This window comes from Kingella sp. SNUBH-2017 (assembly GCF_028680565.1).
GTDB classification, from domain to species: Bacteria; Pseudomonadota; Gammaproteobacteria; order Burkholderiales; family Neisseriaceae; genus Kingella_D; species Kingella_D pumchi.
Genome location: NZ_JAPHVK010000015.1, coordinates 1 through 50,290, shown reverse-complemented (window position 1 = coordinate 50,290; position 50,290 = coordinate 1). Strand labels below are relative to the sequence as shown.

At 61.0% G+C, this 50,290-nt stretch carries 48 protein-coding genes and 1 other RNA gene; 20 read left to right on the top strand and 29 right to left on the bottom strand.

What is annotated here, in order from left to right:
• The first annotated feature begins 389 nt into the window (after nt 1-389).
• From OP500_RS10650 to OP500_RS10635, 4 genes are all read left to right on the top strand, one after another.
• Nucleotides 390-1,049, top strand: a complete 660-nt coding sequence (locus OP500_RS10650; RefSeq protein WP_238746349.1) for an amino acid ABC transporter permease — start codon at nt 390-392, stop codon at nt 1,047-1,049.
• The gene (locus OP500_RS10645; RefSeq protein ID WP_238746348.1) at nt 1,039-1,707 is read left to right on the top strand and encodes an amino acid ABC transporter permease; all 669 of its coding nucleotides are present in this window, start codon (nt 1,039-1,041) and stop codon (nt 1,705-1,707) included. Before OP500_RS10650 ends, OP500_RS10645 begins: the two co-directional genes overlap by 11 nt.
• 163 nt (nt 1,708-1,870) lie before the next feature.
• A complete protein-coding gene (locus OP500_RS10640; RefSeq protein ID WP_238746347.1) occupies nt 1,871-2,623 on the top strand; it encodes an amino acid ABC transporter ATP-binding protein in 753 nt (250 codons plus the stop codon).
• A 109-nt stretch (nt 2,624-2,732) separates the two neighbouring features.
• Nucleotides 2,733-3,323: an NAD(P)H-dependent oxidoreductase gene (locus OP500_RS10635; RefSeq protein ID WP_238746346.1), complete on the top strand. Its 591-nt coding sequence runs from the start codon at nt 2,733-2,735 to the stop codon at nt 3,321-3,323.
• Nucleotides 3,324-3,482: 159 nt separating this feature from the next.
• Here the strand turns inward: OP500_RS10635 and OP500_RS10630 are convergent, their stop codons facing one another.
• Both OP500_RS10630 and OP500_RS10625 read right to left on the bottom strand, forming a co-directional pair.
• Entirely contained in the window at nt 3,483-4,136 is a 654-nt protein-coding gene (locus OP500_RS10630) for a DUF4336 domain-containing protein (RefSeq protein WP_274070930.1), read from the bottom strand.
• Between the two features lie 93 nt (nt 4,137-4,229).
• On the bottom strand, nt 4,230-5,093 hold the full coding sequence (locus tag OP500_RS10625; protein WP_238746344.1) for an alpha/beta hydrolase: 864 nt from the start codon (nt 5,091-5,093) through the stop codon (nt 4,230-4,232).
• A gap of 101 nt (nt 5,094-5,194) precedes the next feature.
• Here OP500_RS10625 and OP500_RS10620 point away from each other — a divergent pair, with 101 nt between their 5' ends.
• Nucleotides 5,195-5,476, top strand: a complete 282-nt coding sequence (locus OP500_RS10620) for a DUF7710 domain-containing protein (RefSeq protein WP_238746342.1) — start codon at nt 5,195-5,197, stop codon at nt 5,474-5,476.
• Nucleotides 5,477-5,630: 154 nt separating this feature from the next.
• Here the strand turns inward: OP500_RS10620 and OP500_RS10615 are convergent, their stop codons facing one another.
• The 14 genes from OP500_RS10615 to minC form a co-directional block, all read right to left on the bottom strand.
• Nucleotides 5,631-6,995 (bottom strand): serine hydrolase domain-containing protein, encoded by a 1,365-nt coding sequence (locus OP500_RS10615; protein WP_274070929.1) that lies wholly within the window; start codon nt 6,993-6,995, stop codon nt 5,631-5,633.
• Nucleotides 6,996-7,123: 128 nt separating this feature from the next.
• Nucleotides 7,124-7,708 carry a hypothetical protein gene (locus OP500_RS10610; RefSeq protein WP_238746338.1) on the bottom strand — a complete coding sequence of 195 codons (585 nt, stop codon included), beginning with the start codon at nt 7,706-7,708 and terminating at the stop codon, nt 7,124-7,126.
• 212 nt (nt 7,709-7,920) lie between these two features.
• Nucleotides 7,921-8,403 (bottom strand): hypothetical protein, encoded by a 483-nt coding sequence (locus OP500_RS10605; protein WP_274070928.1) that lies wholly within the window; start codon nt 8,401-8,403, stop codon nt 7,921-7,923.
• A 106-nt stretch (nt 8,404-8,509) separates the two neighbouring features.
• A complete protein-coding gene (radA, locus tag OP500_RS10600) occupies nt 8,510-9,892 on the bottom strand; it encodes a DNA repair protein RadA (RefSeq protein ID WP_274070927.1) in 1,383 nt (460 codons plus the stop codon).
• 222 nt (nt 9,893-10,114) lie between these two features.
• Nucleotides 10,115-10,993: an SPFH domain-containing protein gene (locus tag OP500_RS10595; RefSeq protein ID WP_274070926.1), complete on the bottom strand. Its 879-nt coding sequence runs from the start codon at nt 10,991-10,993 to the stop codon at nt 10,115-10,117.
• A 223-nt stretch (nt 10,994-11,216) separates the two neighbouring features.
• Nucleotides 11,217-11,807 carry a DUF4291 domain-containing protein gene (locus tag OP500_RS10590; RefSeq protein ID WP_274070925.1) on the bottom strand — a complete coding sequence of 197 codons (591 nt, stop codon included), beginning with the start codon at nt 11,805-11,807 and terminating at the stop codon, nt 11,217-11,219.
• A gap of 286 nt (nt 11,808-12,093) precedes the next feature.
• Nucleotides 12,094-14,133, bottom strand: a complete 2,040-nt coding sequence (locus OP500_RS10585) for an LTA synthase family protein (protein WP_274070924.1) — start codon at nt 14,131-14,133, stop codon at nt 12,094-12,096.
• 119 nt (nt 14,134-14,252) lie between these two features.
• Nucleotides 14,253-16,097, bottom strand: coding sequence for a bifunctional anthranilate synthase component I family protein/class IV aminotransferase (locus OP500_RS10580; protein ID WP_274070923.1), 1,845 nt, complete (start codon nt 16,095-16,097; stop codon nt 14,253-14,255).
• A 163-nt stretch (nt 16,098-16,260) separates the two neighbouring features.
• Nucleotides 16,261-16,770, bottom strand: a complete 510-nt coding sequence (locus OP500_RS10575) for a hypothetical protein (RefSeq protein WP_238746328.1) — start codon at nt 16,768-16,770, stop codon at nt 16,261-16,263.
• 88 nt (nt 16,771-16,858) lie between these two features.
• Nucleotides 16,859-17,908, bottom strand: a complete 1,050-nt coding sequence (gene aroG / locus OP500_RS10570; protein WP_238746327.1) for a 3-deoxy-7-phosphoheptulonate synthase AroG — start codon at nt 17,906-17,908, stop codon at nt 16,859-16,861.
• Nucleotides 17,909-18,062: 154 nt separating this feature from the next.
• Nucleotides 18,063-18,995 (bottom strand): LysR substrate-binding domain-containing protein, encoded by a 933-nt coding sequence (locus OP500_RS10565; protein ID WP_238746326.1) that lies wholly within the window; start codon nt 18,993-18,995, stop codon nt 18,063-18,065.
• The gene (minE, locus tag OP500_RS10560; protein WP_238746324.1) at nt 18,992-19,285 is read right to left on the bottom strand and encodes a cell division topological specificity factor MinE; all 294 of its coding nucleotides are present in this window, start codon (nt 19,283-19,285) and stop codon (nt 18,992-18,994) included. The genes OP500_RS10565 and minE overlap by 4 nt, the downstream gene beginning before the upstream one ends.
• 3 nt (nt 19,286-19,288) lie before the next feature.
• Nucleotides 19,289-20,101, bottom strand: coding sequence for a septum site-determining protein MinD (gene minD / locus OP500_RS10555; RefSeq protein WP_238746322.1), 813 nt, complete (start codon nt 20,099-20,101; stop codon nt 19,289-19,291).
• 72 nt (nt 20,102-20,173) lie between these two features.
• Entirely contained in the window at nt 20,174-20,992 is an 819-nt protein-coding gene (gene minC, locus OP500_RS10550) for a septum site-determining protein MinC (protein WP_238746321.1), read from the bottom strand.
• Between the two features lie 177 nt (nt 20,993-21,169).
• On the opposite strand from minC, the gene OP500_RS10545 reads away from it, so the two are divergent.
• Complete coding sequence (locus OP500_RS10545) at nt 21,170-22,330, top strand: extracellular solute-binding protein (RefSeq protein ID WP_238746319.1); 1,161 nt, start codon at nt 21,170-21,172, stop codon at nt 22,328-22,330.
• Between the two features lie 139 nt (nt 22,331-22,469).
• An RNA gene (rnpB, locus tag OP500_RS10540) (RNase P RNA component class A) lies at nt 22,470-22,834 on the top strand.
• 422 nt (nt 22,835-23,256) lie between these two features.
• Here rnpB and OP500_RS10535 read toward each other — a convergent pair.
• The 4 genes from OP500_RS10535 to dnaX all read right to left on the bottom strand — a co-directional run bounded on the left by OP500_RS10535 (nt 23,257) and on the right by dnaX (nt 28,982).
• The gene (locus OP500_RS10535; RefSeq protein ID WP_238746318.1) at nt 23,257-24,579 is read right to left on the bottom strand and encodes an MFS transporter; all 1,323 of its coding nucleotides are present in this window, start codon (nt 24,577-24,579) and stop codon (nt 23,257-23,259) included.
• Between the two features lie 55 nt (nt 24,580-24,634).
• A complete protein-coding gene (locus OP500_RS10530) occupies nt 24,635-25,579 on the bottom strand; it encodes a class I SAM-dependent methyltransferase (protein ID WP_238746317.1) in 945 nt (314 codons plus the stop codon).
• Nucleotides 25,580-25,643: 64 nt separating this feature from the next.
• Nucleotides 25,644-26,645, bottom strand: coding sequence for an ADP-glyceromanno-heptose 6-epimerase (rfaD, locus tag OP500_RS10525; RefSeq protein ID WP_238746316.1), 1,002 nt, complete (start codon nt 26,643-26,645; stop codon nt 25,644-25,646).
• Between the two features lie 78 nt (nt 26,646-26,723).
• Nucleotides 26,724-28,982 (bottom strand): DNA polymerase III subunit gamma/tau, encoded by a 2,259-nt coding sequence (dnaX, locus tag OP500_RS10520; protein ID WP_274070922.1) that lies wholly within the window; start codon nt 28,980-28,982, stop codon nt 26,724-26,726.
• A 179-nt stretch (nt 28,983-29,161) separates the two neighbouring features.
• Between dnaX and OP500_RS10515 the strand changes: the two genes are divergently transcribed.
• From OP500_RS10515 to OP500_RS10495, 5 genes are all read left to right on the top strand, one after another.
• A complete protein-coding gene (locus tag OP500_RS10515; protein WP_274070921.1) occupies nt 29,162-29,431 on the top strand; it encodes an HPr family phosphocarrier protein in 270 nt (89 codons plus the stop codon).
• A 1-nt stretch (nt 29,432) separates the two neighbouring features.
• A complete protein-coding gene (ptsP, locus tag OP500_RS10510) occupies nt 29,433-31,181 on the top strand; it encodes a phosphoenolpyruvate--protein phosphotransferase (RefSeq protein ID WP_274070920.1) in 1,749 nt (582 codons plus the stop codon).
• Between the two features lie 61 nt (nt 31,182-31,242).
• On the top strand, nt 31,243-31,572 hold the full coding sequence (locus tag OP500_RS10505; protein ID WP_274070919.1) for a hypothetical protein: 330 nt from the start codon (nt 31,243-31,245) through the stop codon (nt 31,570-31,572).
• A 30-nt stretch (nt 31,573-31,602) separates the two neighbouring features.
• On the top strand, nt 31,603-32,232 hold the full coding sequence (locus OP500_RS10500) for a GDSL-type esterase/lipase family protein (protein ID WP_274070918.1): 630 nt from the start codon (nt 31,603-31,605) through the stop codon (nt 32,230-32,232).
• Between the two features lie 122 nt (nt 32,233-32,354).
• Entirely contained in the window at nt 32,355-32,492 is a 138-nt protein-coding gene (locus OP500_RS10495; protein WP_274070917.1) for a hypothetical protein, read from the top strand.
• Nucleotides 32,493-32,688: 196 nt separating this feature from the next.
• On the opposite strand, the gene OP500_RS10490 is transcribed toward OP500_RS10495, so the two are convergent.
• The 7 genes from OP500_RS10490 to OP500_RS10460 form a co-directional block, all read right to left on the bottom strand.
• Nucleotides 32,689-34,848: a TonB-dependent siderophore receptor gene (locus OP500_RS10490; RefSeq protein WP_238746308.1), complete on the bottom strand. Its 2,160-nt coding sequence runs from the start codon at nt 34,846-34,848 to the stop codon at nt 32,689-32,691.
• Between the two features lie 236 nt (nt 34,849-35,084).
• Complete coding sequence (locus tag OP500_RS10485) at nt 35,085-35,825, bottom strand: carbonic anhydrase (RefSeq protein WP_238746307.1); 741 nt, start codon at nt 35,823-35,825, stop codon at nt 35,085-35,087.
• 312 nt (nt 35,826-36,137) lie between these two features.
• A complete protein-coding gene (locus tag OP500_RS10480; RefSeq protein WP_238746306.1) occupies nt 36,138-36,419 on the bottom strand; it encodes a septum formation initiator family protein in 282 nt (93 codons plus the stop codon).
• Nucleotides 36,420-36,481: 62 nt separating this feature from the next.
• Nucleotides 36,482-37,768: a phosphopyruvate hydratase gene (gene eno / locus OP500_RS10475; RefSeq protein ID WP_274070916.1), complete on the bottom strand. Its 1,287-nt coding sequence runs from the start codon at nt 37,766-37,768 to the stop codon at nt 36,482-36,484.
• A 94-nt stretch (nt 37,769-37,862) separates the two neighbouring features.
• Nucleotides 37,863-38,489 (bottom strand): phosphoribosylglycinamide formyltransferase, encoded by a 627-nt coding sequence (gene purN / locus OP500_RS10470; protein ID WP_274070915.1) that lies wholly within the window; start codon nt 38,487-38,489, stop codon nt 37,863-37,865.
• Nucleotides 38,490-38,578: 89 nt separating this feature from the next.
• Nucleotides 38,579-39,682 (bottom strand): chorismate synthase, encoded by a 1,104-nt coding sequence (gene aroC / locus OP500_RS10465; RefSeq protein WP_274070914.1) that lies wholly within the window; start codon nt 39,680-39,682, stop codon nt 38,579-38,581.
• Between the two features lie 70 nt (nt 39,683-39,752).
• On the bottom strand, nt 39,753-40,712 hold the full coding sequence (locus OP500_RS10460; protein WP_274070913.1) for an acetyl-CoA carboxylase carboxyltransferase subunit alpha: 960 nt from the start codon (nt 40,710-40,712) through the stop codon (nt 39,753-39,755).
• A 328-nt stretch (nt 40,713-41,040) separates the two neighbouring features.
• On the opposite strand from OP500_RS10460, the gene murI reads away from it, so the two are divergent.
• The 6 genes from murI to hemW all read left to right on the top strand — a co-directional run bounded on the left by murI (nt 41,041) and on the right by hemW (nt 46,572).
• On the top strand, nt 41,041-41,856 hold the full coding sequence (gene murI / locus OP500_RS10455) for a glutamate racemase (RefSeq protein WP_238746300.1): 816 nt from the start codon (nt 41,041-41,043) through the stop codon (nt 41,854-41,856).
• A 69-nt stretch (nt 41,857-41,925) separates the two neighbouring features.
• Nucleotides 41,926-42,597, top strand: a complete 672-nt coding sequence (locus OP500_RS10450; protein ID WP_274070912.1) for a response regulator — start codon at nt 41,926-41,928, stop codon at nt 42,595-42,597.
• Nucleotides 42,597-43,919, top strand: a complete 1,323-nt coding sequence (locus tag OP500_RS10445) for a sensor histidine kinase (RefSeq protein ID WP_274070911.1) — start codon at nt 42,597-42,599, stop codon at nt 43,917-43,919. Before OP500_RS10450 ends, OP500_RS10445 begins: the two co-directional genes overlap by 1 nt.
• Before the next feature lie 125 nt (nt 43,920-44,044).
• Nucleotides 44,045-44,980, top strand: a complete 936-nt coding sequence (locus tag OP500_RS10440) for a DnaJ C-terminal domain-containing protein (RefSeq protein ID WP_274070910.1) — start codon at nt 44,045-44,047, stop codon at nt 44,978-44,980.
• A gap of 19 nt (nt 44,981-44,999) precedes the next feature.
• Nucleotides 45,000-45,290: a chaperone modulator CbpM gene (locus OP500_RS10435; RefSeq protein WP_274070909.1), complete on the top strand. Its 291-nt coding sequence runs from the start codon at nt 45,000-45,002 to the stop codon at nt 45,288-45,290.
• A gap of 106 nt (nt 45,291-45,396) precedes the next feature.
• Nucleotides 45,397-46,572, top strand: a complete 1,176-nt coding sequence (gene hemW / locus OP500_RS10430) for a radical SAM family heme chaperone HemW (RefSeq protein ID WP_274070908.1) — start codon at nt 45,397-45,399, stop codon at nt 46,570-46,572.
• Between the two features lie 76 nt (nt 46,573-46,648).
• On the opposite strand, the gene waaC is transcribed toward hemW, so the two are convergent.
• A complete protein-coding gene (gene waaC / locus OP500_RS10425; RefSeq protein ID WP_274070907.1) occupies nt 46,649-47,611 on the bottom strand; it encodes a lipopolysaccharide heptosyltransferase I in 963 nt (320 codons plus the stop codon).
• Between the two features lie 344 nt (nt 47,612-47,955).
• On the opposite strand from waaC, the gene OP500_RS10420 reads away from it, so the two are divergent.
• Both OP500_RS10420 and OP500_RS10415 read left to right on the top strand, forming a co-directional pair.
• Complete coding sequence (locus OP500_RS10420) at nt 47,956-48,828, top strand: lipid A biosynthesis lauroyl acyltransferase (RefSeq protein ID WP_274070906.1); 873 nt, start codon at nt 47,956-47,958, stop codon at nt 48,826-48,828.
• 229 nt (nt 48,829-49,057) lie between these two features.
• A complete protein-coding gene (locus tag OP500_RS10415; protein ID WP_274070905.1) occupies nt 49,058-49,531 on the top strand; it encodes a hemerythrin domain-containing protein in 474 nt (157 codons plus the stop codon).
• 299 nt (nt 49,532-49,830) lie between these two features.
• Here OP500_RS10415 and OP500_RS10410 read toward each other — a convergent pair.
• On the bottom strand, nt 49,831-50,290 hold a 460-nt coding region (locus tag OP500_RS10410), incomplete at its 5' end, for an ACP-like domain-containing protein (RefSeq protein WP_274070904.1).

Below are 50,290 nucleotides of genomic sequence, written 5' to 3'. Positions count from 1 at the left end.
CGAACAGGACAGTGAAACGAACCAGCGCCGATGATAGTACGGTCTCCCGTGTGAAAGTAGGTCACCGCCAAACCCTTATTCATACCCCCTGCCTAATAAATCATAGGCAGGGGGTTTCTGCTTGCGGAAAGGCAGCTTGGAAATCCAACAACCGCCCCGCTGTAAAGGTAGGCTGAAACCGGCTTTCAGGCTGCCTTTTGCTATTGTTCGGACTTCTGAAGCAAATATTCAGCTCAACAACTTCAAGCAGTAGCGAAGAAGAACCGCCGAAATAAGAAAGTTACGCCACAGCATAAGCTTTATAACGACAATCTCTTTTGTCCTGCAAACGAGTATTCTACAATCCGCAGTTTTTTATTCGCGCCTGCGCGCGGGACGGGGTTTCCCGAATGAACTGGTCTTATTTTTGGCAGGCGGTACCGCGTTTTGCCGATGCGGCATGGGTTACGCTGGAGCTTTCCGTGTGGGGCGTGGCCTTGTCGCTGCTGCTGGGTTTGGGTGTGGCGGTGGTAACGGCCTACCGTGTGCGGCCGCTGTATCGGGCGGCGCGCGCGTATGTCGAGCTGTCGCGCAATACGCCGCTGCTGATCCAATTGTTTTTCCTGTATTACGGCCTACCGAAGCTCGGTATCAAATTAGACGGCTTTACCTGTGGCGTGATTGCCCTGGTGTTTCTCGGCGGCAGCTATATGGCCGAAGCGCTGCGTGCCGGGCTGCTGGCGGTGCCCAAAGGGCAGAGCGAAGCGGCCAAAGCCATTGGGCTGACGCCGCTGCAGATATTCCGCCATGTGGTGCTGCCGCAGGCGTGGGCGGTGGCGCTGCCGGCGGTGGGTGCAAATGTGCTGTTTCTGATGAAAGAAACATCGGTAATCGGTGCGGTTTCGGTGATGGAACTGATGTTCGTCACCAAAGACATTATCGGCATGGACTACAAAACCAATGAAGCGCTGCTCTTGCTGCTGCTCAGCTATCTGATTATCCTGCTGCCGGTGTCGCTGGCGGCGCGTTACGCCGAAAACCGCGTGCGGAGGGCGAAATATGGTGTTTGACTGGCTGATGCAGGGGCAGAATCTGGCGCGTTTGGGTCACGGGCTGTGGCTGACGGCGCAGATTTCGCTGGTTTCGGTAGCGCTTTCCTGCCTGCTGGGCACGCTGTTTGGCGTGCTGATGCGGGTGCGAAACCGCGCCCTTCAGGCTGCCTGCCGCCTGTATTTGGAAACCATCCGCATTGTGCCGATACTGGTATGGCTGTTTGCGCTGCATTTCAGCCTGTCGGCCTGGACGGGCGTGCATTTGAGCGGCCTGTGGGTGTGCATCTGGGTATTCGTACTGTGGGGCACCGCCGAAATGGGCGATTTGGTGCGCGGCGCGCTCGGTTCGATTGAAAAACACCAGATCGAATCCGCGCTGGCACTCGGCCTGAAACGGCGGCAGGTATTCTTTTACATCGAACTGCCGCAGGGGCTGCGCCGCGTGCTGCCCGGCGCCATCAACCTGTTTACCCGCATGGTCAAAACCAGCTCGCTGGCCGCCCTGATCGGCGTAGTCGAGCTGGTCAAAGTCGGCCAGCAGATTATCGAAAACTCGCTGCTCACCCACCCCGACGCCCCGCTGTGGATTTACGGCCTGATTTTCGTGCTGTATTTTCTGATCTGCTACCCACTCTCGCTCTTGTCCGCCCGACTCGAGCGCAAATGGGAAAGCTGACTTTCAGGCTGCCTTTTATCACCAATCAGCCAAAGGCAGCCTGAAATTCCACAAAACACTTTTCAGGCTGCCCCTAAGCTGAAAACAACATTCAGGCAGCCTGAAAACCACCCGCAGCCCCTTTCAGGCTGCCCCAAACTGCCATCCGAAACGGAAACCCGATATGCACACCGACGGCAAACTCCTGCTCAGCATCCGCCAGCTCACCAAACGCTACGGCGACAAAACCATACTCGAATCCCTTAATCTCGACCTGCACAAAGGCGAAGTCGTCGTCATCCTCGGCCCTTCCGGCAGCGGCAAATCTACCCTGCTGCGCTGCGTGAACGGACTCGAAGAAAAGCAGGGCGGCAGCATCGTCATGGACGGCGCCGGCGAATTCGGCAAAGACCTGCCCTGGGAAGCCGCGCGGCAGAAAGTCGGCATGGTGTTCCAAAGTTACGAACTCTTCGCCCACATGAACGTGATCGACAACATCCTGCTCGGCCCCCTTAAAGCCCAAGGACGCAGCAGAGCCGAAGCCGAAGCGCAGGCCGACAAACTGCTCAAACGCGTCGGCCTGTACGAGCGCAAAACCGCCTACCCGCGCGAACTCTCCGGCGGCCAGAAGCAGCGCATCGCCATCGTCCGCGCCCTGTGCATGAACCCCGAAGTCATCCTGCTTGACGAAATCACCGCCGCGCTCGACCCCGAAATGGTGCGCGAAGTGCTCGACGTCGTACTCGAACTCGCCCGCGACGGCATGAGCATGCTCATCGTTACCCACGAAATGGGCTTTGCCGAAAAAGTCGCCGACCGCATCGTCTTTATGGACAACGGCTGCATCATTGAAGAAACCACGCCCGACATCTTCTTCCACCGCCCCGAAAGCCAGCGTGCCCAGCAGTTTCTGCAGGGCATGGACTATTCGATTTGAGTTTCAGGCTGCCCCGCTTCAGGCAGCCTGAAAGCACTTTGGCAACATAAAAAGCAGCCTGCGTAGCGAAGCGGAGTTGCGAAGCGAAAACCACCAACGGAGAAACAACATGAATATTTTGCTCATCGACGGCGCCCAAGTATTCGGCCACTCGCAAGGCCGCCTAAACCGCACCCTGCACCAACTGGCGCGCGAAGAACTCACGGCGCTCGGCCACAGCGTGCGCGAAACTTCGGTTGAAAACGGCTACGACCCCAAGGCCGAAGTGGAAAAATTCCTGTGGATGGACGCCGTTATCTGGCAGATGCCCGGCTGGTGGATGGGACTGCCGTGGAAAGTGAAAGAATACGTCGATCTCGTATTCACCGCCGGCGCCAACATTCTGGTGGCCAACGACGGCCGCCACCGCGCCACTCCCACCGAAGGCTACGGCACCGGCGGCCTGCTGCACGGCAAACGCCACATGCTCTCGCTCACCTGGAACGCCCCCATCGAAGCCTTTACCCGCCCCGGTGATTTCTTCGAAGGCGTCGGCGTGGACGGCGTCTATCTGCATTTTCACAAAGCCAACGAATTTCTCGGCCTGCGCCGCCTGCCCACCTTTATCTGCAACGACGTAATGAAAAACCCGCAAGTCGAGCGCTATCTGGCCGACTACCGCCAGCACCTGCAGACCGTATTCGGCCGCACCGACGCGTAGCCGCGCTTCGGCAGCGCAGCAATAAAAAGCAGCCTGAAAAGCAATCCGATGCTTTTCAGGCTGCTTTGTGTTTCACCCTAGCCCAACCAGCGAAACGCCCGCTCCAATTCGGCGACGGCATCGCGCCCGTAACACCGCCCGTGCGCCAGAATGATTTTTTCAGATCTGCGCGAGGCCGGCGCGGGCGGCGGCTTTGTCGGTGAAGGTGGCGCGCCAGTCGGCGGGGGTTTTGCCGTCGGGGTCGGCGATGCCCGTCAGCTTCATCACGCCCGCCCAGAAGCGGCTGGGGAAATGTGCGGTTTCAAAGTTTTCAATCAGGTCGGTGAGAATCAGTGTGCGGCTGGGGCGGTGGAAAAACACGGTTTCGGTCATCACGCGGCTGCCTGAAAACGGCATCTGCGCCAAATCGTTTGCCCATGCGCTTGGTGCGGTATCGCCCAAATCGTCGTCAAACGCAACGGCGATGCCCTGCGCCGCTGCCCGTTCGCGCACGCCCTTGCTTGCCCACGCCACCGCCTGCGGATAGCGCGCCTGCCATGCGCTAATGTGGGCGTAGTGGATTTTGTTGGGCGAGACCAAATGCCTTACTTCGCCCAACGCGTCGATTTGCGCGAACAACTCGGGCGTGGGGGCGATGGGCGAGTGGCGCCACAAACCGCCGTCCGCGAGCCGCACCACAGTCATGCGCGTGCTGAACGGGATTTTGACGCCGAGCGGAAACGCCATGCGGATTTCGCCGCCGTCGGTAATCCAGATGTTTTGACCGAAGGGTTTGAGCGTGTTCAGCGGGTGGTAGAGATGGATGGATGGCATAGGGCGTTCCTTTCAGGCTGCCTTTGGGGCTTGTGCGTGTGATTTGTTTCGCCCAGGCGCGCCGATCAGGCAGCCTGAAAACGGCTTGTGCTGTCAAACATGTTCGGCGATAAACGCTTGCATCAGGTTTGCCAATGCGGTGTCGTCCGTGTTGACGGCAAAGATTTCCGAGATGTGGCTGTGCCCTGCCAGCAGATAGTGCGGCACGCCGAGACCGGCGGCTTGTTGGTGGAACTCGGGCGAATCCAACTCGGCGCAGACAATCAGCAGCGGTACGCCGCATTGCAACAGCCCTGTTTGCGCGGAGCGGGCGGCGATTTGGGCGCTGTCGCTTCCGAAGTAGGCGCGGCGGGCGGGGTTGTCGCCAAATGCAACGGTGTCGTAGATGCCCGAAACCAGTATCGCGCCGCGCACGCCGTCGTTGCCCAACCGCAGCGTGGGGTGGGCGAGATATTGGGCGATGTGCGCCGCGCCTGCGGAGTGCCCGCACAGGATGATGCGCTGCGGGTCACCGCCATATTCGGCAGCGTAATGCCGCACCCACAGCAGGGCGGCGGCGATGTCTTGTTGCGCGGCAGGCCACGGATATTCGGGGGCGAGACGATAATTGATGTTGATGCCGAGCAGCCCGCTGCCTGCCGCCCACAGCATGATGTTGTCGTAAAACGGGCTGTCTGCGCTGCGCTTGTCGCCACGGATAAAGCCGCCGCCGTGCACAAACAGCAGGATGGGGCGCGGCGCGGGGGCGGGTGTTGCAGGGGTAAAAACGTCCAAGCGTTGCAGCGGGTGGCTGCCGAAAGACTGGTCGCGGGTAACGGCTGCGGCGGCGTATGGCTCGTGCGCTTGCAGCGGGGCGTACAACGGCGCGGTGGCGGATGGGTCGATGACTGCGCCGAGTTGGCGCAGCGATGCGGCAATGGCGGCGGGGATTTGGGCGGGGAGAATGGTGGGTTGCATGCTGGCACTCCGGATGAAGGGGTGGAGAGATTATGGCAGCCTGAAAACGGCGTTTTCCTGTTTTCAGGCTGCCTTTAAGGCATTCAAATGAAGGAATCAAAATGAACGAAACGGCAATGGTTTGGCTGTTCCAAGGCGACGGCGCAAACGCGGTTTCAGGCTGCTTTGCCACGCAGGAAGCGGCGGAGCAATGGATTGCCGAACACAAGCTCAGCGGCGTGCTGACCGCCTATCCGCTGGGCGTGCCGATATACGACTGGGTGCAGGCGCAAGGTTATTGGCAACCGACGCGCGCGTACCAAACCGAAGCGCACTTTATCCAAACATTTTCCAGCGCCTATTTGCCGCATTGCCATTATTGCGAGGGCAAAAAGGCAGCCTGAAAGGCGGATTTTACGCTTTAACTTCGCCACTCTGCTGCGCTTCGCCGTAGGTTGGGTATTGATGCCCGATAAGTTTCGTTTACACAACGTCGGGCATGAATACCCGACCTGCGCGGGAATGACGCCGTTTAGAAAAGCAGAGTTTTCAGGCTGCCTATTGCCCTTGCGCTTTGTCGTCCGCCGTCTCTTCCAACCACAGCCGCACGGTTTTGCCTTTGACGAAATCGGCATTGCCTTCAAACGCGCGGCGCTCGCAGATAACGCGGTAGTCGCGCTCTTGGATGTTGCCGTTGTTTTGGTGGCGGGTGGGTTGGGCTTGGCATTTGCCTGCGCTGGCGAATTGGGTGTGCAGTTGTTTGAAGCGTCCGCTGGGGACGGCGGGATGGGGTTTGCCTTGTTTGATGCGTTGCAGGACGCGTTCGAAGTCGCGGGTTAGGGCGGGGTGCTGGTCGGCGATGGGGGCGTGGGTTTTTTGGTAGCGCGGGTTGGTGCGCGCGGCGATGCCTTCGATGATGGTTTCGGTATCGACGCCGGCAAGGTTGGTAAGGACGACGATGGCGGTGTTATCGCCTTCGTAGCGGCGCAGCTCGGTGCTGAAGCCCTGCCATGCGCCGGGGTGGCCGCTCATGGGGCTGCCGTCGGGGGCGGGCACGAGCGACCAGCCGAAGCCGTAGGGGTAGGTATCGCCGTTGTTCAGGCGGGCGGGGGTGAAGATTTCGCGCCAGCTTTCGGGCTTGAGGATTTGGCGGGCTTCTACGGCGGCGAGCCAGCGGCGGTAGTCGTTGAGCGAGAGGTAGAGCGAGCCGTCGGCGGTTTGGTTGTGATAGGGGGCGACCCATTCTTGGTTTTTCAGGCTGCCGTCGGCGTCGTCCAGTTCGTAGCCTGCGGCGCGGTGGGGGACGATGTCGCGCTCACTGATAACGCGGGCGGAAGTCATGCCCAGCGGGGCGAACACGCGTTCTTGCAGGATTTCGCCGTAGTGTTTGCCAGAGACGCGGGTGATGACGGCGCCGAGCACGGCGTAGCCGTTGTTACTGTATGCCCAGCGGCTGCCGGGTTTGAATTGCAGCGGGGCGGCGTAGATGCGGCGCAGCATGTGTTTTTCGCTGCTGTTTTGCTGCCAGTCGGTTTCGGTGTTGCCGATGCCGCCGGTGTGGTTGAGCAGGTGGCGGATGGTGATGGGCTGCCAGCTTTTGGGGGCTTCGGGCAGGTAGGCGCGCACGGATTGGTCGAGGCGGATTTTGCCGTCTTCCACGAGCAGCATCACGGCGGCGGCGGCGAACATTTTGCCGATGGAGGCCGTCTGAAACACGGTGTCGGCGGACACGGGGATTTGGTGTTCGACATTCGCCAGCCCGTAGCCTTGTTGTTTGACGATTTCGCCGTTGCGGTAGATGCCGACGGCGATGCCGGGGATTTTTTGCCGCTCACGCTCGGCTTGGGCGAAGTCGTCGATAGGGTCGGCGGGGGCGGGGAGGGATAGGGCGAGCAGGAGGGGGAGGATGAGGTTTTTTTTCATGGGATTGCCTTTTGGGGTGGGACGTGGTGGGGTTTCAGGCTGCCTTTTGGGTTTCAGACGGCATCAAGGCAGCCTGAAACGGGGTTTGGCGGGGCGGGCATGATGCCTAGGTTGCGCGGCTGCCTGCGTTATTTGCGCGGTGGTCGGGCGCGCCGGGCCAGCAGTTGCAAGGTGGCGACGAGTGCTTCGGGGAACGGGCAGTCGATTGGTTTGGCGCGGGCGGTGTGTTCAAGCAAACCGGCAAGCCGCGCGGGCAGGCGGCGGGTTTTGTCCAGCCGCAGCAGGCAGCAGATTTCCAATTGGCGCCGTTCCAAATCGCGCCAGCGTTGGCGGTGTTTGGCGAAGTGGTTTTTGGGGATTCGGCGCAGGGCTTTCAGGCTGCTTTTGAACCTGCTCAAGTCGTACAGCGTGTAGGCAAGGTAAATCTGTGCGAAACCGTTTTCAGGCTGCCTGCGTGCGACGCGGGAAAAGCAGCGCAATGCCAGTTTGAGCCGTTTGCGCCGTTTTTTGCCCGACAGCGCGGCGAGTGCGTAGGCGGTGTGTGCGAGCAGTTCGTCGTGGTGCACGGTCTGCTTGTTGAGACGGCGCAACAGGGCTTTGAGCAGCCGTTTGCGCACAGGCGGTGCAGACAGTTCCGCCACGTCAAAAATCAGCGCGGGGTCGGGCTGGCGGAGCGCATCCAGCGGTCGGTCGATGAAATCAAGCGGTGTCATGGTTTTTTCCTGATTACTAGGGCGTGTTGACAATCGGCGTTTTGGCAGCTTTTCCGTCAGAAAACGGCATCTGCCGCGTTAAAAATACTCGCCTATGGGCGGCATAGGCTCGCATTTTTACCTTGCATCTGCCGTTTTCTGACGGAAAATCCGCTTCAAAAGCCGAATGTCAACACCCCCTAAGGCAGCCTGAAAGATGCTTTTCAGGCTGCCTATTTTGCCTGTATTTCTTGGGCGCGTTTTTGCCAGTATTCGGCTTTGGCTTCGCGTTCGTCTTCGGGCAGGTCGGGCAAGCCGTGGGCGGCAAATTGGTAATACTCGGCAAGGCGGGCGGCGGCTTTGCGGCTGCCTTGCTCGGCTTGGGCGGTTACGGTGGCAAGGTCTTGCGGTGAAAGGTCAAAATACTGCGGCGTGACGGTGGGGGCGTCGGGTTGGTAGTTTTTTGCCAGCTCGGCCAGATGCGGCGGCAGGGTTTCGCCCGCCTGCGCGGCTTGGTAGGCAAGATAAGCGGCTTGGTATTTGTAGTAATCGTCGTATTGCTGCCGGGCTTGTTGCAGCAGGGTTTTGCCGTTGGGCTGTTCGGTTTGGTTGGGGGCTTGGCTGGGGCTGGCGGTCATGGCGGGCGGCTCGTGGATGTTTGGATTGGAATCGGTGCAGGCGGCGAGCAGGATAAGGGCTGTGATTAGGGGGCGCATGGGGTTTTCTTTCGGGCGGGGCTGCTGCTTTGATGCTGTCTGAAAAGGCAGCCTGAAAATAGGCAAATGCAGCTTTCAGGCTGCCTGAGACTGTTTGCCAATACGCTTATTCGTCCGCCAAATCGCGGCACAGCTGCACCGCTTCGTCCAGCCGCTCCACGCCGTAGATTTGCAGCTTGGGAAACTCTTTGGCGTTGCGCGGCAGGTTGGCTTTGGGCACGATGGCGCGTTTGAAGCCGAGTTTTTCCGCTTCTTTGAGCCGTTCCTGCCCGCGCGAGACGGGGCGCACTTCGCCGCTGAGACCAATCTCGCCGAACACGACCATTTTTTCAGGCAGCGGCTTGTTGCGAAAGCTGGACACCATCGCCAAAATCACCGCCAAATCGGAAGCAGGTTCACCGATTTTCACACCGCCGACGGCGTTGAGAAACACGTCTTGGTCAAAACAGGCGATGCCCGCGTGGCGGTTGAGCACGGCCAGCAGCATGGCAAGGCGGTTTTGCTCCAAGCCGACGCTGAGGCGTTTGGGCGTGAAGCCGTGGGCGTCGTCCACCAGCGCCTGAATTTCCACCAACAGCGGGCGGCTGCCTTCCTGCGTTACCAGCACGCAGGAGCCCGCCACGTCGTCGCGCCAGCTTGCCAGAAAAATCGCCGACGGGTTGGATACGCCTTTCAAGCCCTGCTCGGTCATGGCGAACACGCCCAATTCGTTTGCCGCGCCGAAGCGGTTTTTGATGGCGCGGATCATGCGGTAGTTGGAATGCTGGTCGCCCTCAAAATACAGCACGGTGTCCACCATGTGTTCCAGCACGCGCGGGCCGGCGATGGCGCCGTCTTTGGTAACGTGGCCGACAAATATCATGGCGATGCCCAGCTGCTTGGCGATGCGGGTGAACTGCGCGGCGCATTCGCGCACTTGCGACACGCTGCCGGGGGCGGATGTGATTTGGTCGGAATACATGGTTTGGATGGAATCGATGACCACCAGCTTGGGCTGATGCTGCTTTAAGGCAGCCTGAACGGCTTCCAAGCGGATTTCCGCCAGCAGATGGATGCCCTCGCTTTGCACGCCCAACCGCTGCGCACGCAGGGCAACTTGTTGCGCCGATTCCTCGCCCGACACATACAACACCTTGCGGCTTTGCGCCATTTTGGCGACGGTTTGCAGCAGCAGGGTGGATTTGCCGATGCCCGGGTCGCCGCCGAGCAAAATCACCGCGCCGTCCACCAAGCCGCCGCCGAGCACGCGGTCCAGCTCGCCCATGCCCGTGGGCTGGCGCGGCACTTCCACCGCGCTCACTTGCGACAAATCCACCACTTGCGCGCTGTCTGCCGCCCACGATTGGAAACGCGCGTTTTTCGGCTCGGGCGCGGCGATGTCTTCTTGCAGGGTGTTCCATTCGCCGCAATGCGGGCATTTGCCCTGCCATTTGGGTACGGTGCCGCCGCATTCGGTGCAGCGGTAGATGGTTTTGGGGGCTTTTGCCATGGGGGAGGATTCCTTGTTTTTTGGGTTTCAGGCTGCCTTTTGGGGCGGGAGGATAGGCAGCCTGAAAACCGAAATGGCGCGGCAACGGCTGGCGTATTCAATAAGGTGTTGCCGCTTGGCATGCTGTCGGCGAGCCGCCGACGCGCCATCGTTTGCAGGTTTGGCAACGTTTTCAGGCTGCCTCTGATGCCGTCTGCAAGGCAGCCTGAAACGCCGCCCCGCCTATTGCGAACGCGCGGGGCTGTTTGGCGCATGGGCGCCGCCCGTGCCGGTCATAATCGTGCCTTTAAAATCCAGCGGCACCACGACCACGTTGCCTTTTTCGCCCATTCTAATCAGCGCTTCCAGCGTTTTCTCGGCGAGGATTTTGTCGTCCAGCGACTGCGAGCGCACGCGGTTTTCTTCGGCTTCGGTTTTGGCGATTTCCAGCTTGTTGATGGCAACCTGCTTGCGGTTTTCCGAATCGGCAATCATGCGGATGGATTCTTGGATTTTCTCGTCGGGCAGCAGGTTGGAAATGGTTACGCGGCTCACGATAAAGGTGTCTGGGTCGTTGGCGTCCAAGTCTTTTTGCAGATTGGTGCGGATGATGTTTTCCAATTCGTTGCGTTTGGAATTGATGGCGAGCGCTTCAAAGCGGGAAACCGCGTCGGCGGAAACGGATTTTGCCTGTTTTTCCACCAGCATATAGGCGGGGATGTAGATTTTGCTGTTTTGCTCGTAGCCGTTCATATTGGAATATTTGGCGGCAATCATCGGCACTTTCATCGGATTGACGGAATATTGGATTTCAAAATCCAAATCGCGCAGGGAGATGTTTTCTTTGGTGGTGGGGCGCAAATCTTGCAGCTGCACGGGGATTTCTTTGACGGTGTATTTGTCGATGCGGCTGGTGAAGGTGGTGTGCCAGCCCACATTGGCGGGCTCGTCGTTGATTTTGCCGTTGAAGGTGCGCACCACGCCCACCTGCCCTGTGTCGATGCGGGCGAAGGGGCGGATGAAAATCAGCAGCAGCACGACAATCAGCGCAATGGTGCCGAGCAACAGGGCTTTTCCTGCTTTGGCGGGGCTTACGGCGGGTTTGGGGGCGGGGGTTTTCACAGTCTTCTCCTGCAAAATGGTTGGCAAACGGTCTGATTGTAAACGAAGCGGCAGCCTGAAAACCACCGCTGCGGGCTTTTCAGGCTGCCTTTGATGTGTTCCCCAAGGCAGCCTGAACGGGCAAAACGGTTTTCAGGCTGCCTTTGGGGGGAATTGATTAGGCAGCATGAAAACAAGCAAAGCGCGTTTCAGCCAAACCTAAGCGGCAGGGCAAAATACGTTTTCAGACTGCCTGAAAATCCGTCTCCCAGTCAAAAGGATAAACGCGCTCGGGCGGCAGCAGGGCTTGCGCGGCGGCGAGGTTGTTTTGGGCGACAAGCGCGTGGATTTCCTGCGCCAAATCGGTGATTTCGCTGATGTTTTGTATCCATTCGTTTACATAGCGCGGCACGGCTTCGCCGGTCAGCCCGATTTGGATGCTACGGTGCGGCAGGGGGTCTAGTTTCAGGCTGCGTTCGGGGTCCCATTGGATGCGGACGGGGTGGGCGGCTTTCATTTGCTGCCATGTTTCGTTGTCCATGCCTGCGGGCGGATGGCTCAGGCAGGCGTGGCGCAATGCCCATTCAAAGCCGCTGCGGCTGATGTCTATCGCCAAAATGCGTTTTTGGTTGTCGTCTTTGCCGCCCCAGCCCGCGCGGTACATCATCCATAAAAAAGACGGCTTGATCCACGTCATGCGCTCCATTTTAAACGGCGGCGATACAAACCGCCCCGCCGCCAACGCGGAATCGGCAATGGCATCGCTGTATGCCTGATACACGCGGATGGTGGTGTCGGTGTAAACGGCGCGGATTTGTCTGAGTGGGGTGGCCATAGTTTTTCTCCTGATGGATTAGTGAGCGGCAGCCTGAAAGCAAAGTTGCAAAGCCAAAACCAGACTGTGCAAATGTGTTTTAGGCAGCCTGAAAACGAAAAAACCAGTTTTCAGGCTGCCTTTTAGCGACGGGAAAGCAGCCTGAAAAACAGCCGGATGGTAGCAGATGCGGCCGGCGGGCGTTTAAGCGTTTTCGGGCGGCTGCGCGGGCTTGGGGTATGCGGCCAGTTCTCAGAAGAAGGTCAGGCCGTCTGAATAGTTTTCAGACGGCCTGCGCCGTTTGCGGCTAAGGCTGTTTCTTGCCCTCGGTGGCCACGCGGTTGATCATCCAGTCGAGAAACGCACCGTAGTTTTTGCTGCGCTCCGCGACGGCGGCGGCTTCGGGCGGAAGCGGTGCGGCGGTGGCGGCAGACAGCAGTTTTTTCTCATCCTGCCACGGGTGGAACTGTCCGTTTGCCGGATCGATCACGCCTTGGGGCAGGATGGTGGCTTCGCTGTTGTAACCGTATCTGCACCATGGGTTGTCGGACGGGTTTTCGCCCAGCAGATTGCAGCCGGTGCGGAAATACGGCCGCTGCGACAGGCTCAGTGTGTACAGGGTGGGCATGATGTCTTTATGCGAACCGACGCGCTGCGGGTCATAGCGGGTGTGGCCGCGGTAGGCCGGCGGTGCGTACAGGTAAAGCGGCACGGCATGGCCCAAAGCCAGTTCGCCTGCATCGGGATAGCCGACGCCGCGTATATTGTGGTCGCCGCTGGCGGCTATGATGGTATTCCCTTCGGCTTTGGCGCGGCTGATAAAGGCACCCAGCTCGTCGTTGGCATAGCGGTAGGTATTGAATACTTCGCGGATTTGTTCTTCACCGCCCAGCTGGGCAAAGCGGGCAATCTCGGTTTGGCTGAACGCGAAGTTTTGCCGCTGTATGCCGGCGGGCAGGTGGTAGGGCGGATGGTTGGTTACCGACATCATAAAGATAAATACCGGCTGTTTGTCGCGTGCGGCCTGCTCCAGCCTTTCGGCGGCGTAGCGGAACATATATCCGTCGGCCACGCCCCACGCGCCCGATTCGGCTTCGGGGTAGCGGTGTTTCAGCGCGGTTTCATCGACAAATTCGTGTACGCCCAAGTGCTTGGTGAAATTATCGAAATCGCGCCAGCCGCCGTTGCCGGCGGTGATGTACACCACGCGGTAGCCTGCTTTGATGTACGGCTCGAACATATTGCCGGGGAAGGTTTTGTTTTTGGCGGCAGTTTGGCTGATGTTGTTGAGCGGGCTGCGGACAAACAGGCGGTGCAGGCTGTCGCTGGTGCCGTTGCCCTCGGAGACGAAACGGTAAAACACCCAGTCTTCGGCAAAATGAGGCCGCAGCCGTCCGAGCAGGTCGCGTTGCGGGTTGTCCAGCTGCATCATATGCGTACTCATGCTTTCCATCAGGGCGAACACCACATTCGGCCGCCCCGCAGCCACAGCCGGATTGTCAGGCGTTACCGCTTCCAATTCGCGCCACTGCGGGGCGGCAACGGCATGGCCGAGCATGGCGGAAAACAGCTCCCTGCCTTTCTCATCGCTAACCGGCCGGAATTGGCTGCCGGCGCGGTATTCCGACCACGCCCAAGAAAGGGCGGTAACGGGATTGGGCACCAGTTTGTTCAGCGTGGCTGAGGGCGATACCTGCGCGGAAGACTTGCGCAGCGGAAACTTGCCGAACGAGCCGCGTCCTCCCGCCGTTAAGGCAGCCAGAAGCAGCAGCACGATTAGGGTATTGCCCGCCCAAGTGCGGTATGACGGGGATGAGGCTGGCGTTGCGGACGGTTTTAAGCGCTCATGCAGGCGGCCGAACAGCCATGCCGGCACCAGCATCGCCGCCGCCAGTGCCGCTACGGCACGCAGCACCGGAAAATCCGACCAGACGGTTTTCAGCACCGCCGCCGTATCTTCTTCGACCAGCCCGAACACAAACACATCAAACGGCTTGTCGTACACGCCGTAATAAAACACATTGCCCACCGTCAGCGCGGCAAACAGCGCCAGCACCGCCAGCAGGCCGTAGCGGTTGGCCCGGTAAACGGCTGCGGTCAGTTTGCGGCTGAACAGAGCCAGCAGGGCAACCAACACAAAAGCCGCCACGGTCAGCGAAACCATTTTGATGTCGAACAGCAGCCCTTTGAGCCACATCGGCGCCAAATCGGCGCCAAACTGCTGCCGCAACGCCTCGTCGGTATGGCGGTAAAACAATACCAAACGCCCGCCGCCAAATACGGCCACGGCCAGCAGCCAAAACAACAGCCATTCGGCTATCAGTTTCTTAAACAAGGTAAATTTCATTTTTTCGGATGGTGGTTCAAAAAATAATATCGGGTATTTACAGGGTTTCAGGCTGCTTTTAGGGAACGGAAAGCAGCCTGAAAAACAGCCGGATGGTAGCAGATGCGGCCGGCGGGCGCCTAAGCGTTTTCGGGCGGCCAGATGATTTCGGCGTCCAGCCAGCCGCGCAGGGCGTTACCGGCGCGTACGGCTTGGGCGCGGCGCAGCATGTCGCGGCTGATGGGGGTTTCGCTTACGCCGGCGGCGAGCGCTTGGCGGCGGGCGATGCCGTTGAGAATGTCGGCGGCCAGCGGCGGGGTCAGCCAGCGGCCGTCGGTTTTGACCAGGATGCTGCTGCGCCCGCCTTCCAACAGTTCGCCGTTTTGGTTGAAAAACAGCATATCAAACGCGCCGGCCGCTTCGGCCTGCCGCCAGCCGGCATCGAACGCCGCGCGGCGGGTGGTTTTGTGGCGGCGCAGCGGGTCGCGCTCGGGCAGCGGCTGCGGCGACAGCAGCAGTTTGACCGTGTTGCCGGTAGGCGGCGTATCGGCGGTGGGCGGGTTTAAGGCAGCCTGAAAAGCGACCAGCGGCGCAGCGGCGGCTTTCAGGCTGCCTTGCGGCGAGAGTTCGAGCTTGATGCGGAAAACGCCGCCGGCGTGTGCCGCCAGCGTTTCATCGAGCAGGCGGGCGGCAGCCTGAATGTCAAAGGGGATGTTCAACTCTTGCGCCGATGCGGCGAGCCGCGCCAGATGCTGGGCGCGCAGGGCGATGTGCCCGTGCTCGGCGCGCATGGTTTCAAACAGCCCGAACTCGGGCGGCAGGGCGGCGACGAAACGCGCTTTCCAGCCGCATTCGGCGTATTCGTTATCGGCGGCGCTGTCGGCAACGATGCCGCTGCCCACGCCGTAGCGCCCGCGCCACGGCCATGCCGATTGCGGGTCGGCGGACAATTCCAGGCTGCGGATCAGCACGTTCAGGCAGCCTGAAAAGCCCAAGGCGCTGTCCGCTTCGGGGTTCAAATAGCCCAGAGTGCCGGTGTACAGACCGCGCGGGCTGTCTTCTAGGGCGCCGATGATTTCCATGCTTTTGCGTTTGGGCGCGCCGGTGATGCTGCCGCAGGGAAAGGCGGCGCGGACGATGTCGGCGGCGCGGGTGGCGGCGGGCAGTTCGGCGCGCACGGTGCTGGTCATCTGCCACACGCTGCCGAAGGCGGAGACTTTGAACGCGTCGCGCACCGACACGCCGCCGATGCGGGCGATTTTGCCCAAATCGTTGCGCAGCAGATCGACAATCATGGTGTTTTCGGCGCGGTTTTTCGCATCGGCGGCCAGTGCGGCGGCGCGTTCGGCATCGCGGCCGTCGCCGACAATCGGCGCAGTGCCTTTCATCGGCTCGGTGGCGACGGTGCCGTCGGCGGCGATGCGCAGAAACAGCTCGGGCGAGAAACACAGCAGCCAGTCGGGCAGGCCGGCCGCAGCGGGCAGGCGGGCGAGCGCGGCATAGGGCACCGGCTGGCGCAGGCGGCGGTAGAGTGCGGCGGGCGAGCCGTAGGCGGCCAGTTTCAGGCGCAGGGTGTGGTTGATTTGGTAGCAGTCGCCGCGCTCGATGGCAGCCTGAATGGCGGCGATGTCTTGGCGGTACTGCGCTGTCGTGCGGTTGAGTTCGGGCGAAACAATGCCGGCCGGCTCGCTGCCGCCCTGTTGCGCCAGCCAGTTGTCGGCATCGGCGATTTCGTCGCGGTGGGCGAACCACAGCAGTTTCAGGCTGCCGGCAACACCGGCGCGCTCGGGCAGGCGCTGCAGCGGCAGGCCGAATTCATAGTCCGCCAGCACCGCGACGTGCAGGCCGTCGCACCAGCCACGCTGCAGCAAACCGTCTAGCGTGTCGAGCGCGGCGGGGGCGAGGGTGTCGCAACGGACAAAGCCGTGCAGCAGAAAAGCGGTGTGGTCGCGGGCGTTGTCGAAAAGGATAAAGGGGGCGGGCATGGTTGGGCGGGTGGTTTGGGGAAGGGGATTTCAGGCTGCTTTTGGGTTTCCAGGAGCGTAGGTTGGGTCGAGACCCAACAAAATCTTTGGACGTTGAAAATGTTGGGTTTAGCAACCCAAGCTACCTGCTTCAGGCTGCCTTTGGGACGGGGCAAACGGATGTTTAGTGGCTGTTTTCCCAGGCGGAGGGGCGCTCGAGGGCGGTTTTGCTGTCGATGGGCTTGTCGCTTTCAAAAAGCTGCACGCCGGCTTTGCAGCGGACGGCGGTGCATTGGTCGGCGGTGGTTTCGATGGTGTAGCGGCCGCTGCTCTCGGCCTGCCATTCCAAAAACGGCATGGCGCGCGAAAGGCCGTTGCTGCTTTGTGCGGCGGTGCTGCCGTCGGCGCGTTTGATGGCGACGGTCAGGGCGCTGCAAAAGCGGGTGCAGCTGCCCAAAACGGTGTAGAACTTGCCGGCGCTCAGCGAAACCGTGATGCCGTGGCTTTGGTCTTGCGCCAGTCTGAACACTTCGCGCAGCTTTTCGCTCGCGCCGGTGGCTTCGACCAGGCGGTTGCGGTAAAAGGCCTGCCCCCATTCTTGGGTATAGTCGCGGGAATTTTCTTCGGGATACAGCTCGGCGCGGGCGGCGGTGGCGGCAAGCAGGATGATGGCGCGTACGGCGGCTTTGTTCATGGGCTTTCCTTATGGCAGGCGGGGTGGGCGGCTGCAAGAAAGGCTGCCTGAAAACGATAAGGCAGCCTGAAAACGGGCGGGGCGCTGTTTAACCGGCGGTGCGGCTGCGCTGGGCGTCGGCCAGAAGGGCGAGCAGCGCTTCGGTGGTGTCCCAGCCGATGCAGGCGTCGGTGATGCTTTGGCCGTAGGTTTCGGGTTTGTCCTGGCGGCCTTCGACCAGGTGGCTTTCGACCATCACACCCATAATGGCGTCTTCGCCGTTTTTGAGCTGATCGGCGATGTCTTGGGCGACGATCATCTGGCGGGTGTAGTCTTTATTGCTGTTGGCGTGGCTGCAGTCGATCATCAGCTTGGCATCGAGTCCGGCTTTGGCTAGCTGCTCGCGGGCGGCTTGGACGTGGCTGCTGCTGTAGTTGGGCTCTTTGCCGCCGCGCAGGATCACATGGCAGTCGGGGTTGCCGTTGGTGTGGACGATGGCGGAGTGGCCGGTTTTGGTTACGGATAAAAAGTGGTGCGGGTGGCTGGCGGCGCCGATGGCGTCGATGGCGATTTTCAGGTTGCCGTCGGTGCCGTTTTTAAAGCCGACGGGGCAGGACAGGCCGCTGGCCAGTTCGCGGTGCACCTGGCTTTCGGTGGTGCGCGCGCCGATGGCACCCCAGGAAATCAGGTCGGCGTAATACTGCGGGGTAATCATGTCGAGAAATTCGGTGGAGGCGGGCATGCCCATGTCGTTGAGCGTGAGCAAAAGCTGGCGCGCCTGGCGCAGGCCGAAGTTGATGTCGAAGGTGCCATCGAGATGGGGGTCGTTGATCAGGCCTTTCCAGCCGACGGTGGTGCGCGGTTTTTCAAAATATACGCGCATCACGATCAGCAGCTCTTTTTCGTACTGCTTTTTCAGCGGCAGCAGTTTTTGCGCGTATTCGAGGGCGGCAGCGGGATCATGGATGGAGCAGGGGCCGATGATGACGAGCAGGCGTTTGTCGCCGTGGTGCAGGATGTCGGCAATCGCTTTGCGGGTGGAAACCACCAGCTCGGCGGCGGCTTCGCTGATGGGCAGATCGTACAGGTGGGCAATGGGGGGCAAGAGCTCGGTCAGGGAGTTGATGCGGACGTCGTCGGTCAGGTGGTTTTGGCTCATGGTCGGTGGTTCGGGTAGTGGTTTTCAGGCTGCCTTGGGGCAGGGTTGGTGTGGGATTTTATTGCGTTTTGCCGGTGTTTTTTCTGATGTGGGGCAATTTTATCGCGCAAACGGCTTTTCAGGCTGCCTGTAGTTTTAAGGCAGCCTGAAAAATTCAGTCTTGGTCTTCGTTGCGGATGAAGCGCACGCCGGAGAGCTGGGAGCGCAGCACGGCGTCGCGGATGGCGGTCAGGGCTTTGGGGCGGACGAAGTTGCGCCGGTAGGCCAGCATCACGCGCCGCATCGGTGCGGGGGCGTCGAAGGGGACGATGGAAAACAGCATGTGGTCGTTTTCGGTGAGCGCGGTGGAGGGTAGGACGCTGATGCCTAAGCCGCTGCCGACCATGTGGCGGATGGTGTTCAGCGAGCTGCCCTGCAGGGTGTTGGTCAGGCCGGCCACGCGCTGGCGGGAGGCCAGCTCGCTGCAGCTTCCCAGCACTTGGTCGCGCATGCAGTTGCCTTCGGTGAGCAGCAGCACGTTTTCTTCGGCCAGCGCGGCGGTGCTCACCGAATCCAGTTCTTCAAAGGGATGGCCTTTGGGCACGATCACGAAAAACGGCTCATCGTACAGCGGCACGGTTTCGACGCCGGGTTCCTGATAGGGATCGGCGATCACCAACGCGTCCAGTTCGCCGCGCTTGAGCATTTCGGTAAGCGCGGCGGTGTGGTTCTCTTCCAACATCAGCGGCATATTGGGCGCGGTGTCGCGCAGGGCGAGTATCAGCTTGGGCAGCAGGTAGGGGGCGACGGTGAAAATCAGCCCCAGCTTAAACGGGCCGGCCAATTCGTTCTGCTCTTCGGTGGCGAGCATGCGGATGACGTCGGCTTCTTCCAGTACGCGCCGCGCCTGGGCAATGATGCGCTCGCCGGCGTCGGTGGTGAGGACTTCGTTGCTGCTGCGGTCAAACAGCGACACCGCCAGCTCTTCTTCCAGCTTTTTGATGGCGATGGAGAGGGTGGGCTGGCTGACGTGGCAGCGCTGGGCGGCGCGGCCGAAGTGTTTTTCCTGCGCCACGGCGACGATGTAGCGCAACTCGGTCAGGGTCATGCGGGGTTCTCGGTTTTTTCGGTTTTTTTGTTTTCAGGCAGCGTGATGTTCAAAGCCAGCATGTCCACGCCGTCTTGCTTTTCGTGGGAGATGTTGATGTCTTCCAGCTTGATTTCGACGTATTTGGACAGGACTTCCAACAGCTCTTTCTGCAGAGTGGGCAGGTAGTCGGGCGTGGTGTTTTCGCTGCTGCGGTCGCTGCGCTGCTGGGCGATGATGATCTGCAGGCGGTCGCGCGCAACCTGCGCCGACTTGGGCTTTTTGCCAAACAGCATATTGATCAGGGACATGGCTTATCCTCCGAACAGCTTTTTGAAAAAGCCTTTTTTCTCTGCATCGAGAAAGCGGATTTCGCGGTTTTCGCCCAACAGGCGCGCCACCACGTCTTTATAGGCTTCGGCGGCTACGGCATCCTGCTGGTGGATAACCGGTGTGCCGGCATTGGATGCCTGCAGCACGTTTTGCGATTCGGGAATCACGCCCAACAGCGGGATGCGCAGGATGTCCTGAATATCCTGCACCGACAGCATTTCGCCTTTTTCCACGCGCTCGGGCGAGTAGCGGGTAATCAAAAGATGCTCTTTGACGGTGGCGCCCTGTTCGGCTTTGCGCGATTTGCTCTGCAAAATGCCCAAGATGCGGTCGGAGTCGCGCACGCTGGAGACTTCGGGGTTGGTGGTAACGATGGCTTCGTCGGCGAAGTAGAGCGCCATCAGCGCGCCCTGCTCGATGCCGGCGGGCGAGTCGCACACCACATATTCGAAGCCGAGCTCGCCGGTGAGTTCGTTGAGCACGCGCTCGACGCCTTCTTTGTTGAGCGCGTCTTTGTCGCGGGTTTGCGATGCGGGTAGGATGAAGAGTTGGTCGCAGTGCTTGTCTTTGATCAGCGCCTGGTTGAGCGTGGCTTCTTTTTGGATAACGTTTACCAAGTCGTACACCACGCGGCGCTCGCAGCCCATAATCAGGTCGAGATTGCGCAGGCCGACGTCAAAATCGATGACGCAGGTTTTGTGGCCGCGCAGCGCCAGACCGCTGGCGATGCTGGCGGAAGTGGTGGTTTTGCCCACGCCGCCTTTTCCTGAAGTTACTACGATGATTTTCGACACTTGCTTTACCTTCTTTCTGTTTCAGATGGGATGGATGAATGGCTCGGGCAGCCTGAAAAGGCAGCCTGAAAACTATTGCGCGTCGATGGCGCGTACCGCCAGGCGTTCGCCGCCTTCGAGCTCGACGCACACCGCCCGGCGGTGCAGGTGCGGCGGCAGTTTTTGCTCGAAAACGCGGTAGATGCCGGCCACCGATACCAGCTCGGCCTGCATCGACTGCACGAAAATGCGCGCGCTTTTGTCGCCAGACTGGCCGGCTTGGGCGCGGCCGCGCAGGGGGGCGTAAATATGGATGTTGCCGTCGGCAATCACTTCCGCGCCTTCGCTGACCATGCCCAGCACAATCAGATCCGCCCCTTCGGCATACACCTGCTGGCCGGTGCGCACCGGCGCGGAAACGACAACGGTTTTGCGCGGCGCGGGTGCGGCGGTTTTTTCAGGCTGCTTTGGTTTGGGCTGATCTTGTTCAGGCTGCTCGGGGGCATCTTGCGCTGCGCTTTCAGGCTGCCCTTGGGCAGCGGCTGCGTTTTGGCTTTCGTTTGCGCCTTCGCTGTTTTCAGGCTGCTGTGCCTGCTCTTTGGCTTTCGCTTTGTCTGCCGCCACAAACAGCAGATGGTTTGCCGCGGCGGTTTTTTCCCAGTCGCGCTTGCTGTGGCGCAGCGCCACCGGCGTGAAGCCGTGCTGTTTAAACAGCGCGCAGACGGCGGCGATATCGAGTTTTTCCGCATCGGCCAGCGCGTCGAGATCGAGCACCAGCGGCATGGCGGCGAAAGTGCGGTATTTGTCGGCCTGCTGCTGCCATTGTGCCGCCAGGGCGGCGGCATCGTTGCTTTGCGGCTGCACCAAAAGGGCATCTAGCCGGGTTGATTTAAAGTTGAAAGCAGCTTGCATGGTTCGATTGCTTTATTCAATTAAGTGCGCAGTTTACCGTTTTCAGGCTGCCGCTTCAAGCCGCACGGGCTTTGCGGCGGCATAGTCGGCGGAAAAAATAGCGCGCAGCGTATTGATTATGAAAAACCAAAACCTTACAATGCGCGCCCCGTCAACCCTACTTCAATGAGAAGATAAATGAAAAAAGTCCTGATTAGCACCCTGGTGCTGCTTTCGCTGGCCGCCTGCGGCGAACAATCGCAACAGCAGGCCGCCGATACCGCCGCTCCTGCCGCTTCCGGCAGCGCCGCTTCCGGCGCCGCGAGCAATCTGCCCGCCACCAACGATCTGAATATTTACAACTGGTCGAACTATGTGGACGAAAGTACGGTTGAAGACTTCGAAGAGAAAAACGAACTCAACCTGACCTACACCACCTACGAAAACAACGAAGAGCTCGAAGCCAAAATGCTGACCGGCAAATCCGGTTACGACTTGGGCGTGCCCGGCGTTGCCTTTTTGCCGCGCCAGATTAAAGCCGGTGCTTATCAGAAGATCGACAAAAGCCTGATCCCGAACTACAAAAACATCGACCCCGCCATGCTCAAGCTGCTGGAAGAGGCCGACCCGCAGGCCACCGAATACGCCGTGCCCTATTTCTCCGGCGTCAATACGCTGGCGATTACCGCCAAAGGCCGCGAAATTCTCGGCAACAAGCTGCCGGAAAACGAATGGGATCTGATGTTCAAACCCGAATATACCAACAAGCTCAAGCAGTGCGGCATCGCCCTGTGGGACACCCCCAGCGAAATGTTCCCGATTGTGCTCAAGTATCTGGGTAAAGACCCCAAAGGCAGCAATCCCGAAGACATCAAAGCCGCAGCCGAAGTGATCAAAGCCATCCGTCCCGACATCAAACGCTACAGCCCGTCCATCATCGACGAGCTGGCGCGCGGCGATATCTGTTTGGCAGCCGGCAACGGCGGCGATCTGAACATGGCCAAAGCCCGCTCCGAAGAAGCCGGCAGCAAAGTCGGCATCGAAGTGCTGACCCCCAAAGGCATGGGCTTCTGGGTTGAGTCCTGGGTGATTCCGAAAGACGCCAAAAACGTTGCCAACGCCCACAAATACATCAACTACACGCTGGATCCCGAAGTAGCGGCGAAAAACGCTGCCGCCGTAACCTTCGCCCCCGCCAGCCTGCCCGCCCGCGACAAACTCGATCCCAAGCTGGTCGCCACCCGTTCGATTTTCCCGAACGCCGAAGACGTGGCCAACGGTTTCGTGATGCCGCAGATGGACAACGAAGCGAAAAAACTGACCACCAATCTGTGGCAGAAAATCAAAGTCGGCAAATAAGCATCCGCGCCGCGCCGGCATGTCAAACTGCCCTTTCCGCCAGCAGGAAAGGGCGGTTTTTTGCTTGCAGGCAGCCTGAAAAAAGGGCGCAAGGTTTTCAGGCTGCCTGCCGGTCGCTCTGTTATAATCCGCCGCCGTACAGGCAGGACAGACAGTCGCCGCGTATCGCGTAAGGCATACGGGGAGGAAAGTCCGGGCTGCACAGGGCAGGATGCCGGCTAACGGCCGGGCGCGGCAACGCGACGGAAAGTGGAACAGAAAGCAAAACCGCCGATGGCAGCCTGAAAAGGCGGCACAGGCAAGGGTGAAAAGGTGCGGTAAGAGCGCACCGTGCACTTGGCAACAAGGCGCAGCAGGCCAAACCCCATCCGCAGCAAGACCAAACAGAACGCACAGACGCGGCCCGCCGAGCGTTCGGGTAGGTTGCTCGAGCACACCGGCAACGGTGCGCCTAGATGAATGACTGTCCGACGACAGAACCCGGCTTACCGTCCGGCCTGTACCCCCGATTCAAACGCAAAACCAAAGGCAGCCTGAAAACGTGAATTACCGTTTTCAGGCTGCCTTTGTTTGGGTTTTCTGCCTTTGTTTGGGTTTTCTGCCTTTGTTTGGGCTTTCAGGCTGCTTTGGCGAAACCACTACCACCGTCATTAGTTTGCGCAAGTCCGCTACGCTCCCCCCGCGTAGGCGGGAATCTTACCGGGACTTTAACAAGATTTTGTTTCTTAAAACATTGTTGGGTACCAAACAAGATTCCCGCCTGCGCGGGAATGACGGCATTTATTGACAAGGGCAAAAGCAGCTTAACAAGGCAAAAGCAGCCTGAAAACCTTTTGCTGGGGTTTTCAGGCTGCTTTTGTCCAATCGTCCGGACGGGTTTTCAGGCTGCTTTTTTGGTTTGGGCAGGCAGCCTGAAAGCGGCGGTTTTATTTGGTTTCGGTCAGATCCACATCTTTGGTCTCGTGGGTGCTGATCAGCGCAACCAGCGTCAGCACGCAGTTGATGGCCAGATAGATGCCGACGCCGGCGATGCCGTAGTGTTCGTTCAGCTTGATGGCAACCAGGGTGGCGATCGAGGCGCCGATGATGGCGGAGAAGTTGTAGGCCAGCGAGGCGCCGGAGTAGCGCACTTCGGTAGGGAAGAGTTCGGGCAGCAGGGCGGCCATCGGGCCGAAGGTCAGCCCCATCAGCAGCATGCCGATCATCAGGAAGGCGAAAACGCTGGCAGGCGTGCCGTTGGTGAGAAACAGCGGCATCGCCAGCCCGAGCACGAGAATGGCGGCGGTTACCCAAATCAAAAAGCGGCGGCGGCCGATTTTGTCGGCGCGCACGCCGGAAAAGCTGATGGCGGCGCCGAACACTACGGCGGAAATCATCAGAAAGCCGGTAAAGGTGTTGGCCGGCAGCCCCAGCCCCTTCGGATGGCCGAAGGCGGAAAGTGTGGCGGGGGTTTTGAAATAGACTTGGGCGAAGGTGGTCATAATGTAAAACAGCACATAAGTCGCCACCATGATAAAGGTGCCCTGCAACACCGGCTTCCAATGGCGGGCGAACACTTCGCGCACCGGCGCGGCCTTGGTTTTGCCTTCGGCTTCGGCTTCGCGGTAAACATGGCTCTCGTGCATGCTCAGCCGCATCCACAGGCCGACGAACACCAGCACCAGCGAGGCGATAAAGGGAATGCGCCAGCCCCAGGCAACCATCTGCTCGTGGCCGATGGCGGCGCTGATGGCGAAGAACACGCCGTTGGCCATCAAAAGGCCGATGGGCGCGCCCAGCTGCGGGAAGGTGCCGAACCAGGCGCGTTTGCCTTCGGGCGCGTTTTCGGTGGCGACCAGCGCCGCGCCGCCCCATTCGCCGCCCAGCCCGATGCCCTGGCCGACGCGGCACAGGCACAGCAGCAGCGGTGCGGCGATGCCGATGTCGTTATAGTTGGGCAAGAGGCCGATGCCGACGGTGGACAGCCCCATGGTCAGCAGTGAGGCGACCAGGGTTTTTTTGCGCCCGATTTTGTCGCCGAAGTGGCCGAACAGCGCCGAGCCGATGGGGCGGGCGAAAAAGGCCAGTGCCAGCGTCGAAAGCGACAGGATGGTGGCGACTTGGGGATCGCTTTCGTCGAAAAACTGGGTGTTGAACACCAGCACCGCAGCGGCGGCGTAGATGTAGTAGTCGTAAAACTCGATGGCGGTGCCGACCATCGCGGCGATGGCGACTTTATAGGGATTGTTGCGTAAATGGTGTTCGCTCATGGCGGGTGTCCTGTGTGTGGGAGGAAAAAGCGGGTGGAAAGTGCGTTTGGCGTTTTCAGGCTGCCTGAAAACGCCAGCAGCGGTGGATTTTGCGGTTGCGGAAATCTTCGGGAACCGACTGGTGCGACAAATCGCTGATGCGGTAGCGCGCCGCCAGTGCATCGTCTAGGCGGAAGCTGTGCAGGTTGTTGGAAAAATACAGGGTGCCGCCGGCATCGAGCAGGCTCATGGCGCCGTCGATTAGGGCGGTATGGTCGCGCTGCACGTCGAGCACGCCGGCCATTTTTTTGCTGTTGGAAAAACTCGGCGGGTCGAGCACGATCAGATCGAAGCGCTTGTTTTGCGTTTGCGCGTCGCGCAGGTATTGGAAAACATCGGCGCGCACGGTGCGGTGGCGCTCGGCGTCGATGCCGTTGAGAGCGAAATTGCGCTGCGCCCATTCGAGATAGGTGTTGGATAAATCAACACTCTCGCTGGAAACCGCGCCGCCGGTGGCGGCATACACGGTAAAGCTGCCGGTATAGGCAAACAGGTTGAGAAAGCGCTTGCCTTCGGCTTCGGCGCCGACGCGGGCGCGGGTGTTGCGGTGGTCGAGAAACAGGCCGGTATCGAGATATTTGCCGAGATTAACCCAGAAGCGACGGCCGTTTTCCGCCACCGTGAAGTCTTCGCCGTCGCTGCCGGTTTTCTGGTACTGCTGCGTCCCTTTCTGGCGGGCGCGCTGTTTGAGAAACACCGCTTCGCGGTCAAAACCGCTGACAAAGGCAACGGCGTCAATCACATCGTCGAGCCAGCGGCGGTAGTCTGCCGGCGGCAGCTTCCAGCCGGTGTCGTATTCCTGCAGGTGGATGCGCTCGCCGTACACATCGACGGCAAACGGAAACTGCGGGATGTCGCGGTCATAAAGCCGCCAGGCTTCGATTTGGTTGCGGCGCGCCCATTTGATGAGGTGGCGGGCGTTTTTGCCCAAACGGTTGGCGAAGGCTTCGATATCGGTCATGTCGGGTTTCGGGAACGGGGTTTCAGGCAGCCTGAAAGGCGTTTTTCAGGCTGCCGCAGGGGTTTCAGGCTGCCGCCAGCAGGGTTTGCACATAGCGCGACACGCCTTCTTCCACGCTGTAGAAGCTGTCTTGGTAGCCGGCATCGCGCAGGCGCGAGATGTCGGCTTTGGTGTAGCTTTGGTATTTGCCTTTGAGCGCGTCGGGGAAGGGGGAGTAGCGGATCAGTTCTTCTTTGACCAGCTCGTCCAAACTCAAAGGCGGCTTGCCTTCGGCGGCGCGGCAGGCATTGACGGTGGCGGCGGCCAAATCGTTAAACGGCTGGCTGCGGCCGGTGCCGAGATTGAAAATGCCGGACTTTTCCGGATGGTCGAAGAAAAACAGATTCACTTTGACCACGTCTTCCACGCTGACGAAATCGCGGCTCTGCGCGCCGTCGGCATAGCCGTCCCAGCCGCCGAACAGGGTAACGTGGCCGAGTTTGCGGTACTGGTGGAAATGGTGGAAGGCTACCGAAGCCATGCGCTCTTTGTGCTGCTCGCGCGCGCCGTACACGTTGAAATAGCGAAAACCCGCCACCTGCGCGCTCAGGCCGGCGGCGCTGCGGCGGCGCACCACCTGGTCGAACAGGAATTTGGAGTAGCCGTACACATTGAGCGGGCTTTCGTATTCTCGCGCTTCGCTGAACACACCGCCGCCGCCGTACACCGCCGCGCTGGAGGCATAGAGAAACGGGATGCGCTCGTCCTGGCACCAGTCCAAGAGATCGAGGCTGTACTGGTAGTTGTTGTCCATCATATAGAGGCCGTCGTGGTTCATGGTGTCGGAGCAGGCGCCCTGATGGAAAACGGCGCGGATGTCGCGGTAGGGCAGGATGTGTTCGCGCACCTGGCGGATAAACTCGTGCTTGTCGAGATAATGCAGGATGTCGCAGTCGGCCAGATTGCGGAATTTTTCGGCGCGGCTGAGATTGTCCACCGCCACGATGTCGGTAATGCCGCGCTCATTCAGCGCTTTGACGATATTGCTGCCGATAAAGCCGGCGGCGCCGGTTACGATAATGGTCATGGCTTGCTTCCTTTTTACAGGGGGATGCGGATGCCGCAGGCAGCCTGAAAACGGCCGCAGCGGCTTTCAGGCTGCCGTTTAGGCGGGATGCTCGGCAAGCAGCGTCAGCGACTGCTCCTGCCATTTGGCGCCGAAGGTTTCTTGGATTTGGCGCAGCGTCGGGTCCTGCTCCAGCAGCGTGCGCGCCCGCTCGCGGTCTTCCGCCTTGCGGCGATCGGCATACATATCGGGCGTTTCCCAACCTTGGCCGTCCTGCCAGTCTTGGGTTTGGATGGCGAAATCCCGGCCGTAGGCTTGGGTGAGCGCGGCGGCGATGCGGTCGAAATACTCTTTTTTACGCACCACGGCATTGGCCTTGTCCTGCCGCAGCGACAGATGCAGCACGCCGTTTTCCAGCGCCACCCACGCCGTATGGCGCAGCAGCATCTGCGCCGCCGCCACCTGCGAGCCGATGCGCTCGGCAATCAGCGGCCAATTGGCAGCCGACAATTCGGGCATCGGCGCGGCGCTTTCAGGCTGCTTTTGTCCGGCAGTACCGGTGTTGTCGGCTTCGGGCATCCGAGCTGCATCGCCGGAAGCTGCATCAAGGCTTGGGGCAGCCTGAAAGCTGTTTTCAGGCTGCTTTGGTGCTTCGGCTTCGGTCGCGGCTTTTTTGCTGCGGCTTTTGCGTTTGGGCGGGGCTGCGGTCGCGGCGGTATCTTCGGCAGCCTGAACCGCATCGGCAGGGCTTTCAGGCTGCTTTGGAGTAGCGGCGGTCGCGGCGGGTTCGGAAATCTGCTCTTTGGGTTCGACGGATTCGGCGGCAGCCTGAACGGCGGCTTCGGCTGGTTCGACAACGGCGCTCTCGGCTTTCAGGCTGCTTTCGTCTGCCCACGGCGGGGTGTCGTCCTGATTGCCGGAAGTCTGAACGGGGTTTTCAGGTTGCTTTGCGCTTACGGCGTCCGCCTTGTGTTTTGCGGCAGCCTGAAAGTTTTGCCGCTGTTCGGCGGCTTCGCTGTTTTCAGGCTGCTTGGCAGCGGTTTTGTCGGATTCAAGAATCCGACCTACGGCGGCGGCTTCGGTGTTTGAAACAGCCTGCGCGGAGGTATCGGCATCAGCGGCAGCCTGAAAACCGTTTTCAGGCTGCTTAGTCTGTTCTGCGGCAGCCTGAACAGATGCTTGGGGGCTTTCAGGCTGCCCTGCGGCTGCGGCAGGCAGAGCAGGCGCGGTGCCGACGCCTTCGATACGGCTGCCGGCGGGCACGGCTTCGGCGGCGAAGGGGGCGAAGGCGAGCATGCGCAGCAGAGTCATCACGAAGCCGGCGTATTCGTCGGGCGCCAGCGGCAGGTCGCGGCGGCCGTGGAGCAGGCATTGGTAGTAAAGCTGGATTTGTTCGCCGCTGAACTGTTGGGCAAGGGCGGATAGGGTGGCGTGTTCGGGATCGCTGCTGTCGGCGGCCTGCGGTATGGTTTGCAATAGGGCGATTTGCTGCAGCAGGGCGGCCAGATCGTGCAGGGCGCCGTCGAAGCCGACGGCGTTGGCGGCCATCTGGCGGGCTTCGGCAATCATGGCGGCGCCGTCGCGCGCGGCCAGGGCATTGAGCAGGGTGTAAAGGTAGCGGCGGTCGGCGGCGCCGATCATTTGGCGCACGTCGGCTTCGCAAACGCTGCCGCTGCCCATGGCGATGGCTTGGTCGAGCAGGCTTAAGGCGTCGCGCATCGAGCCGTTGGCGGCACGGCCGATCAGGGCGAGCGAGGCTTGGTCGTAGGCGATCTGTTCGCTGTCGAGCACGCGGGCAAGGTGGCCGGACACCTGGGCGGGCGTCATATTGCGCAGCACGAACTGCAGGCAGCGGGAAAGGACGGTGATGGGGACTTTGTGCGGATCGGTGGTGGCCAGGATGAATTTGACGTGGCCGGGCGGCTCTTCCAGCGTTTTGAGCATGGCGTTGAAGGCGCTTTTGGAGAGCATGTGCACTTCGTCGATGATATAGACTTTGTATTTGCCGGCGGTGGGGGCGTATTGGGCGTTTTCCAGCACTTCGCGGATGTTGTCGATGCCGGTGTTGCTGGCGGCGTCGATTTCGAGCAGATCGACAAAGCGGCCTTGGTCGATGGCGGTGCAGGAGGGGCATTGGCCGCAGGGTTCGCCGTGGGACGGTGTTTCGCAGTTGAGGCTTTTGGCGAGGATGCGGGCGATGGTGGTTTTGCCCACGCCGCGCGTGCCGGTGAGCAAATAGGCGTGGTGCAGGCGGCCTTTGTCGAGCGCGTTTTGCAGGGCTTTGACAACGTGTTCCTGGCCGACCAAATCGGCAAAGGTTTTCGGGCGCCACTTGCGGGCGAGGACTTGGTAGGACATGGCGGGTGCGGGTTTCAGGCAGCCTGAAAAAAGGCGCGTCGGTAAAAGGCGGGCATTTTAGCACGCCGCCGCGCTTCGCTATATAATCGGGCGCATCCGCCTTTCAGGCTGCCTGCGGCAGCGCGCCGCGCAGGCAGCCTGAAAGCACAGTTCCCATCCGCAGACCAAAGGTAACGGCCATGCTCAAACAGGAAGTCGAAATCGTCAACAAACTCGGGCTGCACGCACGCGCGTCGGCCAAGTTCACCCAAACTGCCGGCCGTTTTGCCGCCGAAGTGTGGGTCAGCCGCAAGGGCAAGCGGGTAAACGGCAAAAGCATTATGGGGCTGATGATGCTGGCGGCGGCGCAGGGCAGCACCATCGAAATCGAAACTGACGGCGCCGACGAAGCGCAGGCGATGGCCGAACTGACCGAGCTGGTGGCCGATTTCTTCGGCGAAGGAGAATAAGGTGATTGTGCTGCACGGTTATGCCGCAGGCGGCGGGATCGCCATCGGCCGCGCCCATCTGGTGCGGCGCGGGGTGGCCGAAGTGCCGCAGCTCGATTTGCCGCCCGAGGCGCTGGCGGCGGAGGCCGAGCGTTACGAAGCCGCGGTCAAAACCACCCGCCGCCAGCTTGAGCAGCTGCGCAGCGCCATTCCCGAAAACGCCCCCACCGAGCTGGGCGCCTTTATCTCGCTGCACCTGATGCTGCTGGCCGACGTTACCCTGTCGCGCGAGCCGGTGGATATTCTGTTCGAGCGCCAGATCAACGCCGAATGGGCGCTGAGCATCCAAACCGAGCGCTTAAGCCGCCAGTTTGACGACATCGGCGACGAATACCTGCGCACCCGCAAGCAGGATATGCTGCAGGTGGTCGAGCGCATCCAGAAAAACCTGGCCGGCCAGAGCACCGAAATCAATCTCGATGCCAATCTGCTGGACGACACCATTCTGATCGCCCACGACCTTTCCCCCGCCGATACCGTTTATTTCAAAGACCAGCGCATCGAAGGCTTCGTAACCGACGCCGGCGGCGCCACCAGCCACACCGCCATACTCGGCCGCAGCCTGAACATTCCGTCGGTAATCGGTTTGGGCAACGCCCGTGCGCTGATCAGCGAACACGAATGGGTGGTGGTGGACGGCATCACCGGCACCCTGATTATCGAGCCCGACGAAATCGTGCTCGCCGAATACCGCCGCCTGCTGCGCGAATACAAGAGCCGCCAGCGCCAGCTCAACAAACTCAAAAATACCGCCGCCACTACGCTCGACGGCGAAGAGATCGAACTCTTGGCCAATATCGAAAGCGCCGGCGAAGTCAAAAACCTGCTCAAACTCGGCGCCGACGGCGTCGGCCTGCTGCGCAGTGAGTTTCTCTATCTCAACCGCGACAACCTGCCCGACGAAGACGAGCTGTTTCACGCCTACGCCGAAACCGTTAAAAAACTCAAAGGCAAAGAATGCACCATCCGCACCGTCGATTTGGGCGTGGATAAAAACCCGCGCTGGTTCGGCGGCCACGGCACGCCCAACGCCGCCGCCAACCCCGCGCTGGGGCTGACCGGCATCCGTCTGTGCCACGCCGAGCCGGTGATGTTCCGCACCCAGATGCGCGCCATTTTGCGCGCCGCCGTGTTCGGCAAAATCAAAATGATGTGGCCGATGATCTCCAGCCTGTCCGAGCTCAAACAAAGCCTGATCCACCTGGACACCGCCCGCCGCCAGCTCACCGAGCGCGGCGAAGCCTTCGGCGACATCGAAGTCGGCTGCATGATCGAAATCCCGTCCGCCGCACTCACCGTGTCCAGCCTGCTCAAATATCTCGACTTCGTATCCGTCGGCACCAACGATTTGATCCAATACACCCTGTCGGTCGATCGCGGCGACGACGCCGTCGCCTATCTCTACCAGCCCGCCCACCCCGCCGTGGTGCGCCTGCTCGCCCACATCATCCGCACCGCCAACCGCATGGGCAAGCCGGTATCCGTGTGCGGCGAAATGGCCGGCGACCCGCGCTACACCCGATTGCTGCTCGGTCTCGGCCTGCGCCGTTTTTCCATGAACAGCAGCAACCTGCTGGCGGTGAAAGACGTGGTGTTGCACAGCCGCATCGCCGATTTGGAACACGACATCCTGCGCCTGACCCGCAACGAAGACCCCGACAAAACCGACGCCCTACTGAAAAAACTCAATCTGCAGGACGAAGAAGTCTGACGGCTTCCGGCAACGTTCAAGCAGCCTGAAAGCGCATTAACGTTTACAAAGGAAACATAAAATGACCCAAACGGATCTAGAGCAAAAATTTCATGCAGCCATGCTGGCTATTTACGATAAAGCACTCGATTTGCCCAAGCCTTATCGCGCAACCAGATTCAAGCAGATGGTTTGTGAGCAAGGTGGAAAAGCGGCTGCCGATAAATTGCTTGCAGCTGCAAAACCATCCGATGGGTTTACGGAGTTATTTCTTGCTGGTGGATATGATGCTTTAAAAATCAGTATGGAATATTTGGTGTTATGTGAGCCGTGGAATGCACTTTTTACTGAAGAACAATTAGAAGTTGCACGTAAACGGCTTAAAGCGATGAATGTTCCATTACCCGAATAAGCGCTGTGTCTGCTTCCAAAAAGGAAAACCATGCTTCCCACCCGCCGCCAATTTCTGTTCGGCACCGCCGCCCTGCTGCTGGCCGCCTGCGCCCGCGGCGCCAAGCACAGCGCCCTGCCGCGCGGCGCAACAGTGCTGGCGCTCGGCGACTCGCTGACCTACGGCTACGGCGCGCCGCCCGAAGCCGCCTATCCGCGCAAGCTGTCGGAACTGACCGGCTGGCAGCTGATTAACGGCGGCGTGTCCGGCGACACTTCGCAGCAGGCGCTGGCGCGGCTGCCGGCGCTGATGAAGCAGTCGCCCAAGTTGGTGCTGCTGGGCATCGGCGGCAACGATTTCCTGCGCCGCGTTGCCGAAGCCGAAACCCGCCGCCACATCGGCAGCACCATCGCCGCCGTGCAGGCCGCCGGCGTGCCGCTGGTACTGATTGCCGAGCCGCAGCCCAGTCTCGGCGCGCTGGTCGGCAGCCTGTCCGACCATCCGCTGTACGCCGATTTGGCCGGCGAATACCGCGTGCCGCTGTTTGCCGGCGGCTGGGCGGACATTCTCAGCGACGCCGATTTAAGGTCCGACGCCATCCACGCCAACGCGCGCGGTTACTCCCTGTTTGCCGAGCGGCTGGCGGCCTTTCTGAAAAAACAGGGCTTCTGGCGCGGCTGAGTCCGCGGCAAAAAGCAGCCTGAAAGCGGTGGCGGCGGCTTTCAGGCTGCTTTTTGCCATGGCCGGCAGCCTGAAATATAATCCGCGCTTTGCAACCGCCCTTCAAACAGAAAGGAAACGACATGAACGCACTGAAAAAACTGGCCGTACTGGCGCTGGCCGCCGCCACCCTTGCCGCCTGTGCCGCGCAGGGTTCGCAGGCACAAAACGAGGTGTACGGCGAAATCAAAGGCGGCGTGGAAACTTCGGTAAACCACTAAGCCAAATACTGCGCCGGCATCGGCACGCAAAGGCAGCCTGAAAACTTTCAGGCTGCCTTTGCTTTGTGCCGCACGGCTTGGGATGCAGTTCCCGCAGATAGATTCAAACAGATGCGGTGGTGCGGATGCAAAAAAGCAGCCTGTGTAGCGTAGCGGAGTTGCGAAGCTAAAAGTTTTCAGGCTGCTTTTTTGCCGTTTAGAAGCGGTATTTGAATCCCAGCACCGCATTGCGCCCTTCGCCGTAGGCAAGGAAGGTGGAAAGGGTGCGGTAACGGGTGTTGAAGAGATTGTTGATATTGAGCGTAACTTCGGCGTTTTTGTTGATGCGGTAGGCGGCCATCAGGTCAACCAGGGTGTAGGCTTTCTGGGTGGCAGACTTGCGGGCGCGTTCGAGCGAGGGAGCGTCGTTTTCGTCGGCCAGCGCGCTTTTGTTGATGTTGCTGGTTTTGCTCTGCCAGCGCAGGCTGCCGCCGAGGGTGAGACGCTCGTTCAAATCATAGGTGGTGGCGAGTTTGATTTGGTGGCGCGGCAGGTCGGCTTCGTAGGAGTCTTCGCCGCCTTTGCGGTTTTGCACGGTGTAGCCTGCGCTGACGAACCAGTTGTCGTTAATGCGGCCGGCGGCTTCGGTTTCAAAGCCGCGTGTGCGGATGTTGTCTTCGGAAACGTAGTAGTCGCCGCTTTCCACGTATTTGGGCATGCCGTTTTTACGGGTGTCAAAGAGGGCGGCGGAGACGTTGAGACGTTGGTCGAAAAATTCGCCTTTGAGGCCGATTTCAATGTTGCGGCCGGTGGTGGGTTTGAGGAAGCGTCCGTCTTGGCCTTTGTCGAACACGGGCTCGAAGGAGGTGCCGTAGCTGGTGTAGGCGGAGAGTTGGTCGGTGAGGTCGTACACCGCGCCGATGTAGGGGGTGGCTTTGCTGCGGCTTACTTTTTCGTTTGTGCCTGCGACGTGTTCGGCTTTCTGCATGGTGATGCGGCTGTAGCGTGCGCCGCCGATGAGGGCGAGGCGTTCGGTGGGGCGGAAGCGGGTGGCGAAGTAGCCGCCGAACTGGCGGGCGCGGATGTCGTCGTCGGCGGTGTATTCCGCGTCGGGTACGGGGTTGGCCGGGCGCAGGCTGCGGTTGTTTAGAAAGTCGTGCAGGCCGAAGGCGTTGTCGTAACGGGCAAAGCGGCTGGGGGCGCGGTTTTTGGTGTTGAAGCCGCTGATGCCGAACAGGATGTCGTGTTTGCGGCCGAGAAGGTTGTATTTGCCGTCCACCGAGGCGGCGAAGCTGTGGGTGGTGCTTTTTTCGCTCGAATCGGTTTCGAGCAGGTCGATTTGGCGGGTGTCGTGGTCGGTTTTCATCGCCGCGTAGCCTTGGCGGTCGTGTATGGTGTTGCGCGTCCAGTTGTATTCGAGCTTGGTTTTCCAGTCGGGCGAAAAGCGGTGGCGTACTTCGGCGAACACGTTGCGGCTGCTGTATTTGTAGGATGTGCCTTTGGGCGAATTGTTGGCGTGGCGGCTGATTTCGTTTTTCAGCGGGTAGCCTTCGCTGTCGTAGGCGGTGGGCAGGAAGATGGGGGTGTCGGTTTCGCGGCGGTTTTGCAGCTGGGTGCCGACGGAGAGGGTGGTGGCGGGGGCGGCATCCCATTCGGCCACGGCATAGAGGCTGCTGTTGCGCATTTTTGCGTCTTCAATCATGTAGCCGCTACGCTCGTGCCCCGCCACGATGCGAGCGCGCAGGCTGCCCTCGGCGTTCAGGCTGCCTGAAACGTCGCCGTTCACGCCCCAACGGCTGTGGTTGCCGATTTCGGTGCTGATTTCGGCTTTGAAGTCTTTGGTGGGACGTTTGCGCACGAGGCTCACTTGTGCGGAGGGATCGCCCGTGCCGCCCAAGAGGGCGGACGCGCCGCGCAGCACTTCCACGCGGTCGAGCGCGCGGGTATCCACGCCGCCCCAGCCTGTCCACGAGTCTTTGCTGAAACCGGAGCTGCGGTAGGGCACGCCGTCCATCTGGAAGTTTTTCACTTCCATGCCGCGCGAGTGCAGCCCGGCATAGCGGTCGCTGCCGCCGCTGCCGCTTTTCACGGTGACGCCGTTGGTCTGCTCCATCACTTTGCGCAGGCTGTCGAGTTTCCAGTCTTCCATCTGTTTGGAGGTGGTTACGCTCACGCTTTGCGGCGTTTCGCGCAGGGTCATGCCGATGCCCAGCGGCGCATATGTGCCGTCGGTGGAATAGCCTTGGTTGAGCGATTCGGGGCGCGAGCCGGTTACCTTGACGGTTTCGAGTTCGGTCGCGTCCTGGCCGAAAGCAAACAGCGGCACCAGCGCCAGGGCAATCAGAGTAGGACGGCTGCGGGGGCGGAGGATTTTCATGGAGATTCCTTGTGTTGGGTTTGGGAAGCGGGACAATCATCCGATAATTCGGTTGATAATATAAGAAGCGATTGCGATTATACTTTTTGTGGCGGATTTTGCTAAGTTTTGTTTGGAATGTTTTGTTTTTTGCTTTTCAGGCTGCTTTTGACTGACAGGCAGCCTGAAAAACCGGCAGACAAAAAACCGCCGGAAGCCAGGGGCTCCGGCGGCCGGATGCCGCGTTAAGCGGCGCTTTATTCCTCGACCACAATCCGCGCGTTCAGCGGCTGCACGGGGCGGTTGTTGTCGTGGCCGATCATAGCGCGCATGGCTTCAAGCTGTGCTTTGCTGGCGCTGACCGGATGTTTGAAAACGATCCAGTTCACGCCTTCGCTGCAGGGCGGGGTGGTCAGCGAACCGTTGAGCCGGTAGTGCTTCTGCCCGCGCGGGAACATCGGCATGATGTCAAGTTTATCGGCCAGCTCGGCTTTTTCGCCGGCTTTCAGCGGCTGCGCCAGCAGCGGTTTGAGCGCGGGGTTTTCTTTGCCCTCGACAAACATCACGCCCAGCACCGCCAATTCGCCGCTGTCGGACTGGTGGACGAAATGCGCTTCCATCGGGAAGTATTTGCCGTCGAAAGTGTGCTCGCTGGGGGTGTGGAAGTGAAACTGCTTAAAGGTGAAGGTCTTGCCGCCGAGCTTCAGCGACTGGTTGGCTTCGGCGGGTGTGGCCTGGATGGTGTGGCCGTTGTTTTCCACGCTGTAGTTCATCGGACCGTAACGAAAGGCGGTGCGGTTGACCGCGGTGGCCGAACCGGCGGCCAAATCCACCGGCGACTGGTTTTTTCCGCTCTGGCAGGTGGCGTAGGCTGGGCTCAGATTGCCCCAGTGTTCGGGGCCGTCGTCGCCGGTGTAGGACCAGCCCGAATGGGCGGCAGCAGCGGTGGAAAGGGAAGCGGCGCACAGTGCGGCCAGCAGGGACAGACGCAGTTTCATTAAAGCTCCTTTGCGGTTGCGGGGTTGGAAAACGGCGATTATGCGGACGGCCGTTATGTTGCGCCACCGCTAAACCGCAGGTGGGAGCCGTTTTGTTTGATGCCGCGCAAACATCTTGCAAATAAAACGCATTTTGCTTTCGTTTTAGGCGTTTTGGGCAACAAAAACCGCAATCAAAGCGTTGCATAATGCCGACATTAACGCAGATTCTGCTGTTGAAACTGCAACGAAAAAGCAGCCTGAAAAGCGCAAGGGCTTTTCAGGCTGCTTTGGGTTGTTTGCCGTTGGCACGCGGCTGCTGCGGGCGGGTGTTTATGGCTCTTCGCCGTGGCTTAAGTCGTAGTAGATTTCGCCGTCGCGGATATAGCCCAGCTGGAAGCGGGCCAGTTCGGTTACGGCTTCGTAGCCGTTTTTCAGGTCTTCGACTTCGGCGCGCAGGATGTTGTTGTTGATGCGCGCGCCTTCGTTGCGGCTGGCAAAATCGGCGGCTTGGGCGCTGGCTTCGGCGTATTGGGCGCGCAGGCCGCCGGGTTTCCAGATTTGAAAATGCAACCCGCCGAGAATGGCCAGCAGGATGAAGGTAATGTATTTCACGGTGTGCCTTTCGTTTTCAGGCTGCCTGAAAAAACCGCAGGCTCAGGCAGCCTGAAAAACAGTTACGCTTTGAGTTGGTAGAAGGCTTCGCGGCCGGGGTAGTAGGCGACATCGCCCAGCTCTTCTTCGATGCGCAGAAGCTGGTTGTATTTGGCCATGCGGTCGGAGCGCGAGAGCGAGCCGGTTTTGATCTGCATGCAGTTGGTGGCCACGGCCAGATCGGCGATGGTGGAATCTTCGGTTTCGCCGGAGCGGTGGCTCATCACGCTGGCGTAGCGGTGGCGCTTGGCCAGATCGACGGCCTGCAGGGTTTCGCTCAGGGTGCCGATTTGGTTCACTTTTACCAAGAGGGCATTGGCGATGCCGTCTTTGATGCCTTGGGCGAGGATGGCGGGGTTGGTAACGAACAGATCATCGCCCACCAGCTGCACTTTGCCGCCGAGTTTGGCGGTGAGCAGTTTCCAGCCGTCGCGGTCGTTTTCGTCCATGCCGTCTTCGATGGAAACGATGGGGAATTTTTCCACCAGATCGGCCAGATAGTCGGCAAATTCCGCGCTGGAGAGCGCCAAACCTTCGGCGGACAGATGGTAACGCCCGTCGCGGTAGAACTCGCTGGAGGCGCAGTCGAGCGCGAATACCACGTCTTCGCCGACGGTGTAGCCGGCGGCGGCAACCGCTTCCTGAATCAGCTCCAGCGCTTCTTGGTGGCTGCCGAGATTGGGGGCGAAACCGCCTTCGTCGCCGACGGTGGTGGGGAAACCTTTGCTGTCGCACAGTTTTTTCAGCGCGTGGAAGACTTCGGCGCCGCAGCGCAGCGCTTCGCGGAAGGACTGGGCGCCAACGGGCATAATCATAAATTCTTGGATGTCTAGGCTGTTGTTGGCGTGTTCGCCGCCGTTGATGACGTTCATCATCGGTACCGGCATCGCCATCGGGCCGGCGCCGCCCAGGTAGCGGTAGAGCGGCAGGCCGGCGTCTTCGGCGGCGGCGCGGGCAACGGCCAGCGAGACTGCCAGCGTGGCGTTGGCGCCGAGACGGCCTTTGTTGTCGGTGCCATCCAGATCAAGCAGGATGCGGTCGATGTAGCCCTGCTCGGAAGCGTCGATGCCGATCAGCGCCTGGGCGATTTCGTTATTGATGTTTTCAACGGCTTTGAGCACGCCTTTGCCCAGATAGCGGGCGGCATCGCCGTCGCGCAATTCCAGCGCTTCGCGCGAGCCGGTGGAAGCGCCGCTGGGTACGGCGGCGCGACCCATCACGCCGCTTTCCAGCAGCACGTCGCATTCTACGGTGGGGTTGCCGCGCGAATCGAGGATTTCGCGGGCGAAAATGTCGGTAATGGCACTCATCGGTAGCTCCTGAACGGGATAGGCAAAAAAACGGCGGGATTATAGCGGATACCGCCGCCGAATCATACGGCGCGGCGGGCTTTTTCAGCGGGATTCAGTTTTCCAGCCGGCTGCCGGCTTCGGCTTGGGCGCGGCCGAGCACGCGGCGGCCGTCGGTTTTCAGGCTGCCTGCCAGAAAATCGGCCACCGCCTGCGGCAAAATGCGGTGTTCGGCCGCCAGCACGCGCGCGGCGAGGGTGTCTTCTTCGTCGTCGTCCAAAACCGGCACCGCCGCCTGGGCGATAATCGGGCCGCTGTCGAGCTCGGCGGTGGCGAAGTGGACAGTGCAGCCGGCCAGCCGGCAGCCTTCTTCGATGGCGCGGCGGTGGGTGTGCAGGCCGGGGAAGGCCGGCAGCAGCGAGGGATGGATATTGATCAGGTGGCCGGCGTAATGCGCGCAAAATTCGGGAGTCAGGATGCGCATAAAGCCCGCCAGCAATACCAAATCGGGCTGGTGGCGGTCGATTTCGGCGATCATCGCGCGATCGAACGCGGCGCGGTCGGCATAGTCGCGGTGGTTCAGCGCGGCGGTGGCGATGCCCTGCTGCGCCGCCCACGACAGGCCGGCGGCGTCGCTTTTGTTGGACAGCACCAGCGCAACGCGGGCATCGGGAATGCGGGCTTCAACCACCGCCTGCATATTGCTGCCGCGGCCGGAAATCAGGATAACGATGTTTTTCATGGGATTTAAAGTTTAAAAGCAGCCTGAAAAGCCAAAACGGCAAAAGGCAGCCTGAAAGCCGGATTCGGGCTTTTCAGGCTGCCTATGGTTTAGGGATTGGGCGCGCGTTCGATATCGGGGGTGAACACTTCGACATCGGCGTTTTGCGCGCGCTGGCGCAGGGCGTGGTCGATCAGCACCAGCGCCAGCATCGCTTCGGCAATCGGCGCAGCGCGCAGGCCGACGCAGGGGTCGTGGCGGCCGTGGGTGGCAATCGTTACCGGCTCGCCCTGGATGTCGATGCTGCGGCGCGGGGTGGCGATGGAGCTGGTGGGCTTGACGGCAAAATCGGCGCGGATGGTCTGGCCGGTGGAAATGCCGCCGAGTATGCCGCCGGTGTGGTTGCTGGCAAAGCCCTGCGGCGTGAGTTCGTCGCCGTGTACGCTGCCGCGCTGGGCAACGGCGTCGAAACCGTCGCCGATGGCAACGGCTTTCACGGCGTTGATGCTCATCAGCGCGTGGGCGATGTCGGCGTCCAGGCGGTCGAACACCGGCTCGCCCCAGCCCACCGGCACCTGCCGCGCTTCGATGTGCAGGCGGGCGCCGACAGAATCGAGCGATTTGCGCACGCTGTCCATATAGCCTTCCAACTCGGCGATTTGGCTGCGGTTGGCGGCGAAAAAGGGATTTTCGCCGATAAATTCTTCGCTCTCGAAAGCGATGGTTTTTTCGCCCACCTGCGTAACCCAGCAGACGATTTCGGTGCCGAAGCGCTCGCGCAGCCATTTTTTGGCAACGGCGCCGGCGGCAACGCGGGCGGCGGTTTCGCGGGCGGAACTTCTGCCACCGCCGCGGTAGTCGCGGATGCCATATTTGTGCCAGTAGCTGTAGTCGGCGTGGCCGGGGCGGAACTGCTCGGCGATGGTGCCGTAGTCTTTGCTGCGCTGGTCGGTGTTGCGGATCAGCAGGGCGATGGGGGTGCCGGTGGTTTTGCCCTCGAAGACGCCGGAAAGAATTTCCACGCGGTCGGCTTCGCGGCGCTGGGTAACGTGGCGGCTGGTACCGGGTTTGCGGCGGTCGAGATCGGGCTGGATGTCGTCTGCGCCAAGCGCCAGACCGGGCGGGCAGCCGTCGATGATGCAGCCGATGGCTTCGCCGTGGCTCTCGCCAAAAGTGGTGATGCGGAACAGTTGTCCGAAAGAATTGCCTGCCATAGGGTAAACGCCAAACAAAAAGAAAAACGGCAAAGGCAGCCTGAAAAACGTTTTCAGGCTGCCTTCGGGCTTATTTATTCAGAAACTCGCCGTAGGCCATGATGCGGCCGAATCGGCGCTCGAGCAAATCGGAGAGCGGCATCGCCTGCGCCTGCGCCAGTTGCTCGGCCACCACTTCTTTCACGCGGCGGGCGGTTTCAGCGTGGTCGCGGTGGGCGCCGCCCAGCGGCTCTTCGATGACGCGGTCGATCAGATTAAGCTTGAACAGCCGGTCGGCGGTAATGCCCAACGCGGCGGCGGCATCAGCGGCCTTTTCGGCGGTTTTCCACAGAATCGACGCGCAGCCTTCGGGCGAAATCACCGAGTAGGTGGAGTATTGCAGCATGTTCACATAATCGCCGACGGCAATCGCCAGTGCGCCGCCGGAGCCGCCCTCGCCGATAATGGTGCAGATCACCGGCACTTTGAGCTTGGTCAGCTCGTACAGGTTGCGGCCGATGGCTTCGGACTGGTTGCGCTCTTCGGCGCCGATGCCGGGGTAGGCGCCGGGGGTATCGACGAAAGTGAGCACCGGCAGGCCGAATTTTTCGGCGGTGTGCATCAGGCGCAGGGCTTTGCGGTAGCCTTCGGGGCGCGGCATGCCGAAGTTGCGGCGGATTTTTTCTTTGGTGTCGCGGCCTTTCTGGTGGCCGATGACGACGACGCTCTGGCCGTCAAACCGCGCCAAGCCGCCAACAATAGCGTGGTCGTCGGCAAAATGGCGATCGCCGTGCAGCTCTTGGAAGTCGGTGCACAGCGCGGAAATATAGTCGAAAGTGTAGGGGCGCTGCGGGTGGCGCGAAACCTGCGAGACCTGCGCGGGCGTGAGTTTGCTGAAAATGGATTTGGCCAAATCGCGGCTTTTTTTCTGCAGGCGGGCGATTTCGTCGGAAATATCGACCGCCGAATCGTCCTGTACCAGGCGCAGTTCTTCGATTTTTTTTGTCAGTTCGGCAATCGGTTGTTCAAAGTCGAGAAAAACGGGTTTCATTATGGCTCCATCGGGCGGCGCGGCGGCCGCCGGTGCGGGTGAAAATGCGGCGCGATTTTACTGCTTTTTTCATGCGGCGGGCGAAAAAACGCCGCCGCCGGGCTTTCAGGCTGCCGGATGCGGGTTTAGAGTAATCACGCAAGGGGCGCATGATACGCCATCGGCGCTGTTTTGGCACGGCATTTAGCCGCCGCGCCGCCGCCCGAAAGTAGCCCCAAAGCAGCCTGAAAACGCCCGCGCCGCCGCTTTCAGGCTGCCTGCATGGAACAGCCCGCCGCCTTTGCGCTAGAATGGCGCCTTCTTTTTTCAGGCTGCTTGAAGATACAAAATGGATAGCAACAGCAACCAGTCGCGCCCGATCGGCGTGTTTGATTCCGGCGTCGGCGGTTTGACCGTGGTGCGTGCGCTGATGGAGCGGCTGCCGATGGAAAACATCGTTTATTTCGGCGACACCGCCCGCGTGCCCTACGGCATGAAGTCGCGCAGCACCATCGAAACCTTTACCGCGCAAATCGTCGATTTTTTGCTCAGCCAGGATGTGAAGGCGCTGGTGATTGCCTGCAACACCATCGCCGCGGTGGCCGGCCACAAAGTGCGGCAGGCGGCGGGCAATATGCCGGTGCTCGACGTGATTGCCGCCGGTGCCGAAGCCGCGCTCGCCACCACGCGCAACGGCCACATCGGCGTGATCGCCACCGCCACCACGGTAAACAGCAACGCCTACGCCCGCGCCATCCACAGCCGCCACCCCGACGCCCGCGTGCAGTCGCAGTCCTGCCCGCTGCTGGTGCCGCTGGTGGAAGAAGGCTGGCTCGGCCACGAAGTTACGCGGCTGACGGTGCGCGAGTATCTCAAGCCGCTGTTGGCCGAGCGCATCGACACGCTGGTTTTGGGCTGCACCCACTATCCGCTGCTCAAGCCGCTGCTGAGGCAGGAAGCGCAGGAAGTCGAGCTGGTCGATTCCGCGCTCACCACCGCCGAAGCCGCCGCCCGCGCGCTGGCCGATGCCGGCCTGCTCAACAGCGCCAATCCCGCGCCCGACTACCGTTTTTACGTTTCCGACATCCCGCTGCGTTTTCGCACCATCGGCGAGCGCTTTCTCGGCCGCAGCATGGATCAGATCGAAATGATGCCGCTGGGCTGAACCCCGTTTCAGGCTGCCTGCAAGCTTAAGGCTGTCAGGCAGCCTGAAAACCACATGAAGGACAAAACAATGCGTATTTTGCTCGCCGAAGACGACGACATGATTGCCGAAGCGCTGACAGGCAGCCTGAAAGATGCCGGCTATGCCGCCGACCGCGTTGCCGACGGCATCACCGCCGACAGCGCCCTGCGCGCGCAGCAATACGATCTGCTGCTGCTGGATTTGGGGCTGCCGCGCCGCGACGGACTGGACGTGCTGGCGAAAATCCGCGGCAGCGGCAACAGCCTGCCGGTGCTGATACTCACCGCCCGCGACGACATCGGCAGCCGGCTGGCGGGGCTGGACGGCGGCGCCGACGACTATCTGGTCAAACCCTTCGACACCGCCGAATTGCTGGCGCGCATCCGTGCCCTGCTGCGCCGGCGCGGCGGCCATGCCAGCGCGCTGCTGAGCAACGGCGCCATCACGCTCGATCCCGCCACCCGCAGCGTGAGCGTGGCCGGGCAGCCTGAAAACATCATCCTGAGCAATAAGGAATTTAACCTGCTGCAGGCGCTGATGCTGCGGCCGGGCATGATTTTTTCCCGCGCCGATTTGGAAGACAAACTCTATGGCTGGGGCGAAGAAGTCGAAAGCAACGCCGTCGATTTCCTGATTCACGGCCTGCGCAAGAAAATCGGCAAAGAGCACATCAAAAACGTGCGCGGCGCCGGCTGGCTGGTGCCCAAAGAGGGCGCGTGATGACGATTGTCCGCCGCTTGCTGCCGTCCGCCTTTTTTCATTCGCTGCAGTTGCGCCTGTCGGGCGCGCTGATTGTGCTGGCACTGGTAACCGCCGCCGTTGCCGGCATCGCCGCCTTTTACCGCAGCTACCGCGCCAGCTACGAAGTGCAGGACGAAACCCTGCGCCAGATTGCCGCCTACATCTCGCCCACCGCCGTGGTGCCGCACCATGCCGGCGGCGGCGATGACGATATGCGCATTTTCGTCCAAACCGAGCGCACCCCGCCCGATCTCAAGCACTTTCTGCCGCTGCCGGATGACAGCAGCGAAGGTTTTCACGATGTCCGCCACGACGGCGACAGCTACCGCGTGTATGTGAAGCACGGCATCGGCGGGCGCGTGGTAGTGTTTCAGGAAACCGAATACCGCGAAGAGCAGGCCTTTGCCGCCGCCCAAAGCAGCGCCGTGCCGCTGCTGCTGCTGGCGCTGCTGACCGGCGTGCTGGTGGTGTTTATCGTCCGCCGCACCCTGCGCCCGCTGCGCGAATTGGGCGACGGGTTGCAACAGCGCCGCGACGACGACACCACCCCGCTCGACACCCGCGATCTGCCCGCCGAAGTGCAGGGCTTCGTGCTGGCGGTAAACCGCATGCTGGAGAAAATCGACGCCGCCATGCGCCAGCAGCAGCGCTTTATCGCCGATGCCGCCCACGAAATGCGCAGCCCGCTCACTGCCCTGTCGCTGCAGGCCGAGCGGCTGGCCGCCCACGAATTGGACGATGCTGCCCGCGCCCAGCTTGAAAACGTCCAGCAGGCCATCCGCCGCCACCGCCACCTGCTCGAACAATTACTGTCGCTGGCGCGCGCCCAGTCGCTGCAAAGCGGCGACTGCGGCATCAGCGATATGCAGACCGTTTTCGCCCGCGTGCTGGCCGACGTGCTGCCGCTGGCCGAAGCCAAAGGGCAGGACATCGGCATCACCGCCGCCGCCGGCCGCATCCAAGCCGACGAAACCGATCTCTATCTCTTGGTCAAAACCCTGGCCGACAACGCCGTGCGCTACACCCCCGAAGGCGGGCGCATCGACCTTGCCGCCGGCGAAGAAGCGCACGAAATCCTGATTGCCGTTGAAGACAGCGGCGCCGGCATTCCGGCCGCCGAGCGCAATCGCGTGTTCGACCCCTTCTACCGCGTGCTCGGCAGCGGCGAACAAGGCAGCGGCCTGGGGTTGGCCATCGCCCAAACCCTGGCCCGCCGCTACCACGGCAGCATCCGCCTGTGCGAGCGCCGCGACGGCCAAAGCGGCCTGCGCGTAGAAGTGCGGCTGCCCAAAGCAGCCTGAAAAAGCCGCCGGTCAAACCCTGTGGCAGGCAGCCTGAAAAGTCCAACAGTCAAACCGTTTTTGCCACCGCTTTTGTTTTTTCAGGCTGCCTGAAAAAACAAAAGCACACTCCAAAGGAGCAGACTATGCCCGAAGCCACCCATTACCAAGTGCTCGGCGTCGCCCCCGATGCCGATGCCGCCGAAATCAAAAAGGCCTACCGCAAACTGGTGCGCCGCTACCACCCCGACGTCAGCAAAGAGCCGGACGCGGCCGAGAAAACCGTGGCCGTCAATCTCGCTTACGAAACCCTGTCCGACCCCGAGCGCCGCGCCGCCTACGACGAAGAGCTCGCCCGCCCGCAGGGTGCGTCTTTCCACGGCAACCCCTTCGGCGGCGGGCAGCCTGAAAACGGCTTTGCCTACCGCTACGGAGGTTTCGGCGGCGAACCCTTTGACGAGCGCGACTTCCACTTTGAAGACCTGTTTACCGCCTTCCGCCAACAGCAGCAGGCGCAGGCGCGCGAACCGCAAAAGGGCGAAGACCAGCACGCCGAGCTGGCGGTGGACATCTACGCTGCCTACACCGGCGCCGAACGCAGCCTGAAACTCAATGTGCCGTCTTTCGACGACTACGGCCGTCCCGTTTATCAGGAAAAAACGCTCAACGTCAAAATCCCCAAAGGCATCGGCGAAGGCCAGCAGATCCGTTTGAGCGGCCAGGGGCTGCCCGGCCGCAACGGCGCGCCGGCAGGCGACCTTTACCTGAAAATCCGCTTTCACGAGCGCCCCGATCTGTATGTGAAAGACAAAAAAGACGTTTACCAAACCATAGACGTCATGCCCTGGCAGGCGGTGCTGGGCGGCAAAATCACCGTTGCCACCGCCGGCGGGCGGCTGCAGGTTTCCCTGCCGGAAAACTGCCAAAGCGGCAAAACCATCCGGCTCAAAGGCAAAGGCATCCCCGCCCGCGAAGCCGGCGATTTGTATCTCAAACTGCGCATCACCGTGCCCGACATCCGCAATGAAGCCGACCGCGCCGCCTGGCAGCAGCTGGCCGAACACTTTGCCGATCAGGCCTGATTGAACGAAAGGAAATACCGTGAACTCCGATACCGACATCACCTTAAGTTTCGAACAGATACTCAGCGCCACCGGCCGCAGCCGCGAATGGCTGCTGGAATTGGTGGAAGAAGAAATCGTCAGCGTCGGCGGCGCGCCCGAAGAAGCGCGCTACAGCGGCTACCAGTTCGCCCGCATCCGCCGCGCCCACCGCATCTGCCGCGATTTCGACGCCGGCATGCCCGCGCTCGCCCTGATTATGCGCCTGCTCGACGAAGTGGAAGAGCTGCGCAAATCCAGCCCCGTATTGTCGCTGATCGGCGAAGAATAGCCGCTCCCCGCAGGCAGCCTGAAAGCCGCAATGCTTTTCAGGCTGCCTTTGCCGTTTTAAGCCGCCGCCGCTATATAATGGCGGCCTTTTTTCCGCCGTCCACGCTATGCACATCCGTTTCAACCGTCCCGCCACGCTTACCGCGCTGCCGCCGCTGTCGCTGTATATCCATATTCCGTGGTGCATCCAAAAATGCCCCTATTGCGACTTCAATTCCCACCGCATCAAAACCACGCTCGACGAGGGTGCCTATATCGACGCGCTGCTGGCCGATCTGCAGCTCGAATTGCCCAATATTTGGGGACGGCCGGTGGAAACCGTGTTTATCGGCGGCGGCACGCCCAGCGTGTTTCAGGCTGCCGCCATCGACCGCCTGCTCAGCGGCGTGCGCTCGCTGGTGCGGCTGAACCCGCAGGCGGAAATCACGCTGGAGGCCAATCCCGGCACCTTTGAGCGCGAGAAATTCCGCGGTTTCCGCGATGCCGGCGTCAACCGCCTTTCGATCGGCGTGCAGAGTTTCGACGACGCCAAACTCAAGGCGCTCGGCCGCATCCATCAGGGCGGCGAAGCCCGCCGCGCCATCGACGAAGCGCTGCCGCTGTTTGAGCGCGTAAACGTCGATTTAATGTACGCGCTGCCCGGCCAGAGCGTCGGCCAGGCGCGGCAGGACGTGCAAACCGCCATTGCCGCCGGCGTCAGCCATCTGAGCGCCTATCATCTGACCATGGAGCCGAACACCGTGTTCGGCCGCACGCCGCCGCGCGATCTGCCTGACGACGATGCCGCGCTCGATATCGAAGACGCCGTCCACGCCGAGCTGGCCGCTGCCGGCTTTGCGCGCTACGAAACCAGCGCCTTTGCCAAGCAGCCCGCCCAGCGTGCCGCGCACAATCTGAATTATTGGCAGTTTGGCGACTACGTCGGCATCGGCGCCGGCGCCCACGGCAAGATTTCCTACCACAGCCACATCGAGCGCACCGTGCGCCGCCGCCATCCCAACGACTATCTGGCCGCCATGCGCCAAAATCCGGAGGACGCCGTCGAGCGCCGGCCGATTGCCGATAGCGATCTGGCCTTTGAATTTATGATGAACGCCCTGCGCCTGACCGAGGGCGTTCCCGCCGCGCTGCTGCCCGAGCGCACCGGCGTGCTCACGTCCGCCGTCGCCCCCGCGGTGAAAAAAGCGCAGGATTTGGGACTGCTGGATGCCGACCCGCTCGCTTTTCGCCCCACCGAACGCGGCCGCCGCTTTCTCAACGATTTGCTGCAATGCTTTATGTGAGCGCCCGCTGCCGGCAAAAAAAGCAGCCTGAAAACCGTTCATCCGGTTTTCAGGCTGCTTTTTCGATATTTGCCTTTCAGGCTGCCTGCATTACCTGCTCCACCGCCAGCAGTGCTTCATCGGCATCCGGGCATTGGCCGATGCCGCCGAGGCTGAGGGCGCGGGGCGATGGCTGGACGCCGGTTTTGTGCGGGTCGCTGTCGGTATAGATGCCGACCAGCGGCCGCTCGAGAGCGTCGGCCAGATGCAGAAGGCCGGTATCGACGCCGATTACCGCTTGCGCGCCCTGCAGCATAAAGGCAGCCTGAAGCAGGTTTAAAGGCGGGCAGACAACGGCAAAGGGCAGCTCGGCAGCCATCGCTTCGGCGCGCGCCTTTTCCGCAGGGCTGCCCCAGGGCAGCAGCACCGGCAGACGGTAGCGGCGGTGCAGCTCGGTGAGCAGCGCCGTCCAGTTTTGCTGCGGCCACAGTTTGCTGTCGCGGCTGGTGGCGTGCAGGGCGGCGAAATAGCGCGGCGGCAGACCGTTCAGGCTGCCGGCGGCGGGAACTTCGACGCCGAAGTCGGCCGCGCCGTCGAAGGTGTAGCCGAAGGCCTGGGCAAACAGGGTGCGGTTGCGCCACACGGCATCGCGCCCTTTAGCCACCGGATAGCGGCGGCGGTAAAAACGGGCGGCAAGCGGCTCGCGGGCGCTGGCGGCGTCCAAGCCGGTAACCGGCACGCCGGAGAGCCGCGCCGCCCACGCGCTTTTAAGCAGGCCTTGGGCATCGAGCACGCAGTCGTAGCCTTCGGCGCGCAGGCTGCTTTTCAGGCTGCCGATTTGCCGCCACACATCGGCGTCCCACCAGCGTTTGCGCCACTGCCGCAGCCGCAGGGTATGGATGCGGCGCACAAAAGGGTGCAGGCGGGCGATGTCGGCAAACGAGGCTTCGCACAGCCAATTCAGTTCGGCCTGCGGCAGATGGCGCGCCAAATCGGTAAGGGCAGGCAGGGTGTGGATCAGATCGCCCATGCTGGACAGGCGGACGAGCAGGATTTTCATGCGGTGTCTTTTCGGTTGCTTGGCGGCAAAGGGCGCGATTATATAGCGAATGCGCGTGCCGCCTGCAGCGCTTTCGGGCGCAGGTACACTAGGGCGTGTTGACAATCAGCGTTGCGGCGGTGTTTTTGGCAAAAAATGCCCGCCTGCCGCGTCAAAAATGCTCGCAAGGTGTCCAACCTTGCTGTGCTTTTTTCCTTGCATTCGGCCATTTTTTACTCAAAAAACCGCTTCGCAAGCCGAATGTCAACACGCCCTAGGCAGCCTGAAAGACAGAACAAACGCTTTCAGGCTGCCCGGCGGTTTGGCGATATAATGCCGCCTTTTTTCAGGCTGCCTACATTACCGTGAAACTTGCCTTTGCCGTCCTTTATCTGATCCATTTTCTGCCGCATGTCTGCATCCGCCTGCTGGCGCGCTTTTTCGGGCTGCTGTCCTATTGGCTGGTGGTGCCGCGCCGCCGCGTCGGGCTGGTTAATCTGCGGCTGTGCTATCCCGAATTGTCCGAAGCCGAACGCCGCCGCCTGCTGCGCCGCCATTTCTACCATATGGCGCTGCTGCTCCTGGAATACGGGCTGTATTGGTACGCCCCCGCCGCGCGGCTCAAACGCATGGTGCGCTACCGCGACAAAGAAATTCTCGATAACTTGCTCGCCGCCGGCGAAAAAGTCATCCTGCTTTATCCGCACTTTACCGCCTTTGAAATGGCGGTGTACGCGCTCAACCAAGACGTGCCGCTCACCAGCGTTTATTCCCACCAGAAAAACCGCCTGCTCGACGAGCGGATTCTCAAAGGCCGCCACCGCTACGACAACGTCTTCCTAATCGGCCGCACCGAAGGCCTGCGCAGTATCATCCGCCGCATCAAAAGCGACGGCGCGCCCTTTCTCTACCTGCCCGACCAAGATTTCGGCGCCAAAGATTCGGTGTTCGCCCGCTTTTTCGGCATCAGCACCGCCACCATCGCTGGCCTGCCGCGCATCGCCGCGCTCACCGGCGCCAAAGTGGTGCCGCTGATTCCCCAACGGCTGGCCGACGGCACGGTGGAACTGCGTTTTTACCCCGCTTGGGAAAACTATCCGTCCGCCGATACCAAAGCCGACATCCAGCGCATGAACGACTTTATCGAAGCGCGGGTGCGCGAAATGCCCGAGCAGTATTTCTGGCTGCACAAACGCTTCAAAACCCGCCCCGCCGGCGAAGCCTCGTTTTACGCCTGAACCGGCAAAGCACCGCCGCAGGCAGCCTGAAAGCCGCAGCACAGCTTTCAGGCTGCTTTTGCATCCAAGCGATTATTGCGCGCATTTTCTTTGTCCACGCAAAAGCTGCGGGTAAAGGCCGGGCGACACGCCGCCGCTTTGCGCTACAATGCCGCCGCTGCGCCAAAAGCAGCCCGAAAGCCGCGGCCGCCGCGCCGCGATAACAATAGAAACGATAAAGGAACCCGCCATGACCGATCTCACCCTGTGGCAGAGCGCCCCGCTCGATGCCACCGTCGATCACATTCTCAGCCGCTACCACGACACCCACCGCCGCCAGTTTGACGACTTTATCCCGCTGGCCGAAAAAGTCGCCGCCGTCCACACCGACAGTTTCCCCGCCGACATCGTGCCGCTGCTGCACGCCATCGCCGACGAATTGCGCAACCACATGATGAAAGAAGAGCGCGTGCTGTTTCCGATGATCAAACAAGGCGCCGGCCGTGGCGCCGCCATGCCCATCCGCATGATGATGCACGAGCACGGCGAACACGAATCGGCCATCAGCCAACTGCTCGCACTCACCCACGACCTGACCCCGCCGGAAAACGCCTGCGGCAGCTGGCGCAAACTTTATGAAGAGCTGCGCGAGTTCGTTGATGATCTGAACGACCATATCGAGTTGGAAAACACGATCCTGTTCCAACGCGCGCTTAATTCCTAAACCGCGCCCCAAAAGCAGCCTGAAAACCGGAATTATGGTTTTCAGGCTGTTTTTTTGCAGGCTGTTATTTGGCTTTTCAGGCTGCCTGTTGCTCCGCGGCGTAGGGTGCGCCCCACGCACCGAAAAACGGCCGAGCAGTGCGAGGATGGTGCATGGTGTGCACCCTACCGCCGGCTCTGCAAATAATCGGGCTGTGCGGATAGCCGTTTGGGCTTTCAGGCTGCCGCAATACAAAAGCAGCCTGAAAGCAAAAAACACTTTCAGGCTGCTTCGATTATCGGCAAAACGGGTTTGCCGTTTTAGCGCGCGCTGCAGCCTTTGTACAGGATGCGGTTGCTAGGGTCGGTAACGGTAGAAACGCTCTGGCGGCGGTAGTTGCGGCTGTCGATGTATTCGGCGCCGAAGCGGTAGCCGCGGCCGCTGAACAGGGTTTCGACGTTGTCGGAAGCGTTCATGTCATAGGGCAGGGTGATGCGGCGGCCGTTGGCTTTGAAGCTCACGTCGGTCGGTACGCCGGCGCTGTTGAAGCGGTAGGTGGCGTCAAATCCGCTGCCGCTCTGGCAAACGTAGCGGACTTGGCCGCTGCGGCTGCCGCGTTCGTTGTGGTTGTCGGCATCGTGGCGGGCGCCCTCGCGCGGAGAGCAGCTTTTGAACAGCATCTGGCCGTTCGGCGCGGTGATGTTGATGCTCTTGCCGCGGTAGTTGCGGCTGTCGAGCGCATCGGTGCCCAAGATGTAGCCGTTACCCTGCATGAAGGTA

Coding starts and splice junctions, on each gene's coding strand:
- OP500_RS10650 (WP_238746349.1), top strand. CDS start 390: ATGAACTGGTCTTATTTTTGGCAGGCGGTACCGCGTTTTGCCGATGCG.
- OP500_RS10645 (WP_238746348.1), top strand. CDS start 1,039: ATGGTGTTTGACTGGCTGATGCAGGGGCAGAATCTGGCGCGTTTGGGT.
- OP500_RS10640 (WP_238746347.1), top strand. CDS start 1,871: ATGCACACCGACGGCAAACTCCTGCTCAGCATCCGCCAGCTCACCAAA.
- OP500_RS10635 (WP_238746346.1), top strand. CDS start 2,733: ATGAATATTTTGCTCATCGACGGCGCCCAAGTATTCGGCCACTCGCAA.
- OP500_RS10630 (WP_274070930.1), bottom strand. CDS start 4,136: ATGCCATCCATCCATCTCTACCACCCGCTGAACACGCTCAAACCCTTC.
- OP500_RS10625 (WP_238746344.1), bottom strand. CDS start 5,093: ATGCAACCCACCATTCTCCCCGCCCAAATCCCCGCCGCCATTGCCGCA.
- OP500_RS10620 (WP_238746342.1), top strand. CDS start 5,195: ATGAACGAAACGGCAATGGTTTGGCTGTTCCAAGGCGACGGCGCAAAC.
- OP500_RS10615 (WP_274070929.1), bottom strand. CDS start 6,995: ATGAAAAAAAACCTCATCCTCCCCCTCCTGCTCGCCCTATCCCTCCCC.
- OP500_RS10610 (WP_238746338.1), bottom strand. CDS start 7,708: ATGACACCGCTTGATTTCATCGACCGACCGCTGGATGCGCTCCGCCAG.
- OP500_RS10605 (WP_274070928.1), bottom strand. CDS start 8,403: ATGCGCCCCCTAATCACAGCCCTTATCCTGCTCGCCGCCTGCACCGAT.
- radA (WP_274070927.1), bottom strand. CDS start 9,892: ATGGCAAAAGCCCCCAAAACCATCTACCGCTGCACCGAATGCGGCGGC.
- OP500_RS10590 (WP_274070925.1), bottom strand. CDS start 11,807: ATGGCCACCCCACTCAGACAAATCCGCGCCGTTTACACCGACACCACC.
- OP500_RS10585 (WP_274070924.1), bottom strand. CDS start 14,133: ATGAAATTTACCTTGTTTAAGAAACTGATAGCCGAATGGCTGTTGTTT.
- OP500_RS10580 (WP_274070923.1), bottom strand. CDS start 16,097: ATGCCCGCCCCCTTTATCCTTTTCGACAACGCCCGCGACCACACCGCT.
- OP500_RS10575 (WP_238746328.1), bottom strand. CDS start 16,770: ATGAACAAAGCCGCCGTACGCGCCATCATCCTGCTTGCCGCCACCGCC.
- aroG (WP_238746327.1), bottom strand. CDS start 17,908: ATGAGCCAAAACCACCTGACCGACGACGTCCGCATCAACTCCCTGACC.
- OP500_RS10565 (WP_238746326.1), bottom strand. CDS start 18,995: ATGACCCTGACCGAGTTGCGCTACATCGTCGCCGTGGCGCAGGAAAAA.
- minE (WP_238746324.1), bottom strand. CDS start 19,285: ATGTCCCTGATCAATATGCTGTTTGGCAAAAAGCCCAAGTCGGCGCAG.
- minC (WP_238746321.1), bottom strand. CDS start 20,992: ATGCAAGCTGCTTTCAACTTTAAATCAACCCGGCTAGATGCCCTTTTG.
- OP500_RS10545 (WP_238746319.1), top strand. CDS start 21,170: ATGAAAAAAGTCCTGATTAGCACCCTGGTGCTGCTTTCGCTGGCCGCC.
- OP500_RS10535 (WP_238746318.1), bottom strand. CDS start 24,579: ATGAGCGAACACCATTTACGCAACAATCCCTATAAAGTCGCCATCGCC.
- OP500_RS10530 (WP_238746317.1), bottom strand. CDS start 25,579: ATGACCGATATCGAAGCCTTCGCCAACCGTTTGGGCAAAAACGCCCGC.
- rfaD (WP_238746316.1), bottom strand. CDS start 26,645: ATGACCATTATCGTAACCGGCGCCGCCGGCTTTATCGGCAGCAATATC.
- dnaX (WP_274070922.1), bottom strand. CDS start 28,982: ATGTCCTACCAAGTCCTCGCCCGCAAGTGGCGCCCGAAAACCTTTGCC.
- OP500_RS10515 (WP_274070921.1), top strand. CDS start 29,162: ATGCTCAAACAGGAAGTCGAAATCGTCAACAAACTCGGGCTGCACGCA.
- OP500_RS10505 (WP_274070919.1), top strand. CDS start 31,243: ATGACCCAAACGGATCTAGAGCAAAAATTTCATGCAGCCATGCTGGCT.
- OP500_RS10500 (WP_274070918.1), top strand. CDS start 31,603: ATGCTTCCCACCCGCCGCCAATTTCTGTTCGGCACCGCCGCCCTGCTG.
- OP500_RS10495 (WP_274070917.1), top strand. CDS start 32,355: ATGAACGCACTGAAAAAACTGGCCGTACTGGCGCTGGCCGCCGCCACC.
- OP500_RS10490 (WP_238746308.1), bottom strand. CDS start 34,848: ATGAAAATCCTCCGCCCCCGCAGCCGTCCTACTCTGATTGCCCTGGCG.
- OP500_RS10485 (WP_238746307.1), bottom strand. CDS start 35,825: ATGAAACTGCGTCTGTCCCTGCTGGCCGCACTGTGCGCCGCTTCCCTT.
- eno (WP_274070916.1), bottom strand. CDS start 37,768: ATGAGTGCCATTACCGACATTTTCGCCCGCGAAATCCTCGATTCGCGC.
- purN (WP_274070915.1), bottom strand. CDS start 38,489: ATGAAAAACATCGTTATCCTGATTTCCGGCCGCGGCAGCAATATGCAG.
- aroC (WP_274070914.1), bottom strand. CDS start 39,682: ATGGCAGGCAATTCTTTCGGACAACTGTTCCGCATCACCACTTTTGGC.
- OP500_RS10460 (WP_274070913.1), bottom strand. CDS start 40,712: ATGAAACCCGTTTTTCTCGACTTTGAACAACCGATTGCCGAACTGACA.
- murI (WP_238746300.1), top strand. CDS start 41,041: ATGGATAGCAACAGCAACCAGTCGCGCCCGATCGGCGTGTTTGATTCC.
- OP500_RS10450 (WP_274070912.1), top strand. CDS start 41,926: ATGCGTATTTTGCTCGCCGAAGACGACGACATGATTGCCGAAGCGCTG.
- OP500_RS10445 (WP_274070911.1), top strand. CDS start 42,597: ATGACGATTGTCCGCCGCTTGCTGCCGTCCGCCTTTTTTCATTCGCTG.
- OP500_RS10440 (WP_274070910.1), top strand. CDS start 44,045: ATGCCCGAAGCCACCCATTACCAAGTGCTCGGCGTCGCCCCCGATGCC.
- hemW (WP_274070908.1), top strand. CDS start 45,397: ATGCACATCCGTTTCAACCGTCCCGCCACGCTTACCGCGCTGCCGCCG.
- waaC (WP_274070907.1), bottom strand. CDS start 47,611: ATGAAAATCCTGCTCGTCCGCCTGTCCAGCATGGGCGATCTGATCCAC.
- OP500_RS10415 (WP_274070905.1), top strand. CDS start 49,058: ATGACCGATCTCACCCTGTGGCAGAGCGCCCCGCTCGATGCCACCGTC.